The sequence below is a fragment of the Octadecabacter dasysiphoniae genome (assembly GCF_021532615.1).
In the GTDB taxonomy this organism is placed as follows: Bacteria; Pseudomonadota; Alphaproteobacteria; order Rhodobacterales; family Rhodobacteraceae; genus Octadecabacter; species Octadecabacter dasysiphoniae.
The window spans coordinates 1,192,771-1,250,441 of record NZ_JAKGAQ010000001.1; the positions used below are offsets into that span (position 1 = coordinate 1,192,771).

Annotated in this window: 49 protein-coding genes and 1 tRNA gene (1 of these 50 running past the window's edge); 31 read left to right on the forward strand and 19 right to left on the reverse strand. The window is 57.8% G+C overall.

The window, feature by feature from the left end; genetic code table 11:
• Positions 1-106: 106 nt before the first annotated feature.
• Complete coding sequence (locus L0664_RS05805) at positions 107-925, reverse strand: AraC family transcriptional regulator (RefSeq protein WP_235224904.1); 819 nt, start codon at positions 923-925, stop codon at positions 107-109.
• 82 nt (positions 926-1,007) lie between these two features.
• Complete coding sequence (gene miaA / locus L0664_RS05810; protein ID WP_235224672.1) at positions 1,008-1,883, reverse strand: tRNA (adenosine(37)-N6)-dimethylallyltransferase MiaA; 876 nt, start codon at positions 1,881-1,883, stop codon at positions 1,008-1,010.
• A 72-nt stretch (positions 1,884-1,955) separates the two neighbouring features.
• Between miaA and pyrH the strand changes: the two genes are divergently transcribed.
• The 14 genes from pyrH to L0664_RS05875 all read left to right on the forward strand — a co-directional run bounded on the left by pyrH (position 1,956) and on the right by L0664_RS05875 (position 15,069).
• The gene (pyrH, locus tag L0664_RS05815; RefSeq protein ID WP_235224673.1) at positions 1,956-2,681 is read left to right on the forward strand and encodes a UMP kinase; all 726 of its coding nucleotides are present in this window, start codon (positions 1,956-1,958) and stop codon (positions 2,679-2,681) included.
• Positions 2,682-2,908: 227 nt separating this feature from the next.
• Positions 2,909-3,472 carry a ribosome recycling factor gene (gene frr, locus L0664_RS05820; protein ID WP_235224674.1) on the forward strand — a complete coding sequence of 188 codons (564 nt, stop codon included), beginning with the start codon at positions 2,909-2,911 and terminating at the stop codon, positions 3,470-3,472.
• A 48-nt stretch (positions 3,473-3,520) separates the two neighbouring features.
• The gene (gene uppS, locus L0664_RS05825; protein ID WP_235224675.1) at positions 3,521-4,240 is read left to right on the forward strand and encodes a polyprenyl diphosphate synthase; all 720 of its coding nucleotides are present in this window, start codon (positions 3,521-3,523) and stop codon (positions 4,238-4,240) included.
• Between the two features lie 37 nt (positions 4,241-4,277).
• Positions 4,278-5,033: a phosphatidate cytidylyltransferase gene (locus tag L0664_RS05830; protein WP_235224676.1), complete on the forward strand. Its 756-nt coding sequence runs from the start codon at positions 4,278-4,280 to the stop codon at positions 5,031-5,033.
• Positions 5,030-6,202, forward strand: a complete 1,173-nt coding sequence (gene dxr / locus L0664_RS05835) for a 1-deoxy-D-xylulose-5-phosphate reductoisomerase (RefSeq protein ID WP_235224677.1) — start codon at positions 5,030-5,032, stop codon at positions 6,200-6,202. The genes L0664_RS05830 and dxr overlap by 4 nt, the downstream gene beginning before the upstream one ends.
• 12 nt (positions 6,203-6,214) lie before the next feature.
• A complete protein-coding gene (gene rseP / locus L0664_RS05840; RefSeq protein WP_418888020.1) occupies positions 6,215-7,600 on the forward strand; it encodes an RIP metalloprotease RseP in 1,386 nt (461 codons plus the stop codon).
• 99 nt (positions 7,601-7,699) lie between these two features.
• Entirely contained in the window at positions 7,700-7,825 is a 126-nt protein-coding gene (locus L0664_RS18540) for a hypothetical protein (RefSeq protein ID WP_268821551.1), read from the forward strand.
• A 141-nt stretch (positions 7,826-7,966) separates the two neighbouring features.
• Positions 7,967-10,276: an outer membrane protein assembly factor BamA gene (bamA, locus tag L0664_RS05845; RefSeq protein ID WP_235224679.1), complete on the forward strand. Its 2,310-nt coding sequence runs from the start codon at positions 7,967-7,969 to the stop codon at positions 10,274-10,276.
• Positions 10,276-10,863, forward strand: coding sequence for an OmpH/Skp family outer membrane protein (locus L0664_RS05850; protein ID WP_235224680.1), 588 nt, complete (start codon positions 10,276-10,278; stop codon positions 10,861-10,863). Before bamA ends, L0664_RS05850 begins: the two co-directional genes overlap by 1 nt.
• Before the next feature lie 94 nt (positions 10,864-10,957).
• Positions 10,958-11,431 (forward strand): 3-hydroxyacyl-ACP dehydratase FabZ, encoded by a 474-nt coding sequence (gene fabZ / locus L0664_RS05855; protein WP_235224681.1) that lies wholly within the window; start codon positions 10,958-10,960, stop codon positions 11,429-11,431.
• Entirely contained in the window at positions 11,432-12,211 is a 780-nt protein-coding gene (lpxA, locus tag L0664_RS05860; RefSeq protein WP_235224682.1) for an acyl-ACP--UDP-N-acetylglucosamine O-acyltransferase, read from the forward strand.
• A complete protein-coding gene (locus L0664_RS05865; RefSeq protein WP_235224683.1) occupies positions 12,208-13,116 on the forward strand; it encodes an LpxI family protein in 909 nt (302 codons plus the stop codon). Before lpxA ends, L0664_RS05865 begins: the two co-directional genes overlap by 4 nt.
• Positions 13,113-14,267 (forward strand): lipid-A-disaccharide synthase, encoded by a 1,155-nt coding sequence (lpxB, locus tag L0664_RS05870; protein WP_235224684.1) that lies wholly within the window; start codon positions 13,113-13,115, stop codon positions 14,265-14,267. Before L0664_RS05865 ends, lpxB begins: the two co-directional genes overlap by 4 nt.
• Positions 14,268-14,304: 37 nt before the next feature.
• Positions 14,305-15,069: an HpcH/HpaI aldolase family protein gene (locus L0664_RS05875; RefSeq protein ID WP_235224685.1), complete on the forward strand. Its 765-nt coding sequence runs from the start codon at positions 14,305-14,307 to the stop codon at positions 15,067-15,069.
• Here L0664_RS05875 and L0664_RS05880 read toward each other — a convergent pair.
• Positions 15,066-16,178 (reverse strand): Ppx/GppA phosphatase family protein, encoded by a 1,113-nt coding sequence (locus tag L0664_RS05880; protein WP_235224686.1) that lies wholly within the window; start codon positions 16,176-16,178, stop codon positions 15,066-15,068. The genes L0664_RS05875 and L0664_RS05880 overlap by 4 nt on opposite strands.
• Positions 16,179-16,381: 203 nt before the next feature.
• On the opposite strand from L0664_RS05880, the gene L0664_RS05885 reads away from it, so the two are divergent.
• From L0664_RS05885 to L0664_RS05900, 4 genes are read left to right on the forward strand one after another with little or no spacing between them, the layout of a single operon-like run.
• Positions 16,382-16,678: a virulence factor gene (locus L0664_RS05885; protein ID WP_235224687.1), complete on the forward strand. Its 297-nt coding sequence runs from the start codon at positions 16,382-16,384 to the stop codon at positions 16,676-16,678.
• A 20-nt stretch (positions 16,679-16,698) separates the two neighbouring features.
• On the forward strand, positions 16,699-17,634 hold the full coding sequence (locus L0664_RS05890) for a methylenetetrahydrofolate reductase (protein ID WP_235224688.1): 936 nt from the start codon (positions 16,699-16,701) through the stop codon (positions 17,632-17,634).
• 1 nt (position 17,635) lies between these two features.
• A complete protein-coding gene (locus tag L0664_RS05895; protein WP_235224689.1) occupies positions 17,636-18,715 on the forward strand; it encodes a methyltetrahydrofolate cobalamin methyltransferase in 1,080 nt (359 codons plus the stop codon).
• A 10-nt stretch (positions 18,716-18,725) separates the two neighbouring features.
• Positions 18,726-19,469, forward strand: a complete 744-nt coding sequence (locus L0664_RS05900) for a hypothetical protein (protein WP_235224690.1) — start codon at positions 18,726-18,728, stop codon at positions 19,467-19,469.
• 6 nt (positions 19,470-19,475) lie between these two features.
• On the opposite strand, the gene L0664_RS05905 is transcribed toward L0664_RS05900, so the two are convergent.
• Positions 19,476-20,120 carry a class I SAM-dependent methyltransferase gene (locus L0664_RS05905; RefSeq protein ID WP_235224691.1) on the reverse strand — a complete coding sequence of 215 codons (645 nt, stop codon included), beginning with the start codon at positions 20,118-20,120 and terminating at the stop codon, positions 19,476-19,478.
• Positions 20,065-21,204 carry a tRNA 2-thiouridine(34) synthase MnmA gene (gene mnmA / locus L0664_RS05910; protein ID WP_235224692.1) on the reverse strand — a complete coding sequence of 380 codons (1,140 nt, stop codon included), beginning with the start codon at positions 21,202-21,204 and terminating at the stop codon, positions 20,065-20,067. The genes L0664_RS05905 and mnmA overlap by 56 nt, the downstream gene beginning before the upstream one ends.
• A gap of 143 nt (positions 21,205-21,347) precedes the next feature.
• Here mnmA and sciP point away from each other — a divergent pair, with 143 nt between their 5' ends.
• From sciP to L0664_RS18545, 5 genes are all read left to right on the forward strand, one after another.
• Positions 21,348-21,626: a CtrA inhibitor SciP gene (sciP, locus tag L0664_RS05915; protein WP_235224693.1), complete on the forward strand. Its 279-nt coding sequence runs from the start codon at positions 21,348-21,350 to the stop codon at positions 21,624-21,626.
• A 93-nt stretch (positions 21,627-21,719) separates the two neighbouring features.
• A complete protein-coding gene (ctrA, locus tag L0664_RS05920) occupies positions 21,720-22,439 on the forward strand; it encodes a response regulator transcription factor CtrA (RefSeq protein WP_235224694.1) in 720 nt (239 codons plus the stop codon).
• Between the two features lie 156 nt (positions 22,440-22,595).
• Positions 22,596-24,716 carry an NAD-dependent DNA ligase LigA gene (ligA, locus tag L0664_RS05925; protein ID WP_235224695.1) on the forward strand — a complete coding sequence of 707 codons (2,121 nt, stop codon included), beginning with the start codon at positions 22,596-22,598 and terminating at the stop codon, positions 24,714-24,716.
• The gene (recG, locus tag L0664_RS05930; protein WP_235224905.1) at positions 24,713-26,803 is read left to right on the forward strand and encodes an ATP-dependent DNA helicase RecG; all 2,091 of its coding nucleotides are present in this window, start codon (positions 24,713-24,715) and stop codon (positions 26,801-26,803) included. Before ligA ends, recG begins: the two co-directional genes overlap by 4 nt.
• Before the next feature lie 109 nt (positions 26,804-26,912).
• A complete protein-coding gene (locus L0664_RS18545; RefSeq protein WP_268821552.1) occupies positions 26,913-27,035 on the forward strand; it encodes a hypothetical protein in 123 nt (40 codons plus the stop codon).
• A gap of 197 nt (positions 27,036-27,232) precedes the next feature.
• Here L0664_RS18545 and L0664_RS05935 read toward each other — a convergent pair whose 3' ends face one another.
• The gene (locus L0664_RS05935) at positions 27,233-27,685 is read right to left on the reverse strand and encodes an iron-sulfur cluster assembly scaffold protein (protein WP_235224696.1); all 453 of its coding nucleotides are present in this window, start codon (positions 27,683-27,685) and stop codon (positions 27,233-27,235) included.
• An 81-nt stretch (positions 27,686-27,766) separates the two neighbouring features.
• On the opposite strand from L0664_RS05935, the gene hisI reads away from it, so the two are divergent.
• Positions 27,767-28,135, forward strand: a complete 369-nt coding sequence (gene hisI / locus L0664_RS05940; protein ID WP_235224697.1) for a phosphoribosyl-AMP cyclohydrolase — start codon at positions 27,767-27,769, stop codon at positions 28,133-28,135.
• Here hisI and gluQRS read toward each other — a convergent pair.
• The 7 genes from gluQRS to rocF all read right to left on the reverse strand — a co-directional run bounded on the left by gluQRS (position 28,118) and on the right by rocF (position 36,926).
• Positions 28,118-28,960, reverse strand: coding sequence for a tRNA glutamyl-Q(34) synthetase GluQRS (gene gluQRS, locus L0664_RS05945; protein WP_235224698.1), 843 nt, complete (start codon positions 28,958-28,960; stop codon positions 28,118-28,120). The genes hisI and gluQRS overlap by 18 nt on opposite strands.
• On the reverse strand, positions 28,957-29,586 hold the full coding sequence (locus L0664_RS05950; protein WP_235224699.1) for a class I SAM-dependent DNA methyltransferase: 630 nt from the start codon (positions 29,584-29,586) through the stop codon (positions 28,957-28,959). Before L0664_RS05950 ends, gluQRS begins: the two co-directional genes overlap by 4 nt.
• A gap of 22 nt (positions 29,587-29,608) precedes the next feature.
• Complete coding sequence (trmFO, locus tag L0664_RS05955) at positions 29,609-30,964, reverse strand: methylenetetrahydrofolate--tRNA-(uracil(54)-C(5))-methyltransferase (FADH(2)-oxidizing) TrmFO (protein ID WP_235224700.1); 1,356 nt, start codon at positions 30,962-30,964, stop codon at positions 29,609-29,611.
• A gap of 155 nt (positions 30,965-31,119) precedes the next feature.
• Positions 31,120-31,899 carry a hypothetical protein gene (locus L0664_RS05960; protein WP_235224701.1) on the reverse strand — a complete coding sequence of 260 codons (780 nt, stop codon included), beginning with the start codon at positions 31,897-31,899 and terminating at the stop codon, positions 31,120-31,122.
• Between the two features lie 122 nt (positions 31,900-32,021).
• A complete protein-coding gene (gene gyrA / locus L0664_RS05965) occupies positions 32,022-34,772 on the reverse strand; it encodes a DNA gyrase subunit A (protein ID WP_235224702.1) in 2,751 nt (916 codons plus the stop codon).
• A gap of 176 nt (positions 34,773-34,948) precedes the next feature.
• Positions 34,949-35,992: an ornithine cyclodeaminase gene (locus tag L0664_RS05970; RefSeq protein WP_235224703.1), complete on the reverse strand. Its 1,044-nt coding sequence runs from the start codon at positions 35,990-35,992 to the stop codon at positions 34,949-34,951.
• A 10-nt stretch (positions 35,993-36,002) separates the two neighbouring features.
• A complete protein-coding gene (gene rocF, locus L0664_RS05975; protein WP_235224704.1) occupies positions 36,003-36,926 on the reverse strand; it encodes an arginase in 924 nt (307 codons plus the stop codon).
• Between the two features lie 114 nt (positions 36,927-37,040).
• Here rocF and L0664_RS05980 point away from each other — a divergent pair, with 114 nt between their 5' ends.
• Entirely contained in the window at positions 37,041-37,460 is a 420-nt protein-coding gene (locus L0664_RS05980) for an Lrp/AsnC family transcriptional regulator (protein WP_235224705.1), read from the forward strand.
• 11 nt (positions 37,461-37,471) lie between these two features.
• Here L0664_RS05980 and L0664_RS05985 read toward each other — a convergent pair whose 3' ends face one another.
• Both L0664_RS05985 and L0664_RS05990 read right to left on the reverse strand, forming a co-directional pair.
• Positions 37,472-37,924 carry a disulfide bond formation protein B gene (locus tag L0664_RS05985; protein WP_235224706.1) on the reverse strand — a complete coding sequence of 151 codons (453 nt, stop codon included), beginning with the start codon at positions 37,922-37,924 and terminating at the stop codon, positions 37,472-37,474.
• Positions 37,925-37,999: 75 nt separating this feature from the next.
• Positions 38,000-38,614 (reverse strand): exopolysaccharide biosynthesis protein, encoded by a 615-nt coding sequence (locus tag L0664_RS05990; protein WP_235224707.1) that lies wholly within the window; start codon positions 38,612-38,614, stop codon positions 38,000-38,002.
• Positions 38,615-38,769: 155 nt separating this feature from the next.
• Between L0664_RS05990 and ypfJ the strand changes: the two genes are divergently transcribed.
• From ypfJ to L0664_RS06005, 3 genes are all read left to right on the forward strand, one after another.
• Positions 38,770-39,618, forward strand: a complete 849-nt coding sequence (ypfJ, locus tag L0664_RS05995) for a KPN_02809 family neutral zinc metallopeptidase (RefSeq protein ID WP_235224708.1) — start codon at positions 38,770-38,772, stop codon at positions 39,616-39,618.
• Between the two features lie 56 nt (positions 39,619-39,674).
• Positions 39,675-39,760 (forward strand) — tRNA-Leu (locus L0664_RS06000).
• A gap of 657 nt (positions 39,761-40,417) precedes the next feature.
• Positions 40,418-46,618 carry a cadherin-like domain-containing protein gene (locus L0664_RS06005; RefSeq protein WP_235224709.1) on the forward strand — a complete coding sequence of 2,067 codons (6,201 nt, stop codon included), beginning with the start codon at positions 40,418-40,420 and terminating at the stop codon, positions 46,616-46,618.
• A gap of 101 nt (positions 46,619-46,719) precedes the next feature.
• On the opposite strand, the gene L0664_RS06010 is transcribed toward L0664_RS06005, so the two are convergent.
• Positions 46,720-47,313: a nucleotidyltransferase family protein gene (locus L0664_RS06010; protein WP_235224710.1), complete on the reverse strand. Its 594-nt coding sequence runs from the start codon at positions 47,311-47,313 to the stop codon at positions 46,720-46,722.
• Positions 47,310-49,700 (reverse strand): GcvT family protein, encoded by a 2,391-nt coding sequence (locus tag L0664_RS06015; protein WP_235224711.1) that lies wholly within the window; start codon positions 49,698-49,700, stop codon positions 47,310-47,312. Before L0664_RS06015 ends, L0664_RS06010 begins: the two co-directional genes overlap by 4 nt.
• 136 nt (positions 49,701-49,836) lie before the next feature.
• Here L0664_RS06015 and L0664_RS06020 point away from each other — a divergent pair, with 136 nt between their 5' ends.
• The gene (locus L0664_RS06020) at positions 49,837-52,242 is read left to right on the forward strand and encodes a GcvT family protein (protein ID WP_235224712.1); all 2,406 of its coding nucleotides are present in this window, start codon (positions 49,837-49,839) and stop codon (positions 52,240-52,242) included.
• Between the two features lie 89 nt (positions 52,243-52,331).
• On the opposite strand, the gene L0664_RS06025 is transcribed toward L0664_RS06020, so the two are convergent.
• On the reverse strand, positions 52,332-52,889 hold the full coding sequence (locus L0664_RS06025) for a lipid-binding SYLF domain-containing protein (protein ID WP_235224713.1): 558 nt from the start codon (positions 52,887-52,889) through the stop codon (positions 52,332-52,334).
• Positions 52,890-52,990: 101 nt separating this feature from the next.
• On the reverse strand, positions 52,991-53,983 hold the full coding sequence (gene hemB / locus L0664_RS06030) for a porphobilinogen synthase (RefSeq protein ID WP_235224714.1): 993 nt from the start codon (positions 53,981-53,983) through the stop codon (positions 52,991-52,993).
• A 113-nt stretch (positions 53,984-54,096) separates the two neighbouring features.
• On the opposite strand from hemB, the gene L0664_RS06035 reads away from it, so the two are divergent.
• Both L0664_RS06035 and mfd read left to right on the forward strand, forming a co-directional pair.
• The gene (locus L0664_RS06035) at positions 54,097-54,621 is read left to right on the forward strand and encodes a component of SufBCD complex (protein ID WP_235224715.1); all 525 of its coding nucleotides are present in this window, start codon (positions 54,097-54,099) and stop codon (positions 54,619-54,621) included.
• 37 nt (positions 54,622-54,658) lie between these two features.
• Positions 54,659-57,671: the 5' portion of a transcription-repair coupling factor gene (mfd, locus tag L0664_RS06040; protein WP_235224716.1), read on the forward strand. Its footprint extends 428 nt past the window's final position; only the first 3,013 of its 3,441 coding nucleotides appear in the window; it begins with the start codon at positions 54,659-54,661; its stop codon lies off the right edge, out of view.

The window sequence follows — 57,671 nt, forward strand, 5'->3', positions numbered from 1 at the left end:
CGGCAATTCTGATCACGTTTGCGACGTTCGCATGGTCTAACTGCGACATGCAACCGGAAAGCCGGATATGCTGCGGTGCGGCATGAAACGCGGGAAAATTGACTGATTAGACAGCAGCAAGCGGGCCTTTTTGGCGAAACTTGGACGGCGTGAGGCCGGTTTGTGCTGCAAAAGTTCGGGTAAAATAGGCCGCCGATCCGAACCCGAGGTCCGATGCAATCTTTTGCACGGGGTCTTTGGTGTCGCGCAGCAGCAGGCGGGCCTCAAACAAGATGCGGTCGTTCAGAAGTTCCAGCGCGGATTTACCGCTGGTCTGGCGACAACACCGCGCAAGGTGGGTCGGGGTCACGCCAAGTTTGGCGGCATAGTCCGCAACGCCGCCGTGATCGTGAAAATCGCGTTCGATCAGGTCGGTGTAGGCGGCGACAAGACGCGCAGAGGCCGTTTCGGCGCGCGCATCTTTTGTGTCGCTGTCGCGCAATTCAAGCTGGCGTTCGAAATAGACCGACAACAGACCCAGTTGGTAATGGGCCGCGCGCTGATGACTTGGCTGGTGTGATTTCAATTCACGTTCCAGCGCGTCTAGGTGTGCGGCCAGTTCTTTTTGGGCAACGACATCGCGCAGACGCAAATGGATAGGTTCAAGCGGCCATTCTGTCGCCATCGCAGACGGGACCGTCAGCATTTGGCCAAAGACGGTCGGGCCGACCTCAAACCCGTACATCGTACCCGCAGGAATATAGATCAGGTTGTTGGCCCCGAAACCTGAGGTCAGGCCCGCGATTGTGATGCGCCCCTGACCGCGTGCTACGAACATCAAACGCGGCGAAGAATGGGACCGCATCGCCTCCGTGCGCCACCGGCCTTGGCCTGCATTCTGGGCAATCGCAGTGAGAGCGAGACGATTTTGCGGGTCGGTCATCATAGTGGTCAAATCCTGCCAGATGTTTGGTTTTGACAATTTTGCCAGCGAAATCAGTCAAATCAAAGCCAAACATGTGGAAAAATTAGCACCCGCCCACATCTGGTAGCGCGATATTCTGCCACCGCTTCATACGGGACCGAACCCAAGTGCGCTGGCGCTTGGCGTATTGGCGCGTGGCGATGATGATCGCGTTTTTGGCCGAATCGGCGGTGATGTCACCGTTCAGCAGTTGGATCATTTCTGCCGCACCGATGGCTTTGGATGACGGGGCGGTGGGCTGCCAGTTCGGGGCCATCGCGGCGGCCTCGGCCAATGCGCCCGCGTCCATCATCATGTCAAACCGCTGCGCGATCCGTGCGTTCAGCCATTCGGGGTCGGGCATCAGGGCCAGCGGCGTGCAGGCCTCAAGCGGCAACAGCGGGGGCGGCGTGGCGGCCTGCCAATCTGTGATATTGCGCCCTGTGGATTCCTGAACCTCCCAGGCGCGCTGCACGCGGGCGCGATTGTTGAGGTCGATGTTGGCCGTTGTTGTTGCATCCAGCGCCGCGATCAAATCGGGCAGGGGGATCGCATCAGCGCGTGCGCGTACGTCTGTTGGTGTTGGTGGGATTTGCGCAAGGCCTTCGGTGAGGGCGGTAAAGTACAGCCCAGTGCCACCAACGATAATCGGGCGCGGGCCTGTTAAAAACGGGGTCACATCGCGCAACCAGTCGCCAACGGAATAGGGTGCTTCGTAGGCCAGATGGCTATAAAGATGATGTTCAGCCTGTGCCAAATCAGCGGCGGGGGGCTGCGCTGTCAGGATGGGCCAGCCCTGATAGACCTGCAAAGCATCCGCATTCACGATCACACCGCCCTGCGCGCGCGCAATTTCCAAGGCCAGCCCCGACTTGCCCGTTGCCGTCGGCCCAAAGATCAGCACCGGTTTTTCCGGGTCAATTTTGTCGAGGTCAAGCATCAGATGTCCCATTGCGTCTGGCGTCCTTTTGCGACATTTTGCGCCGAACTGAAAGCAGCACTGGAGCATCTTATGTCTGACACCGGAAACGTCGCGTATAAGAGGGTCATGTTGAAGATTTCGGGTGAGGCCCTGATGGGCGACCAAGGCTTTGGCCTGCACCCCCCGACCGTCGAGCGTATCGCCCGCGAAGTTCAATCGGTTCAGGAAATGGGCGTTGAAATTTGCATGGTCATCGGCGGCGGTAACATTTTCCGCGGCCTGCAAGGATCTGCACAGGGCATGGAACGCACCACCGCCGATTATATGGGGATGCTTGCCACGGTCATGAACGCGCTGGCCATGCAATCCGCGCTTGAGGGGCTGGATATTCACACGCGGGTCATTTCCGCGATCACGATGAACGAAGTGGCCGAACCCTACATTCGCCGCCGCGCCGTGCGCCACCTTGAGAAAAAGCGGATTTGTATTTTCGCAGCCGGAACAGGCAACCCGTATTTCACGACAGACACAGCCGCGACACTGCGCGCATCCGAAATGGCCTGCGAGGCGATCTTTAAGGGCACTAAGGTTGATGGCGTCTACGACAAGGACCCCGCGAAACATGCGGATGCCGTGCGCTATGAAACGATCACCTATGATGAGGTTCTGGCCCAGCATCTGGGTGTGATGGACGCCAGCGCGATTGCCTTGGCGCGCGAAAACTCCCTGCCGATTGTTGTCTTTAGCCTTGATGACAAGGGCGGCTTTAAGGGCATCCTTGACGGAAGCGGAACATCGACAACCGTCAAAGACTAATAGGGCTTGGGTGTTTTTGCGGCGGCAATGCGCCCGCGCGCGCAACACCGATCAACCATACTTATATCGCCCGGTTCTGATGTCTGCGTGTACGGTGTGCCACGTCCGCCGTTTTGTCACGATCCGGCGTAACATCCGCCGATCTGCACAAGTTATGCGCAGGCGTTCTATACAAACCCCGCATGTTAACGGTATATCAGTCAAAACAAGTTGAGAAGAGCAGCACTATGTCAGATGATTTTATCCTAGATACCGATGATTTGCAGCGCCGTATGGACGGGGCCATCGCCAATTTGCGCGTTGAATTTGCATCCCTGCGCACGGGGCGCGCATCCGCGACCATGCTGGAACCTGTGATGGTAGATGCCTACGGGTCGATGACACCGATCAATCAGGTCGGCACCGTGAACGTGCCAGAACCGCGTATGGTCACGATCAATGTGTGGGATAAGGGCCTTGTCGGGAAGGTCGAAAAAGCCATCCGCGAAAGCGGGCTGGGCATTAACCCGCAACTGAATGGCACGATTATCATGTTGCCCATCCCCGAGTTGAACGAAGAACGCCGCACCCAATTGACCAAGGTCGCGGGCGGATACGGCGAAAACGCACGCGTTAGTATCCGCAATGTGCGTCGCGACGGCATGGACCAGATCAAGAAAGCCAAGAATGAAGGTATGTCCGAAGACGACCAGAAGCTTTGGGAATCGGAAGTTCAGGACATGACAAACGAATACATCAAGCGCATCGATGAACAGCTTGAGACGAAACAAGCCGAGATTATGCAGGTCTGACCCGAACGGGGACATGCACAGGTAATCAATACAGCGGGGGCCTCAGGTATGGCCAAAGACATCAAGACCGGTCCGAAACACGTTGCTATCATTATGGATGGCAACGGGCGATGGGCGCAGATGCGCGGGCGTCCGCGTTTGTTCGGCCACCACGCAGGCGCGCGCCGCGTGCGTGACATCGTTGAGGCCTGCCCGGATCAGGGCGTCAAGTATCTGACAATGTTCGCCTTTTCGACCGAGAATTGGAAACGCACCCAAACAGAAGTCGCCGGTCTGATGAAACTGTTTCGTCGCTACATCCAGCGCGAGGCCCGCGATCTTTTGTCTAACGGTGTGCGCGTGCGCTTTATCGGGGACCGTGTGCGGCTGGATGATAAACTGGTCAACCTGATGGACGAGCTTGAGCTGCTGACATCGCAAAACGACAAATGCCACCTGACGATCGCGATCAATTATGGCGGCCGCGATGAAGTGGCCCGCGCCACCAAACGACTGGCCTATGACGTGGCGCAGGGGCGGCTTGACCCCAAGAACATCAACGATGAAACGCTGCCCAAATACCTTGATACTTGTTTCCTGCCTGACCCTGATCTGGTGATCCGCACCAGCGGCGAAGCGCGGATTTCGAACTTTTTGCTGTGGCAGTCCGCCTATGCGGAATACGAATTTATCGACACGCTGTGGCCGGATTTCACACCGGACGTCTTTGCGGACGTCCTTGCTGGCTTCAAAACACGAGACCGCCGGTTTGGCGCGGTGAAAGCCTAGCGTGCCGGGCAATTGGGATGATCTAAAGGTCCGTCTGATGTCGGGGGCCTGGATGGCCGCGATCGGGATCGGGGCAATCATTATTGGTGGTGTCTGGTTTCAGATGCTCGCCGTTTTTGTCACTGCCGTCATGGTCTGGGAATGCTGGATCATGATCCGCGGGGCGTCCCCGACGTCTGGTATGCTGTTGGCAGCGGCTGTGGCATCAATCCTGTCCGCGCAAGTCTTTGGTGGTGCGTTAAACTATGAATTCCTTGGCTTATTTCTGGTCGTGCCGATTATTGGTGCAATCATTCTGGAACGTGAGCGACTGACATTTTTCGTCTTTGCGCTGGCCTTGCAGATCGCTGGGTATGGCCTCGTTCATTTTCGCATCGATTTCGGGTTCACGTGGTTGCTGTGGCTTGTTTCGATCGTCGTGGTGACAGACATCGCGGGTTATTTCGCTGGTAAATCCCTAGGTGGGCCAAAGTTCTGGCCCGCCATCAGCCCCAAGAAAACCTGGAGCGGGACAATCGGCGGCTGGATTGGCGCTGCGATCGTCGGTTTGATCTTCACGCAATTCACCAACGCGGGATGGACGATCATCCTTTTGTCCGTCGTCATCAGCTTTGCGGGCCAAATGGGTGACATCGCCGAAAGCGCGTTGAAGCGCCGCCAAGGGGTGAAAGACAGTTCAACCCTGATACCCGGACATGGCGGTTTGTTTGACCGCTTTGATGCGTTGCTCGGGGCGGCATTGTTCATGCTGTTGGTCGCGACTGTCTTTAACGTGCCCGGGGTGGCCTTTTGAAGCGTGTCAGCGTGTTCGGGGCGACGGGATCGATTGGTCAGAACACCATTGATCTGATCCGGCGCGCGCCAGATGATTATGACGTTGTCGCGCTGACGGGTGCATCCAACATTGATCAACTTATCAAAGATGCCAAAGCGTTACGCGCCGATGTGGCCGTCACGTCTGATCCTTCACGCCTGAAAGAATTGCGCGATGGTTTGGCCGGAACAGGGATCGACGTCGCGGCGGGTGAGGCTGCGTTGATTGAGGCCGCAGCGCGCCCCGCTGATTGGATCATGTCCGCAATCGTCGGGGCGGCGGGCCTTGCGCCGGGGCTTGAGGCGCTGAAGCAAGGCACGACGCTGGCGCTGGCCAACAAGGAATCGTTAGTGACGGCGGGGCCTTTGTTGCTGGGCGAAGCAAAACGGTACGGCGCGACAGTTTTGCCCGTGGACAGCGAACATTCTGCGGTGTTTCAGGCCTTGATCGGCGAAGATATGGCCGCCGTGGAACGCATTATTATCACCGCAAGTGGCGGCGCGTTTCGTGATCATCCACTGGGCGCGCTGGACACCGTCACAGTCGCCGAAGCATCAAGCCATCCAAATTGGGATATGGGCCAACGTATCACAATCGATTCCGCATCCATGTTTAACAAAGCGATGGAATTGATTGAAACGAAAGAATTTTTTGGCGTTACTGCAGACCAGATTGAAACCATCATTCATCCCGAAAGCCTGATCCACGCGTTTGTCGGCTTTAACGACGGCGCGTTGATGGCACATGTTGGCCCGCCCGATATGCGCCACGCCATCGGGTTCGCTCTCAACTGGCCGGAACGCAAAGACCTGCCTGTCGCGCGGCTGGATCTTGCGCAGATTGGTCAATTCAATTTCCGCGCCCCTGAACCTGCCCGCTATCCGGCCTTGGCCATCGCGCAAAAGGTGATGGACGCCGGGGGGCTGGCGGGGGCTGTCTTTAACGCCGCCAAAGAACAAGCGCTTGATCATTTTATCGCCAATGAGTGCTGTTTTACCGATATGGCCCGCGCCGTGGACAGCGTTGTTGACGCGATGTTGTCCCGACAGGGGCTGCAAAATGACACGATCACCCTAGATAGCGTTAAGCATGCGGACGCAGAGGCGCGCGCGCTGACGACTGAAAACATCGCCAAAACAAAGGGCTAGACCTTGGACTTTATGACTTCTTTGATCCCGTCGTTCGGGAACGTTGCCTTCACGCTTGTGTTTTTTGTGATCGCTTTGTCGGTGATCGTCGCGATCCACGAATATGGCCACTATATTATCGGCCGCTGGTCGGGCATCCACGCAGAGGTGTTTTCGATCGGCTTTGGTAAGGTCATTTATAGCCGTGTTGATAAACGCGGCACGGTTTGGCAGGTCGCGGCGTTGCCGTTTGGCGGTTATGTGAAATTTCTGGGCGATGCGAACGCGGCCTCGGTTGGGGGCGACGTTGATGTCGATGCCTACCTGGAAGGCACGCCCGCGCTGAGCGATGCGGCACAGGCACACGCGCAGTCGCTGACCGAACGCAACACGATGCTGGGTGCACCACTTTGGGCGCGATCTGCGACGGTCGCGGCGGGGCCGATTTTCAACTTTATCCTTTCGTTTCTGGTGTTTGTTGGTGTCTTGCTGTTTCAAGGCCAACCGCTGACACCGTTGACTGTTTCGACATTGCCGGGGTTTCCGGAAACGATTGAACAACAGCTTGAACCCGGCGACCGCGTGTTGCGAGTTGAAGGCACGGCGTTGAATTACCCCGAAGGATTCAGCGATGCAGTGTCTGAAATTCCGTCCCAACCGTCCGTTGAATACCTTGTTGAACGCGACGGAGAGCGTCTGACGGTTCTTGGCCCACAACCGCAACCGTCTTTGGTGCAATCGATCACACCGCGATCTGCGGCGGATGATGCGGGCCTTAAAATTGGTGATGTTGTTGTCAGTATGAACGGCACACCGGTTTATCAATTCCGCGATATGGTCAACTTCGTGAACGCAACGGGGGCGGCCCCGATTGCGCTTGAGGTTTGGCGGAACGGTGATGTGTTCGAAACCACGCTGACGCCGCGCCTCACGGCCATTCCGCAGGCGGACGGATCGATGATTGATGAACCCAAACTGGGCATCGGCAACGGGGGGTTGTTCTTTGAACCTGCGACCAGTGCTGTGGGCGTCGGCGAATCCATGTCTTTGGCGATCCAGCAGGTCTGGTTCATTATCAAACAATCCCTCAACGGGATGAAGCAGATGATCATCGGCAACATCAACACCTGCAATCTAAGCGGTCCGGTTGGCATTGCCGAAACGTCGGGGTCCATGGCCAGCCAAGGCGCGCTAAGCTTCATCAGCTTTATCGCCGTTCTGTCCACAGCTGTTGGCCTGTTGAACCTATTTCCAATTCCGGTTCTGGACGGCGGGCACCTTGTTTTTCATGCCTATGAGGCGGTGACAGGCAAAATGCCAAGCGATAAGGCGTTGCGGGTGTTTATGGCCGTTGGCATCGCTATGATTGCATCCTTGATGGTGTTTGCCATCGGTAATGATCTGCTGTTCTGCCCATAATCCACACGGGAATCCTCGTAATGTTACCTCATCGTTGCCCAGATGTTGCCACATTTGGGCGCGATATCTTCGCCGAGTTACGAAACCGAGGAGAGACCGATGCAAACCATTACAGCTGGATATCAGGGCGTTAGCCTTTTGGTGAACCTGAATTGGGATCGCATCATCTATCTTGGTACGATTGTTGGCGCGCTTGGGCTCGGTGCGTGGGCAGGGGCCCAGTAAGCCAAGGCCGACTGGCGACAATTCCAAACATTTTCGAACGCGTCCTTTGGTTGGTCCCAAGCGGCGCGTTTGTTGCTTTTGACAACCCCTTGCGGGGGGGGTAGACCGAGGGGACTTGGGATGTCGAAACGAGCAAAAAAAATGATAAACACGTTGCAGGCCGCAAACCGTATTTTGGGACGCTTTCGAGGGGGTGCTATTGTTGCACTGATGCTCGTGTTGGGGATGATGGCCTTTGCCAGCCCCGCAGCGGCGCAGAATTTCAATTTCTCCAACGTGTCCGTTGAGGGCAACCAGCGAATCGAAACAGCGACGATCCTGACCTATTTGGGGTTTAGCCGTGGTGAAACGGTCACTGCGGGTGCGGTGAATGATGCCGCCCAGCGGATCCGCGCCACTGGCTTGTTTGAAACCGTCGATGTTGTGCCCCAAGGCAACACATTGGTCATCCGCGTCACCGAATTCCCGACCGTGAACCGCATTACATTTGAAGGCAACGCGCGCGTCCGTGACGCCGAATTGTCTGCCGTTGTGAACAGCCAGCCGCGCCGTGTCTACAGCCCGAGCCAGGCCGAAGCAGACACCGCCGCGATCACCCGCGTTTATGCGGATCAGGGCCGCATCAACGCAACCGTCGCCCCGCGTATCATCGAGAGGTCCGACAACCGCGTCGATCTGGTGTTTGAAGTCTTCGAAGGCGGTCTGACCGAAGTCGAGCGTATCGGTTTTGTCGGCAACCGCGCCTTTAGCGAACGTCGTTTGCGCCGTGTTCTGGAAACCAAACAGGCGGGTATCCTGCGCGCCCTGATTGGAACTGACACCTTTATCGCGGACCGTGTGGCGTTTGATCGTCAGGTTCTGACCGATTTCTACCAGTCGCGCGGCTATGTCGATTTTCAGGTCCAGAACGTCGATGTGTCACTGACCCGCGAACGCGATGCGTATTTGATCACCTTCAATGTCCAGGAAGGGCAGAAGTTTGAATTTGGCAATGTCACCGTATCATCCGAAGTAACGGGCGCTGATCCGCTTGATTATGAAAATGCGCTGCGTCTTCGCACGGGCGTTACCTATTCGCCGGAATTGATTGAACGCGATATTGCACGCCTTGAACGTCTGGCGCTGCGCAACAACCTGAACTTTGTACGTGTTGACCCGCGTGTGACACGCAATGATCGCACGCTGACGCTGGACGTTGAATTTGTGTTGGTGAACGGCCCGCGCATCTTTGTCGAACGCATCGACATTGAGGGCAACAACACCACGCTGGACCGCGTGGTTCGGTCCCGTTTTGACGTGGTCGAAGGTGACCCGTTCAACCCACGCCAAATCCGTGAAAGCGCGGAACGTATTCGCGCGCTTGGATACTTTACCAACGCCGATGTTGATGCGCGTGAAGGATCCAGCCCTGATCAAGTCGTGATTGATGTGGACGTCGAAGAAGGCCCGACAGGATCGCTGTCTTTTGGTGGTAACTTCTCGTCTGATGCGGGTTTCAGCCTTTTGGCGCGTTTCAGTCAGCGCAATTTCTTGGGCCGTGGTCAGTCGCTTAGCTTTGTTCTTCAGGGTGGTGAAGACAATCAACAGCTGAGCTTTGGTTTCACCGAACCGCGCCTTTTGGGCCGCGATTTGTCGTTTGGCATCGACATGAGCTACACAACGACTGACAACCAAGACGCCAATTTTGACACGACCGAGGGCACGTTCCGTCCGCGCATCGGGTTCCCGGTCAGCGAAAACGGTCGTGTGACGTTGTTCTATGCATACGACTATACAGACATTACCGATCCTGCGACGGGCATTTCCCCGTTCATTGCGGCTGATATTGGTTCGGTCGGAACGAACGCCTTGGGGTATAGCTACAGCTATGACACCCGCCGCACCGGTCTTAACCCCAACGCGGGTGTTCTTTTCCGGTTCGGGCAGGAGTTCGGGGTCGGCGACAGCACCTATATTGAAACCACCGCAGAGATCACGGGTCAGACGCTCGTCCTGAACGAAGAAGTGACGTTGCGCGCCACCCTCGAAGGCGGCCTGATCGATTACACCAGCGGCGAAAGCCGCATCACAGACCGTTACTTCCTTGGCAGCAGCACGATGCGCGGTTTTGAACCTTCGGGCATTGGCCCGCGTGACATCAACACTGGCGACGCCTTGGGTGGTAACGCCTATGCGGTTGCGCGCCTTGAGGCGGAATTCCCGCTTGGTCTGCCAGAAGAATACGGCCTGTCGGGGGGTGTTTTCCTGGATTACGGGTCTGTCTGGGACATTGGCCGCGCGACGGGTGGTGATGTGGAATACGATGATTTCACGCCGCGCACGATTGCAGGTGTATCGATCTTTTGGGACACGCCGATTGGCCCATTGCGGTTCAACTTTACCGAACCATTGGACGTGCAACCCAACGATATTACCAAGCGCTTTGATGTGACGATTTCTACGGAATTCTGATGCCGCGCATATTGGCCTGCATACTGTTTTGCGCCTTTGCCACGTTGGCACGGGCGCAACCGCTGGCAGCCCAAAACGAATTCACCGTTACGGATGGGCAGGTGACGTCTGCGATTGTCACTGTCGACGTGGATCGTTTGTTTTCTCAAAGCCGGTTCGGGGAACGTATTGGGCTGGAATACAACGAGGGCCGAGAAGCGCTTGCGCTTGAAAATCGCCGCATAGCCAATGCCCTTCGCAATGAAGAACTTGCCCTGGCCGCACAGCGCCCTGACATGGACCCTGATGTGTTTCGCCAAGAAGCAGAGGCCTTTGACGACAAGGCACAGGGCATCCGGCGCGCCCAAGACGCAAAAGAACGCGAGCTCGAAGAAACGTTGACCGTGGGCCGTGACCAGTTTCTTGAGGCTGCGCGGCCGATTTTAGGCCAGTTGATGGTTGATCGTGGTGCGTCTGCAATTCTGGATCGCCGGTCTGTTTTGTTGTCCTTGGGAAGCATTGATGTGACCGAGATTGCCCTTGAACGCATCGATGATGCCCTTGGCGATGGCATGGAATCCGCGCCGTCCGCGACCCCTGAAAACTAGTCGCGCCTTGAAGCAGGCGTTCGGGCTTGTTAGGCAGATAACATAAAAACACGGCCAAGACCAAAGGGGCACAGACCCCGTGGGGGAGAATACCATGTCCGACACTGACACAGCACCGATCACATCGGCTGATATCCAGCTTATCCAGCGGATCATCCCGCATCGCTATCCGTTTCTTTTGGTCGATAAAGTCAAAGACATCGACGGCACATCAAGTGCGACGGGCATCAAGAATGTCACGATGAACGAACCCCATTTTCAGGGCCATTTCCCAGGCACGCCAATCATGCCCGGTGTGACCATTATCGAAGCCATGGCGCAAACATCTGCCGTCATGGTTGGTGCCACGATGGGGCTGATGGACAAAAATATGCTGATCTATTTCATGGGCATTGATGGCTGCAAATTCCGCCGCAAAGTTGTTCCCGGTGACGTTCTTGAAATGAAAGTTGAAACGACGCGCGGCAAGCCTGGCGGTAAGGTGTGGAAATTCAAAGGTGTGGCCACCGTGGACGGTGAACTCGCCGCTGAGGCTGAATTTACCGCGATGATGGATATGCAAAGCTAAATGACCATTCACCCCTCTGCGATTATCGAAGACGGCGCCCGGATCGGGGCGGATGTGTCTATTGGGCCGTTCTGTGTGGTCGGCCCTAAGGTGGTTCTGGGCGATCGCGTGACGTTGAAATCCCATGTGGTTGTCACCGGTGATACGTCTGTTGGCGCTGACACCACGATCTTTCCGTTCTGCTGCATCGGCGAAATTCCACAAGATGTGAAATTTCAGGGTGAGGCCGCCAAACTTGTGATCGGGGAACGCAACCGCATCCGCGAACACGTCACCATGAACCCCGGCACCAGTGGCGGCGGCGGGATCACATCTGTTGGTGACGACGGATTTTTCCTTGCGGGATGTCACGTGGCCCATGATGCCCGCGTCGGGGATCGCGTAATAATCGTGAACCAATCGGCGGTCGCGGGGCACTGCATTATCGAAGATGATGTTATCATCGGCGGGCTGTGCGGCATCCATCAGTTTGTGCGCATCGGGCGCGGCGCCATCATCGGCGCATTGTCGATGGTCACGAACGACGTGATCCCGCACGGGCTGGTCATGGGGCCGCGCGGTGAACTGGACGGGCTGAACCTTGTCGGGTTGAAGCGGCGCGGGGTGTCGCGCAGCGATATCACAGCCCTGCGTGTGGCGTTTCAGACCCTCAAAGACGGGGAGGGATCGTTCATGGAACGTGCCCGCCGGTTGGGCGATGAAACGGACAGCGAATACGTATCCCAGATGGTGAATTTCATCCTGAGCGACACGGACCGCCACTTTTTGACGCCGCGATGACTGTCGCGCTGATTGCGGGGACAGGCGGATTGCCCCCCCACATTGCCGGCAGCCTGATGGCGCAAGGACGTGTGCCCGTGATCTGCGAAATGCGCGGCTTTCCAAGTGATGTGAAAGGTGAGTTCACCCGCATCCCGTTTCGCATCGAAACCCTTGGGACGTTCTTGCAAGCCCTGACGTCTTTGGGCGTCACCGAGGTCTGTATGGTCGGGGCTGTGCAGCGCCCCGACGTGGACCCCAGCGCGATTGATGCCCTCACAGCGCCACTTGTCCCGCGGCTGATGGCAGCGATGGCCAAGGGGGACGATGGTACCTTGCGCGAAATCATTGCGATCTTTGAAGAACACGGGTTCACTGTGATCGGTGCGCATCAGATTGCACCGGATTTGATGCCCGTGGCCGGGGTGCAAACCAATGTGGCCCCACCGGATCTGATGCAAGATTTGGCCGTTGCGCAAATGGCGCTGACCAGTATGGGGCAGGCTGATATGGGGCAGGCCATGTTGGTGCGCGATTGTGCCGTGATTGCCCGTGAAGACGCACGCGGCACGGCAGCGATGCTACAAGACTTCAGCGATCCGTTGCGCGATACGTCGCATTCATCCGGTGGCGCAGATATTTTCGGCCTTGTCGAAGATGTGGTTGGCGGCGTCGCCGATTGGCTGTCGGGCGCGGATGATGATGGCCGCGCACCGGGGGCGGGTGCGTTTTTGTACAAGGCCCCCAAACCGGATCAAAGCCTGCTGGCGGACATGCCCATGATTGGCCCTGACACCGCAATGCAAGCCGCCGAGGCAGGACTATCTGGCATCGTTATACCAGAAGGGCGCGTTATGGTTCTGGACCTGCCACAGGTCGTCACCATTCTGAACGCGCAGTCCATGTTTCTGTGGGTGACGCCATGAAGGTGTTTGTCATCGCGGGTGAACCGTCGGGTGATAAGCTGGGCGGTGCATTGATGGCCGGTTTGCGCACCGAAGTCCCTGATGTGACGTTCGAAGGCATCGGCGGCCCTTTGATGCAAGGCCAAGGCGTGCAGAGCTTGTTTGCGATGGAAGAACTGTCCCTCATGGGGATTGCCGAGATTTTGCCGAAATACCGCCATCTCAAACGTCGTATCCGTGAAACCGCTGAGGCCGTGATTGCCGCCAAGCCGGATGTTTTGATCACCATTGATAGCCCTGATTTCTGCCTGCGCGTGGCGCGGCTGGTCAAAGCGGCGTCTGATATTCGCACCGTTCACTATGTCGCGCCAACGGTATGGGCGTGGCGGGCAGGGCGCGCGCAAAAGATGGCGCGCCATATTGATCACGTGCTTGCGCTGTTCCCGTTTGAACCGCCCTACATGCAGGCCGCGGGGATGGAATGTGATTTTGTCGGCCATCCGGTTGCCGGAGAACCCGCCGTTACCGAAGATGAAGTCGCAGCGCTGATCAACAAATACGGTCTGGCTGCGGGCGCGGACCAGATTGTAATCCTTCCCGGATCGCGCCGTTCGGAAATAGAACGATTGGGCGACACATTTGTGTCAGCCATCCAAGCGGCCAAAATCCCGAACAAACACGTGATCCTTCCCACGTTGCCCCATCTGCGCGACCGCGTCGCAGAGGTGTTTGCGCCTGTGTTGAAGGATGGCGGTGGCGTCATCGTGGATGGTACGGGCTTGTCGCCCGAAGGCGCTGCACGCGAACGCCTTGTGGCTATGGCCGCAGGTGATGTTGCTTTGGCGGCGTCTGGCACTGTATCGCTTGAACTGGCCGCTGCGCGCACGCCAATGGTGATCGCCTATGATATGAACTGGATCAGCCGCGTGATCATCAGCCGGATGCTGCTGACCGACACGGTGACTTTGGTCAATCTGGTTAGCGAAACCCGCGTGGTGCCTGAATTTATCGGCAAGGAGTGTCAGCCCGGACCGATCGCCAATGCGCTTGAGGGTGTGTTCGCGGACCCAGCGGCGCAATACACCGCACTTGAGGCTACGATGCAGCGCCTTGGCCGTGGTGGTGACGCCCCCGGATTGCGCGCCGCGCGTGCGGTGCTTGCGCGTCTGTGATCCTGACCCCAAGCTGTCCCAAACGCAGGAGACACAAATGCCAGCCCCTATCAATGCCCTCAAATCCGCCCTCGAAAAAGGGGATGTGCAATCCGGTGTTTGGCTAACGATGGCCAATGGTGCGGTTGCCGAAATTGCCGGAAAGGCGGGCTTTGATTGGTGTCTGATTGATGCTGAACACGGGCCAAATACCCTCACCTCGATTGCGGCACAATTGCAGGCCCTGGCCGGAACACCCGCCCATGCCGCCGTACGCGTCCCTATGGGGGAAGGCTGGATGCTGAAACAGGTTCTTGATCTGGGCGTGCAGACGATTGTTGTGCCAATGGTCAACACCCCAGAACAGGCCGCACAGGTTGCCGCTGCCGTGCGCTACCCCGGTGCAGGATCACGCGGCATGGGGGCGGTTCTGGCACGTGCGTCCGGCTACGGTGAAATCGTCGATTACGTCAGTTCCGCCAATGATCAGATTTTCCTGTTCGTTCAAATCGAAAGCGCTGAGGCCGTGGCCAATGTCGATGCCATCGCGGCCACCCCGGGTGTTGATGGCGTCTTTGTCGGTCCCGCCGATCTGAGCGCGGATATGGGATTTGTCGGGCAATACGACGCGCCCGAGGTTTTGGCCGCAATTGATCATGTCTATGCCCGCGCCAAAGTGGCCGGAAAGGCCATCGGCACAATCGTTTTTGATGAAAGCGATTTTCAAAGCCAGATTGATCGCGGCGTCACGTTTCTGGGGGTGGGCGGGGACAGTTTTGTTCTGCACACAGGGCTCAAGGCACTGGCTGCCAAAGCCCCTTAATAGGGCGCGTCTTCCAGAACGCCGTCTGCTGACATTTGCTGGTACAGCAATCCTTCGCGCAAACCGCGATCCGCGACCGATAAACGATCCGTCGGCCACAGGCGCATCAGCGTTTGCAGGATCGCAGCACCCGACATGATCAATGCTTGTCGATCCTTGCCGATGCGCGGGTCTGCTTTGCGGCCAGCCTCGCCCAGTTTCAGATATCCATGGATCACCGCATCAATCTGATCGGACGTCATGCGCAGCCCGTCGACTTTGGTGCGATCATAGCGCCGCAACCCCAGATGGCTGGCGGCAACTGTCGTGACGGTGCCGGATGTCCCTACAATCTGGAAATTCTCGCGCGACTGTTCTGCGGCTGAGGGGGCGAAGGCTTCTAGGTTTTCTTCAAAGAACCACGACATCAGGGCAAAGCGCGCCGAATCGTCTTCGACATCCGCGAACTGGTCACGCAGGGTTGCCACGCCCAAAGGTACGGAAATCCAATCAACGACTTTGGCGGCGGCAAAGGGGCCGGGGTCTTGGCGAAATCCGGAATGCAGCCGCATGATCGCGCGTGGGCGTTCGCGGGCAGGGACGTTGGTCAGGTCAATCCAGACAAGCTCGGTTGATCCGCCCCCAATATCCACCACCAAAAGCTGTTCGGTCTTGGTGCTGACCAGCGGCGCGCAGGAAATCACGGCCAAACGCGCTTCTTCTTCGGGTTGGATAATTTCCAGCGTCAGGCCGGTTTCACGTTTCACTTGGCGGATAAAATGATCCGAATTTCGCGCACGGCGGCAGGCCTCTGTGGCGACAAGGCGCATGTTGGTGACTTTGTGGCGCTGCAATTTCTGACGGCACACGCGCATGGCATTGATCGTGCGCGCCATTGAGGCGCGGGACAATTTGCCAGTCTGTTCCAACCCGTGCCCGAGCTGGACGGATTTGGAAAAGCTGTCGACCACATGAAACTGGCTGCCCTTGGGTTGGGCAATCAGCATACGGCAACTGTTCGTGCCCAAATCCAGCGCAGCATAAAGCTGTGCGGGGTCGGGCGGTTTTGGCACGGTGTGCTCAACCGGTATTGGGAACGCGCCCGCACCATCGGGACGCTTGGGCGTCATTTTAACGCCCTCCATTTCGAGTTACCCTAAAGGTAAGCGCGAGGTGGGGTTCGCGCAAGGCTTGTGATGCCTCTCATGGTGATGATGAAGATTATGGGAACCAACAGGGGTCGCCAAAAGCGGCGCGAATGTCGAAAATAGGCGTCGTAGATAAACGCACCGCAGATAGGTGTTGTGCAACGCTAGGGAGGCGCAAGATTCGCATGGCAGACGTCACGATCGTATATTGGCGGGACATCCCCGCGCAGGTCATCGTCGGTAAGGGCCGTCGGGGCACTAAAATTCAACTGACCGAACGGTTTGAACAGGCGATTGACCGCGCTGCGATGAAATCGGGCGCTGCGGGCACGGATGATTATCTGGCGGATTGGCGCAAAGCCGCCGCCTATTCCGTTGATGGCGCCGATGCAGATGTCGCAGCAGCCGAAGCTGCGCGTTTGGAAGCCGAATACGACAAAGACCGCCTAATGGTTCTTATCAACAATGATGGCCGCGCTTGAGCGCGTTGGGAGACAAGCTGATGGCACTTTTGAATTTTCGCAAAAAGGTAGAAGAGCCGAGCGGCGTGAACCCCGAGCTTGAGGCGTTTCTGGATGGCTATTCCATCGAGATCATGCCGCGCACCGCCGAAAAGGTCGAAGATTTCACCGCGTTGCTGCCCAAAGGCACGCGCGTTTACATCGCCCACATCGAAGGTACGCCGATTGAAGATATGGTTGCCACGGCAAAACGTCTGGCCGCTGATGGCTACCCTGTCATGCCGCATTTTCCGGCGCGCATCATCAACGACGCTGCAACGCTGGAAAACTGGATCGCGATGTATCAGGGCGAAGCAGGCGTTGATCAGGCGTTGTTGCTTGCGGGTGGTGTGACGAATCCGCATGGCGATTTTGAAAGCTCGATGCAGCTTTTGGAAAACGGCGCATTTGATCGCGCAGGGTTCAAACGTCTGCACGTTGCGGGCCACCCAGAGGGCAACAAAGACATCGACCCCAAAGGTGGTACTGCCAATGTGGATGACGCGTTGCGCTGGAAGCAGAAATTTTCTGAAACCACAGATGCCGACATGGCGCTGGCCACGCAATTCGCGTTTGAATCCGGCCCGATCATCGAATGGGCGGACAGCCTAAAAGCCGCTGGCATCACGATCCCGATCCACATCGGGATCGCGGGCCCCGCAAAGTTGCAAACGATGATCAAATTCGCGATTGCCTGCGGTGTTGGTCCGTCGCTCAAGGTGCTGCAAAAGCGCGCCAAGGATGTGACCAAACTGTTGCTCCCGTTTGAGCCGACACACGTGCTGACAGAGCTTGCCGCCCACAAAGCCGCGAACCCCGACAGCAACATCGAACGTGTCCATTTCTTCCCCCTTGGCGGTATCAAAACCAACGCCAATTGGGCCATCCAACATGGCGGTTCTTCGACCGTTCCTGCAAATCCAGCTGAAGGCGTCTGATATGACCCGCACCGTAATTGAATCCAAAACCAAGACCGCCATCATCGGCTTTGACCAGCCGTTCTGCGTGATTGGTGAACGTATCAACCCCACAGGCCGCAAAATCCTGAACGAGGAACTAGAGGCAGGCGATTTTTCACGGGTTGAGGCAGACGCGATTGCGCAAACAATGGCGGGTGCCACGGTTCTGGACATCAACTCGGGTGCTGTGTTTTCCAATAAGATGGCCGAAGATCCGCGCTATGCGGACAACAACTTTGTTGAACCTGCCTTAATGGAAGAACTCGTGAAGCGGGTTCAAGCGATTGTCGACACGCCGCTGTGCATCGATTCATCCGTCCCCGGCGCGCTGGAAAATGGTCTTGCCGCCGCTGAGGGGCGCCCGTTGCTCAACTCTGTGACAGGCGAAGAAGACCGCATGGAATTGGTCCTGCCGCTGGTCAAGAAATACAATGTGCCTGTTGTCGCGATTTCCAACGATGACACGGGTATCTCTGAGGACCCTGATGTGCGCTTTGCCGTTGCCAAAAAGATCGTGGAACGGGCCGCTGATTTCGGCATTCCGGCCCATGATATCGTGGTCGATCCGCTGGTCATGCCAATCGGTGCGATGGGCACGGCGGGTTTGCAGGTGTTCACATTGGTGCGCCGTTTGCGCGAAGAACTCGGCGTGAACACGACCTGCGGCGCGTCCAACATTTCGTTTGGTTTGCCCAACCGGCACGGCATCAACAATGCATTTCTGCCCATGGCGATGGCCGCTGGCATGACCTCCGCGATCATGAACCCTGTGGCGCTGCCCGTTGGCCCTCTCAAAATCGCTGAGAAAAAGGCCCAGATCGAAGCGGCGGGTATCATCCTGCCCGAAGGCATTGATGACGAAACCTTCGTGACGCTGTTTGGCATGGGGTCCACGAAACCCCGCGCGGGTAAGGAAATGGAAGCCATCCGCGCTGCCAACTTCCTGACCAATAACGACGATGGTGGTGCGGCTTGGATCACCATGAACCGCGAAGCCCCCAAAGCCGGCCAAGAAGGCCGCGGTCGGGCAGGGCGCACAGGCGGACGCCGCCGCGCTTAGCGTGACCATCATGAGACGACTGGCAGGCCACGGTGCGCTGATTGTCATCCTGACGATGTTGACCCAATTAGGTGGCATCGCGTGGGGTCTGGCATTGCTGTTTCGCCGGCGGAGTCTTGCGTTTGTACTTTTTTACGCGGGCCTTTCGACGGGGGCGATGTACGTCGCACCCGTTATGGGGCGGGTGCCGCTGTCATGTTTGTCAGACCAAGCCTTGACCGTGCAATCCCCGATGTATTGCGTCTTGAACCGTCAGTATGTGACGCCCGAGCTGCGTGATGTTCTTGTGGATATGTCACAGCATATGGATGAAACATTCCCCGGAACGGTGACGCAGGTTCTGGATGCCAATTTTCCCTTTGTAACAGGGTTTCCGTTGCTGCCGCATCTGTCGCATCATGACGGGCGCAAAGTGGATCTGGCGTTCTATTACCGTAATGGAGATGGATATAGTCCACGTGCCACCCGTTCGCCCATTGGCTATTTCGCGTTTGAAGACGGGCCAACGCAATGCCCGCAACAATGGCCAACGTTAAGATGGAATTTGGGTTGGCTGCAGGGGCTTTGGCGAGACCTGCGTGTTGATGAACCCCTTATGGTCGCGGCGCTAAACTGGCTTGGCCGCGATGATCGCATTGGCAAAATTTTTATCGAACCCCATTTGCAAGCCAGCCTTGGAATTGCCCATCCCAAGGTTCGCTTTCAAGGATGCCGCGCGGCGCGCCATGACGATCATATTCACATCCAACTGTAAGAGCCTTTAGGGGATCATAAACACATCATAGCGCGTTGATTTGCCGATGATCTGGTGCGAGCACGTGCGCACGCCGTCCATTGGGTCGGCCTTAGCAGGCCATTTGAGGACGACGCGCTGTTTGGCGTGCTCCAGTGCCACCCGCAGCAGATCGGCGGCGTCGTCATCCGTGCCCACAATCTCGCGCACCTGGCGCAGTTCGCGTTTCACAAGGGCCTTGGTTTTGCGCGGTGGATGCATCGGGTCGATCAGGATGGCATCGCCTGACAGCGGCGGGATCAGGTCCTTGGCATCGCCATGCAGCAGCGTCATGCGGGAAATGATGTCGGCGTATTCTCCGCCTTCAGCTGCTGCGCGTGCCATGCCGTCCGTCAAAAGCGCATACATTTGTGCGGATCGTTCAATCAGCGTGACGTCAGCCCCGAGCGATGCCAGCAAAAACGCATCGCGGCCCAAGCCCGCCGTTGCATCTACGATCAATGGCGTCTTGCCGTTCTTCAGCCCCATCGCACGGGCCAAATCCTGCCCACGACCGCCACCAAATTTAAGCCGATGCCCCACGGCACCGCCAACAAAATCAACCGTTAGGGGTGTTTCAGTAGCCACGCCAAATCCAGCCACCGCCAAAGATGCGGCTGCTGTCGTTGTCATAAAACACACAGGCCTGACCGGGGGCGACGCCTTCTTCGGGTGTCAGCAGTTCCACCTCGGCGGTGGTTGCAGACAACGGGCGCACAATCGCCTCAACCGGTGGCTTGGTGGATCGGATTTTAACGCCCATGTGGCGTTCGCCCACCGCGTCAAATGCGTCGTCACCCAGCCAATTGATTTCACGGATCGGAACCGTGCGCGTCGTGAGCATGTCTTTGGGCCCAACGATGACGTGCTGTTTGTCGACGTCCAGTTTGACCACATAGAGCGGATCGGCAAGCCCACCGATGCCAAGCCCGCGCCGCTGCCCGATGGTGTAATGGATCACGCCGTTGTGCTGCGCCAGAACGTTGCCGTCCACATCAACAATATCGCCAGGTTCCGCAGCACCCGGGCGTAATTTTTCGATAACGGCGGCGTAATTGCCGTTGGGCACAAAACAAATGTCCTGGCTGTCGGGTTTGTCCGCCAGCGCCAGCCCGTACTTGCGCGCAAGGGCACGTGTTTCATCCTTCGACGCATGATGGCCCAGCGGGAAGCGCAGATAATCCAGCTGTTCAGGCGTGGTCGAGAACAGGAAATAGCTTTGATCCTTAGACGCATCTGCCGCTGAATGTAGCTGTGGTCCGCCATTTCCCATCATGCGCTGGATATAATGGCCCGTCGCCATACAGTCGGCATCAAGATCTTTTGCAGTCTCAAGCAGGTCTTTGAATTTCACACGTTCATTGCAGCGGATGCAGGGCACAGGCGTTGCCCCGGCAAGGTAACTGTCCGCAAATTCATCCATCACCGCTTCTTTGAACGTATTTTCATAGTCCAAGACATAGTGAGCGAAATTCATTTCTTCCGCGACGCGGCGCGCATCATGGATGTCACGCCCGGCACAACACGCACCCTTTTTGGCCAAGGCCGCGCCGTGATCATAAAGCTGTAATGTCACCCCAACCACGTCATAGCCCTGTTCCGCCAGCATCGCCGCCACAACAGAACTGTCCACACCGCCCGACATCGCAACCACAACGCGGGTTTCCGAGGGCGGCTTTGCAAAGCCGAGAGAATTCAAAGCAGGGTCGAGGGGCATAACATGTCCTATGAGGGGGCAGTCGTTAAGGATATCTGGTGCAATATAGGAAAAGTGTAATCACTCTCAAGGGGCGGCTTTACACTGTGTTAGTTGGTTGACGCCATGACTACCCCCATCTGATTCACTAAGGGGTGTGAGAAATGTATTTACGAAAGATAGATGGGCCAAGGTCCGTAAAGCTCCCAGACGGGACAACAATGACGCGCGCCGACCTGCCTGCGCCGGAAACCCGCCGCTGGGTCGCGTCGCGCAAAGCAACGGTTGTAAGGGCTGTGGCCTATGGTCTGTTGACCCGCGATGAGGCGAAAGAAACCTACGGGCTGTCCGACGATGAACTGGGCGAATGGGAAACAGCGGTGCGTGATCACGGTGAAGTTGCGTTAAAAGCAACATCTTTGCAAAAATATCGACAACTTTAGGGAGAGTTGTAAAGTTTTCACCGCACGGTAAAGTGTTGTTAACCATTGTTACTCTAGGGTCGTGTCAGACATCGATTTGAGCGGAGAAGTTGAATGCGTGTATTGCTGGTAGAAGACGACCCATCCACGGCCAAAAGCATCGAACTGATGCTGAGCCATGCGAACCTGAACGTGTATACGACCGATTTGGGGGAGGAAGGGATCGATCTGGCAAAGCTTTACGATTACGATCTGATCCTTCTCGATATCAATTTGCCCGATATGAACGGTCACGAAGTGCTGCGTCAATTGCGGTTAAGCCGGATTGAAACGCCAATTCTGATCCTGTCGGGCGAAGACGGCACAGAAAGCAAACTCAAAGGATTCGGGTTTGGCGCTGATGATTACATGACCAAGCCGTTCCACCGCGAAGAGCTTGTCGCACGTATTCACGCCATTATCCGTCGCTCAAAAGGGCACGCGCAATCCATCATCAAAACAGGTGCCATTGCGGTAAACCTTGACGCCAAGACAGTCGAAGTCGAAGGCAGCCCTGTCCATCTGACGGGCAAGGAATATCAAATGCTCGAATTGTTGAGCCTGCGCAAAGGCACGACGCTGACAAAGGAAATGTTCCTGAACCATCTTTATGGCGGCATGGACGAACCTGAATTGAAGATCATCGATGTGTTTATCTGTAAACTTCGCAAGAAACTGTCCGAGGCGACGGGCGGCGACAACCACATCGAAACAGTCTGGGGCCGCGGCTATGTCCTGCGCGACCCAGAGCCGATGTCACAGCACGACCCCGAAAAGCTCGCTGTTGGGGCCTAAGTTTTAACAGAAGGCAGAGTTCAGAACACGAGGCGAATCGCTCACGGAACGCCGAATGACCCCACTGGGGCTGGACCTGCCCAAAGCGCGGACCTATCACTAAGCCGGAACGCAATGATGACGTGTTGTGTTGGATGGCTCAGACGGGGGTAGCGCGTGACCGCAGACATTTCGGTTGAAACACTGACCGCAGATCAAGCCGCGCAGGAACTCGCGCGGCTGGCATCTGTTTTGGCACATGCGAATGCTGACTATCATCAAAAAGATGCACCGAACCTGACGGATGCGCAGTATGACAGCCTCAAAAGACGTAACGCCGCAATCGAGGCACGGTTCCCCAAGCTTAAACGCGAAGACAGCCCATCCGATCAGGTTGGCGCAGCACCGTCGGACGGTTTCGGCAAAATCACCCATGCCGTTCGGATGCTATCGCTTGGCAATGCCTTTGAAGATGAGGACGTTGCTGAATTCGATAAATCTGTTCGTAAATTTCTGGGTCTGGACGCGGGGGCAGTTGAATATACGGCGGAACCAAAGATCGATGGTTTATCGCTGTCCGTGCGGTATGAAAACGGCGTTCTCACCCAGGCTGCGACGCGCGGGGATGGGGCCGTTGGCGAAAACGTAACGGCGAACGCGCTCACGATTGGTGATATTCCGCAAAAACTGATCGGCGCACCTGATGTCCTTGAGGTGCGGGGCGAGGTCTATATGTCCCACGCCGATTTCGATGCGTTGAATGCGCGCCAATCCGAAACGGGCGGTAAAACGTTTGCCAACCCGCGTAACGCGGCAGCAGGTTCGCTTCGCCAGTTGGATCCAACAATTACACAGTCCCGCCCCCTGAAGTTTTTCGCTTATGCTTGGGGCGATCTGTCGGCGCCTTTGGCTGCACGCCAATCCGGGGCGATTGCTCGGCTCACTGAACTGGGATTCCAAACAAACCCATTGACCAAAACCTGCGCTGGCCCCGAAGACATGATCGCCCATTATCGCGAGATTGAAGCGCAGCGCGCCCATCTTGGCTACGATATTGATGGTGTCGTATATAAGGTTGACGATCTCGCGCTTCAGGCACGGCTCGGGTTTCGCTCAACCACGCCACGCTGGGCGATCGCCCATAAATTCCCGGCTGAATTGGCGTGGACAACGCTTGAGGCGATCGACATCCAAGTTGGCCGAACGGGCGCGCTGAGCCCGGTGGCGCGTCTGACCCCTGTGACTGTCGGCGGCGTAGTCGTGTCAAATGCGACGCTCCACAACGAAGATTATATCGCTGGAAAAGGCAACAAGGGTGAAGAAATCCGCGGCGGTAAGGACGTGCGCGTGGGCGATTTGGTGCAAGTTTACCGCGCCGGTGATGTCATTCCGAAAATCGCCGACGTTGATATGAGCAAAAGGCCCGCTGATGCGGTGCCCTATGTGTTTCCGAAGATCTGCCCAAAATGCCAATCAGATGCTCTGCGTGATGATGGTGACGCGGTGCGCCGCTGTACGGGTGGTTTAATCTGCCCCGCGCAAGCCGTTGAAAAGTTGAAGCATTTTGTATCCCGCGCAGCATTTGATATCGAAGGTTTGGGCGCAAAACAGGTTGAGGCGTTTTATGTAGACGATCAATTGCCCGTCAAAGAACCTGCGGATATTTTCACCCTTCAGTCTCGGGATGCGGCGGCCCTTGGTAAGTTGTCCAATCGGGATGGTTGGGGGGCGACAAGCGTTAAAAACCTCTGGCAAGCGATTGAAGAAAAACGTGAAATTCCACTTGCGCGATTGATATTTGCACTGGGTATTCGGCATTTGGGCGAAGCGGGTTCAAATCTTCTTGCGCTCCATTACGGGACGTGGGCGGCGTTCGAAGACGCGATGACCCAAGCCCAAATTGGCGAAGGTGCAGCATGGGACGATCTGGTGGGGATTGACGGGGTCGGCGGCGTCATGGCCGCGTCCGTGATCACGACATTCCAACAAACGGCTGAGCGTGCGTCGATTGATCGGCTGGTCGCGCAATTGCGCCCCCAAGAGGCGGTCAAACCGAAATCCGACAGCCCTGTAGCGGGCAAAACCGTTGTCTTCACAGGCACGCTGGAAAAAATGACACGGGCCGAGGCGAAAGCGCGCGCCGAAAGCCTTGGTGCGAAAGTAAGCGGATCGGTCAGCGCCAAGACAGATATCCTGATTGCCGGGCCCGGCGCCGGATCGAAAGCCAAGAAAGCCACGGATTTGGGTGTGAAAACGCTTGATGAAGACGAATGGTTGGCCTTGATCGGTGCGCAATGACGGGGCGGCCGGAAATATTATGGCCGCTTTTCGGGGCATTGGGAAAACTGGACGGGATCGGCCCTAAATCCGCCCTCGCACTCGCTGCGGCGCACATCGAAAAACCGCGTGATCTGCTGTTCACATTGCCCCATTCCGGTGTGGATCGCAGGCGGCGGGATTCAATTGCGCAAATCCAACCGCCTGCGGTGTGCACGGTTGAGGTTACGGTCGGCCAACACAATGCGCCCGCCCAGCGGGGGCGCCCCTACCGCGTGATGGTCGAGGACGCAGAAACGACATTCCAGCTCGTGTTTTTTCGCAGCCATGGGGATTATCTGCGCAAACAGCTGCCAACGGGCCAGCGCCGCGTGGTGTCTGGCAAGGTCGAATTGTTCGACAGTATCGCGCAGATGGTGCACCCCGATCACATTCTAACACCGGACGACGCGGCGGACATTCCCCCGTTTGAACCTGTCTATCCGTTGACGGGCACGATGACGCAAAAGGCGATGTTCAAGGCGACGGCAGACGCATTGTCAGACCTTCCCGATCTGCCCGAATGGATCGATCCGGCGTTGCGCGAGCGTGAAAAATGGCCGACGTGGCATGAGGCGTTGCTCCAAGCGCATCGCCCCGGCAGTTCTGCCGATCTTGCGCCAACGGCATTGGCGCGACAACGGCTCGCGTATGATGAGGTGTTGGCCCATCAATTGACGCTCGCGCTGGCACGGGCGCAATCGCGCCGTGGCAAAGGGCGGGCGACGTCGGGTGACGGGGCGAAACAACGCAAGGTATTGGCCGCGTTGGAGTTTTCGCCGACAGGCGCGCAAACCCGCGCCGTGGCCGAGATCGCCAAAGATATGGCGTCGCCCCATAGAATGAACCGACTGCTTCAGGGGGATGTCGGTTCGGGCAAGACATTGGTTGCCTTGATGGCGCTGTTGAACGCGGTCGAATCTGGCGGGCAGGGCGTGATGATGGCCCCCACCGAAATCCTCGCGCGGCAGCATCTTGAAGGCTTGCGCCCCTTGGCAGAGCAGGCGGGCGTTGTTCTTGAACTTTTGACAGGACGGGACAAAGGGCGCGAACGTCAGGGGAAACTGGCCGCACTTGCGGCGGGGGATATCCAGATACTGGTCGGCACCCATGCAGTCTTTCAAAAGGACGTTGAATTTAGCGATCTGCGGCTGGCGATCATTGATGAACAACACCGCTTTGGCGTGGCACAACGAATGGAACTGGGCGCCAAGGGGGAGGCGGTGGATGTGTTGGTCATGACGGCCACGCCGATCCCGCGGTCGCTCGCGCTGGCGCAATACGGCGATATGGACGTCAGTGTTTTGGATGAAAAACCACCCGGCCGCACGCCCGTAACGACCGCCTTGGTTGCGACATCCAAGATGGATCAGGTGATCGACCGATTGCGCGCCGCCGTGGCCGAAGGGCGGCAGTGTTACTGGGTTTGTCCGCTGGTCGAGGAATCCGAAGTCAGTGATATGACCGCTGCCGAGGAACGGTTCAAACGCCTCCGCGCTGCCCTTGGGGAAGGCGTGGTTGGGCTGGTTCATGGTCAGATGCCGCCCAAAGACAAGGACGAGGGGATGCGCCGTTTTGTGGCGGGTGACACCAAGGTGCTGGTCGCCACCACGGTGATCGAGGTTGGCGTGAACGTGCCCAATGCCTCCATCATGGTGATCGAACGGGCTGAAAGTTTCGGGCTGGCGCAGCTGCACCAATTGCGCGGGCGCGTTGGGCGCGGATCGGCGAAATCCACCTGTCTGTTGATGTATCAAGCGCCCTTGTCCGAAACCGGGCAACGGCGGCTTGAGATCATGCGCGAGACCGAGGACGGGTTCCGCATTTCCGAAGAAGACCTCGCGATGCGCGGGGCAGGTGACGTGATCGGCACAGCGCAGTCAGGCCTTCCACGGTTCCGGATTGCTGATCTGGAACGTCAGGCCGCGCTGATGGAAACGGCGCAAACCGACGCTCGAAAGCTGCTTTTGGATGATCCGGCCCTTGAAACGGACCGCGGAAAGGCCGCGAGAACGCTTTTGTGGTTGATGGAGCAGGATAAAGCTATTCGTTTGATTTCAGTCGGTTAAGTCGATTTGGAACATTTTGTTCACTTTTGTTCTCAAAAAGTTCTTGCATTAAGAATTGGTAAATGAGAACAAAGGGGCAACAAAGAGAACATCATCGAGGAGCACCAAAATGGCCAAGGAAATCAAAAGCGTTATCGTCCGCTCGTCCGACACGATCATTGCCGATGCCCTTGGTATGGCGGCCCTCGTTGTGATGCTTTTCGCGGCACTTAGCTTGCCAAACCTGTTCTAACTGTCTGTCCTAACTGCCTTGCGTTTTGTGCCGGTGCCCTCAGATCACCTGTCCCAACTAATGATCTGAACGTCCGACACTGCCTGTCATGACCAAATAGGGATCCTGCCTTTCCCGACTTTACCGGTCCCACACAAAACGCTTATCTGCCGCCGCTTTCCACTGTCCCGGAAAGCGGCGGTTTTTTCTTTTGAGGCTTAGGCAGATTGGGCTTTGCGGGCTTGGGCAAAGGCATCCAGCGTGGCATCAAACGCCAGTAGGATCGACGCGTGGCGGTTTTTGTACTCTGCCGCAGGGCCAAGAACTTCGAGGCCATCAAACGGGGCGTCAGGGCTGGGCCCATCCGATTTCAACATGTCACGGAGCTGGTCGCGCCCCAGCTGAACCTCCTCCTCGGTGCGACCCAGAACGTTGTGGCCAACAACGGACGCCGCGGCCTGACCTAATGCGCAGGCTTTTACGTCTTGTCCGAAGGCCGTGATCACACCGTCCTCAAGCGTCAAATCTACAGTCACCGTTGATCCGCACAGCGGCGATCGCCGTTTGGCCGTGGCGTCCGGTGCATCCAGCCGAACGCGGTGCGGAATATCCGCCGCAAGCCCCAGAATACGGGTCGAATAGAGTTTGATCAGATCGATATCAGCCGTCATGGGATGCCCTTGGGGTTTGCCTTTGTGCGTCTGTCCTCATAGATAGGCGCGCATCGCCCACTTGCCAAAGGAAAACCGCACATGTCTTTCGATCCAGCGACTTTGACCTATGATTCCAACGGGTTGATCCCGTGTATTGCGCAACAAGAAGGCACAGGCGAAGTGTTGATGATGGCGTGGATGAACGTGGATGCGGTCGCCAAAACCCTCACGACAAAGCGCGTGACCTATTGGTCGCGGTCCCGTCAGGCATTTTGGATCAAAGGCGAAACATCCGGTCACACGCAAGAACTGGTCGATCTGCGGATCGATTGTGATCGTGATTGTTTGCTGGCCATAGTGCGCCAAACGGGCGCCGCCTGCCACACGAACCGCAGGGTGTGTTTTTACACGTCAGTGATTGACGGGACCGAGGTCGAACTTATGGCGCCGCTACAGCCCGACGCGTGATCTGATATCCGCAGGGCTTTCGCCGTCAGCGCGGTACTTTAAAATTGCCCGGGCATCGTCACGCTTGGCAAGCCGCTTGCCGTTTTCATCGCGGATCAGTCGATGGTGGTGATAGGTCGGCGCGGGCAGCCCCAGTTCCCATTGCAAGAAGCGTTGCAGATAGGTGGCCTCGAACAGGTCTTCGCCGCGGATGACGTCTGTCACGCGGGTTTCTGCATCGTCCAAAATCACGGCGAAATGATAGCTCGCCGCCATGGCGGGGCGCGCCAGAACAGGGTCACCGACGCGGGTCAGCAAGTGCTTTGCCGTGACGTCGTGGATACCGGCATGAGTCGGCCCTGTTTCGGTAAAGGCCGGCATGCGGGAGGGTGGCCCGACTGTTTTGGACAGATCGTAGCGCAACGCATCGTTTGGCGTGCGGTCCTCAAACGTTCGGGCACGGCATGTGCCGAGATAAATGCGCCCGTCCGGGCCGAAATCAGGCACGCCTTCTTGGGGGGCGTTCGCAGCGGCAGCGATGTCAGCGCGCGAACACCGACAAGGATAAACCGCCCCCAATTTGGCCAGACCGGTTAGCGCGGCTTGATAGCTTTCGAAATGATCTGACTGGCGGCGCACTGGTCCGTCCCAGCGAATGCCGAGCCAGTGCAAGTCTTCAAGAATCAAATCTTCCCATTCGGGGCGCGCGCGGGACTGATCCAGATCATCAATCCGAAGCAGAAATTTGCCACCCTGTGCCCGCGCCATGTCGTGTGCCAGCAGCGCAGAATAGGCATGGCCAAGGTGCAGCGGGCCCGTGGGGGACGGCGCGAAACGTATGATCATGAGCGGCGCAGGATGATAACGTCTGACCCGGTGACCTTTGAGTTCAGGTGCGGGCCATGGGCGCGGTGCACCAGCGTCGCGGTGCCGTCCGAAAGCACGTTGTCGAGTGCATCTGTGTAGGATCGGTCAGCCAGCGTTGGATCGTTGTAGCTGAACGCAAGCAGGCCACCCGTGCTAAGCGCGCCCAACAATTCGCCAAGCATATCCGGCCCCGCAGCGCCGAGGGAGATAACACCCGTGGCAACAATAATGCCGTAATCACCTGTTTTTACTGAAAATATTTTCGCATCGCCCAGCCAAAGCTGGCGATAAAGCGGCTGTCCATCCAGTGTTTTGGCCTGCGCATGGCCCATCATTTCAACTGAAATATCGGTGCCATCGACTTTCGAAAATCCGTGCCGTCGCAGGGCGGCGCCGGATAATCCTGTGCCGCAGCCAAAATCCAAAACCGGCTGTGTCAGGTCGACGTTTTGATCCACGAGCGCCAGCGCGATCCTGTCCGGGGTGGCATAGGCCATTCCCGTCACGTCGTCTTCATAGGTGTCGGCCCAATCGGCGTAGATCCGTTTGGTGTCTTCAACGCTGCGCGGCGTCCAGAGTTCGGAGGACTTTGTTTGGTCAGCCATGCGATCAGCCTAGCGGTCAGATTTAGGCCACGTCCAGCGCGGATTGGCCCAACCAGGCGTTCCAGTCGACTTTTGCGCGGTCTGTGTAGGCCTTATAGCGGTCCTTGCGCCCGCGTCGGCCTGATTTGAGGCCCTCAACAAGGGGGAACAGGCCGAAATTGACGTTCATGGGCTGGAATGTCTTTGCGTCCGCGCCCCCGGTGATGTGCGTGATCAACGCACCTGTTGCCGTAGTATGGGGCACAGGCCCTAATATTTCGTTACGCATTTCAGCGGCGGCCAAACGCCCCGCCAACAGCCCCATCGCGGCCGATTCAACGTATCCTTCGACGCCGGTGATCTGGCCCGCGAACCGGATGTTGGGTTTGGATTTCAGCCGCATCTGATCGTCCAGCAGCGTGGGAGAGTTCAGGAACGTATTGCGGTGGATGCCGCCAAGGCGGGCGAAGCGCGCGTTTTCCAATCCGGGAATGCGTTTTAAAACATCAGCTTGCGCGCCGTACTTCATCTTGGTTTGAAAGCCGACGATGTTGTAAAGCGTGCCCAAAGCGTTGTCGCGGCGCAGCTGCACCACGGCGTAGGGTTTGACCTGCGGGTCGTGTTCATTGGTGAGGCCGACGGGTTTCATCGGACCAAAGCGCAAAGTTTCGCGGCCGCGTTCTGCCATCACTTCGATCGGGAGGCACCCATCGAAGTAACCCGCTGTTTCGCCTTCTTTAAATTCGGTTTTGTCGGCGGCCAGCAGGGCGTCGATAAAGCCTTCGTATTCGTCTTTTGTCATCGGGCAGTTGAGGTAGGCCGTGCGTTCTTCCTCGGTCTCGCCCTTGTCATAGCGCGACTGCATCCATGCTTTGTCCATGTCGATGCTGTCGTGATACAGGATCGGGGCGATGGCGTCGAAAAAGGCCAGTGCTTCTTTGCCTGTTTCGGCTGCGATTGCGTCTGCCAATTTGCCGGATGTCAAAGGCCCAGTGGCGATAATCCATTGGCCGTCATCTGGCAGCGCGTCGATTTCTTCGTATGAAACCGATATGTTAGGGTGCGATGTTAATGTGGCTGTGACGCTTTCGGCGAAGGGATCACGATCCACGGCGAGCGCACCACCTGCGGGCAATTTATGCTTGTCTGCGGTGGTCATGATGATCCCGCCAGCGGTGCGCATTTCCCAATGCAAAAGGCCTACGGCGTTCTGTTCATCGTCGTCAGATCGGAACGAATTGGAACACACCATTTCGGCCAGATTGCCCGTGCGGTGGGCAAAGGTTTCGACCTTTGGGCGCATCTCGTGGATGACCACTTTGATGCCTTGGTTTGCGGCCTGCCAGGCGGCTTCTGATCCGGCCATTCCGCCGCCGATGATGTGTAATGTGTTGTCCATGCCGCCCAAATAGGCGGTTCATGGCGCCAAGAAAAGGGCCGAAATGTCGCGTATGGTTTTGGTATGGGTTCGGTATGGTTCTGGTATGGGCGTTTATATGGCCGCACTGTTTTCGTTGAACAAAACCGCGATGGTTCGATTGCCGCTGGATTTGATCAATAAAGGCGCACGATCCCGCGACTGATCAATTGATCGAGAGGGTCGGCGTTTTGGAACGGGCGGTCGATCAGGCTTTCGCCCGCATTGCCGAGGTTAAGCGTCACGCCCAAGCCGACAGAGGTGATCGCGGGGGCGGCGTTTTGACCGTAAAGCGATGCGTTGCGCAGTTCGCCCCAGAGTTCGAAATTGGACCCCCGTGGACTGTGGGACAGGCGCAGCTGGCTGTCCAACCCGATGGCCGAAAACGGGCCTTCGTCAAATTCGGCAATATCGACGCGGGCGGTCAGGGTCATCGTGTCGGTCAGATTATGAAGAACACCCGCACCGGCAAAAACGTAATCCCATTGATCGGTGGCGGTGCCGCCCATGCCGGTGGTGCCGCCGATGCCGAAACGTGCCTCAACCGTGGTGGCGGGGCTGACAGCGATGCGGCCTTCGATGCCCGCGTTGACGTATTGGACGGAAAATTCATCCGCGTCGGTCAGGCTGGCGAATAGGCCGTATTTCTGGCTGGCGACGGGTTGCATATAAAGGTGCGCGCCCAAGGTGCCCGCGACGATGGTGCCCGTATCCGCAAGCCCGATATCGAGCTGAAGGCCGTGGACCTCTGTGATGTTCACGCCGATCTGTGCGTCAGCTGACGCGATCGTTTGGCCGCGGTCGGTGGTGCCATAGGACAGTTCGCCGCTGAAGCTTTGGATGCCGAGGCTGCTTTGGGCCTGCGCGCAGAGGGGCAGCATAAGGCAAAGGGCGATGGGCAGGGCACGTTTCAGCATGATCAAATCTCCGGTGCGGGCGCGGGGTGCGCCGTTTGGAGATTTGATATCGAAGCCCTATGGTTAATTAAATATAAATAATAACAAAGGGTTAACGTGAAGTTGGTTAACGCGCCAGAGGATTACTCCTCGGGCGCGTCGGTTGTTTCTTCGTCGTCTTCTGCCTGATCTGCGATATAGGCTACGGACACCACGACTTCGTTTTTGCCCGTGTTGAAGACTTTGACGCCCCCCGCAGAGCGTGAGCGGAAGGAGATGCCTTCGACGGGGACGCGGATCGATTGGCCTTTGGAGGTGGCCAGCATGATCTGATCGTCCAGTTCAACCGGGAAGGACGCAACGATTTCGCCGCCGCGCATGGCCTTATCCATTGCAGTCACACCCATGCCGCCACGCCCGCGCACGGGGTAGTCGTGGCTGGATGACAGTTTGCCGGACCCGCCTGCGGTGATCGTCAGGATCAGGTTTTCAACCGCGGACATTTCGGCGTAGCGGTCTTGTGTGATGGAGCCTGCGGGGACGTCTTCGTCTTCGATCTCGGCGTCATCGGCAAGGCCCGCCATGGCGCGGCGCATCTTGAGGTAGGCGGCGCGTTCGTCTGCTTCGGCCTTGAAGTGGCGGATCACGGACATCGACACGATTTTGTCGTCGCCCTGCAATTTGATGCCGCGCACACCGAGGGACGCGCGTGAATTGAACACGCGCACATCGGTACAGGGGAAACGGATCGCGCGGCCGGAGTTCGTGACCAGCATGACATCGTCATCATCGCTGCAAATGCGGGCATTGATCAGGGACACGCCTTCGTTTTCGCCCTCAAACTTCATGGCGATCTTGCCGTTGCGCATGACGTTGGTGAAATCGGACAGACGGTTGCGGCGCACGGTGCCCGCGCTTGTCGCAAAGACGATTTGCAGATCGTCCCAGTCTTTTTCATCGCGGTCCACGGGCATGATGGCGGCAATCGACACACCTGTCGGGATCGGCAGGATGTTGACGATGGCCTTGCCTTTGGACGTGCGCGACCCTTGGGGCAGGCGCCATGTCTTGAGCTTGTAGACCATGCCGTCTGTCGTGAAGAACAACAATTGCGTGTGGGTGTTGGCGACGAACAGCGTGGTGACGACGTCGTCTTCTTTCAAACCACTGCCGGACACACCTTTGCCGCCGCGTTTTTGGGCGCGGAAATCAGCGAGGGCCGTGCGTTTGATGTAGCCGGATTCTGTGACCGTCACGACCATGTCTTCGCGTTCGATCAGGTCTTCGTCTTCCATGTCACCGGACCAGTCGACGATTTCGGTGCGGCGGGGCACGGCGAACAACGTCTTACATTCGTCCAGCTCATTGGTGATGATTTCCATGATCCGTTCGCGCGATCCGAGGATGATCAGGTATTCCTTGATCTTGCCTGCGAGTTCTTCGAGTTCGTCCGTGACTTCTTTGACGCCGATCTGGGTCAGGCGTTGCAGGCGCAGTTCAAGAATGGCGCGGGCCTGAATTTCGGACAGGTTGTAGGTGCCGTCCGCGTTCGCAGGGTGGGTCGGATCATCGATGAGTTTGATGAACGGCAGGATTTCTTCGGCGGGCCAAGCGCGCTGCATCAACGCGGCGCGCGCAGCGGGCGCATCCGCGGAGGCGCGGATGGTGGCGACGACTTCGTCGACGTTGGACACAGCCACGGCCAAACCACACAACACGTGGGCGCGATCACGGGCTTTGCGCAACTCAAACGCGGTTCGGCGGATCACAACGTCTTCGCGGAAATCGAGGAACGACGTCAGGAACCGGCGCAGGGTCAGCGTTTCGGGGCGGCCACCGTTCAGCGCCAGCATGTTGCAGCCAAAATAGGTCTGCATGGGTGTGAAGCGGAACAGCTGGTTCAGCACGACTTCGGCGGTGGCGTCGCGTTTGAGTTCGATCACCACGCGCACGCCGTTGCGATCGGATTCATCCTGAACGTGGCTGATGCCTTCGATCTTTTTGTCGCGCGCGGCTTCTGCGATGCGGTCAATCATCGCAGATTTGTTCACCTGATAGGGAATTTCGCTGATGATGATGGCAAAGCGGTCTTTGCGGATTTCTTCGGTGTGGGTTTTGGAGCGCACGATGACGCTGCCACGCCCTTCAAGGTAGGCTTTGCGCGCGCCGGAGCGGCCCAGCATCATGCCGCCTGTCGGGAAATCGGGGCCCGGGATATATTCGATCAGGTCTTCTGACGTCAGATCGGGATCTTCGATGAGCGCAAGGCAGGCATCGATGACTTCGCCCAGATTGTGGGGCGGAATGTTGGTGGCCATGCCGACCGCGATGCCGCCCGCGCCGTTGACCAGCATGTTGGGGAAGCGGGCGGGCAGAACCGTTGGTTCACGGTCCTTGCCATCGTAGTTGTCTTGGAAATCGACGGTTTCTTTGTCGATGTCGGCCAGCATATAGGCGGCGGGTTTGTCCATGCGTACTTCGGTGTAGCGCATCGCGGCGGGGCGGTCCCCGTCCATGGAGCCAAAGTTGCCTTGACCATCCAGCAGCGGCAGCGACATGGAGAAATCCTGCGCCATACGCGCCAAGGCGTCATAGATCGCGCTGTCGCCGTGGGGGTGGTATTTACCCATGACATCACCGACCGCGCGGGCGGATTTGCGGTATGATTTGTCGTGGGTGTTTCCGGCCTCGTGCATGGCATAAAGAATGCGGCGGTGGACCGGTTTCAGGCCATCGCGTAGGTCTGGAATCGCGCGCGACACAATCACCGACATCGCATAGTCGAGGTAGGATGTTTTCATCTCGGCGGTGATGGAGATTTGCGGGCCGTCGTATGCAGGACGTTCGGGCGGCATTTCGTCAGTGTTTTCAGGAGTATCTGGTGTGTCGCTCATGTAATCCGCCTGTCGCTCCGAGGTGACTCGGGAGTTCTATATATTGTTGGTAAAAACTATATCACAGACTAGGGGTGGTGCAACGCCTGAGGGTCGAATTGGCTGCGCCAATCCGATCAAAGCGGGGGCCAGCCCCCGCGCCCCCGGAGTTTTTGGGCCAGGTGAAGGGTGCGGCGCTATTTGGCGCGGTTGAGCATGCCATACAGATCGCGGGGATCGTCGGGATCAGCGAGCATGTCCAGGTTGATGAAGAAATCCGTGCCTTTGATCGCGGTGAGGATTGTGCGCAGGGCGGAGAAATCCTCAATCGCGAAGCCGACGCTGTCAAACAGGGTGATTTGTTTGTCCGAGGCGCGGCCTGTGGTTTTGCCGGCGAAGACGTTGTGCAGTTCGATGACGGGGTGATCATCGGCGAGGGCCTGAATTTCGCCCTCGACCCGTGTTTGGGGCGGGTATTCGACGAAGATCGAGGCGCGGTGCAGGATGTCTGCGTGCAATTCTGTTTTGCCCGGGCAATCGCCGCCGATGGCGTTGATGTGCACGCCAGCGCCGACCAAGTTGTCGGTCAGCACGGTCGCGTTTTGTTTGTCGGCTGTGCAGGTGGTGATGATCTGCGCGCCTGTGACTGCGTCTTCGGCGGTTGTGCAGGTGGTGACGTGTAGGTTTGTGCCTGCAAGGTTGGCGGCGCATTTGGTCGTTGCCGCTGGATCGGTGTCAAACAGGCGCACGTGGGTGATGCCGCAGATGGCGGCAAAGGCGCGGCACTGGAATTCTGACTGTGCACCGTTGCCGATCATGGCCATGGTTGTCGCGCCTTTGGGGGCGAGGTGTTTGGCGGCCAGTGCGGACATGGCGGCGGTGCGCAGGGCGGTCAGCAACGTCATTTCGGACAGCAACACCGGATAGCCGGAATTTACATCGGCCAGCAGGCCAAAGGCGGTGACGGTTTGCAGGCCTTCGGCGGTGTTTTTCGGGTGACCGTTGACGTATTTGAAGCCGTAAAGTTCGCCGTCGGAGGTGGGCATGAGTTCGATCACGCCGACGTCGGAATGGGACGCCACGCGCGGGGTTTTGTCGAACGCATCCCAGCGCAGGAAATCTTGCTCAATGGCGTCGGCGATGCGGATCAGCATGTTGTCTAGCCCGTTGGCGTGGACCAGTTTCATCATATTTTCGACGGAAACGAAGGGCACGAGGGCCTTTTTGGAGGGGGTCAACATGTTGATGTCCTTAAGCAAAAGAGCGAGTGGGGCGGTCAAAGACGCGGCGGCCCATGAGGGAGGCGGTGAGATCAACCATGAGAGAGGCGGTTTTGCCGCGCTCATCCATAAACGGGTTGAGTTCGACCAGATCGAGGGAGGTGACGCGCCCGCTGTCATGGAGCATTTCCATTACAAGGTGGGCTTCGCGCAGGGTGGCGCCGCCCGGAACAGTGGTGCCCACGGCGGGGGCGATATCGGGGTCGAGGAAATCCACGTCGAGGGAGACATGAAGTAGGCCGTCTGCGGCGCTGACCCGATCGAGGAACTCGGCCAAGGGCGCGCGAATGCCGCCTTCGTCGATGGCGCGCATATCCGCGATATGCATGTCCGTGTTCGCGAGAGCGGCGTGTTCTGCCGGATCAACCGAGCGCAGGCCGATCATGCACATCTGATCCGTTGGCACGGGGTTTTGAACCGGCGGAAAGGCATCAAACCCGTCGTGGCCTGTAAAATATGCAACAGGGGTGCCGTGCAGATTGCCGCTGTCGGTGGTGAGGGGCGTGTGAAAATCGCTGTGCGCATCCAGCCAGAGAACAAAGAGCGGTTTGTTGATGCTGGCTGCGTGATCGGCGATGCCTGTCACGGTGCCAAGCGCGAGGGAGTGATCGCCGCCCAAAAAGATCGGCAGGCCTTGGGCTGCGGCGTCTTTGGCGGCGGCGTTCAGCGTTTGTGTCCAGCCGACGGTTTGGGGCAGGGCGATGAGGTGGTCGTGATCCTGGATATCCGTGTCCTCGGCCACCAGATTGCCAAGATCTGTGACGCGGTGGCCAAGATCATTGAGGGTGTCGCCCAGACCCGCGGTCCGGTACGCGTCCGGCCCCATGATGCAGCCTTTGCGGTCTTTGCCGCTGTCGACGGGTGCGCCGATGAGGATGATGTCGTGTGGGGTCATTTGGATGCTCCTGATATTTGGAGTGATTTTGGCGGGGCTTGCGCGGGCAGGGAAGACAGCGCATTGTGCAAAGTGAGCGCAAATTATACAAAGTGAGCAGTTATGTTAGACGAAATGGATGGTTCTCTGATCAAGGCATTGCAGCGTGACGGGCGCGCCACGGTATCGGAGTTGAGCGCGGATTTGGGGGTAACGCGCGCCACGGTGAAGGCGCGGATGGATCGGTTGCGCGCGCAGGGCGAGATTGCGGGGTTCACTGTTCTGACACGCGCGGATGTGGCGGCGCATCCGGTGCGCGGGTTGATGATGCTTGGGATTGAGGGGCGCGGGACCGAAAAGGTGATGCGTGCGCTGGTCGGTATGGTTGAGGTGCAGGCGGTGCATTCGACCAATGGCACATGGGATTTGATCGTTGAAATCGGCACAGCGACGCTGGACGCGCTGGATGCTGTGCTGTTTCGTATTCGCCGTATGGATGGCGTGACGCGGTCAGAAACCAGTTTGTTGCTGAGCACGCGGCGCGCGGGGCGCTGATACCTGCGATGTTACGCCTTGCGGGCGGCCATGACCCAGAGTGCGACCAGAACCAATGAGATCAGGGCGTTATAGGATGCCATGGACAGGCCCATAAGGCTCCAGACGACATCATCGCACATCACGATGGGGGCGATATCCATGCTGAGGGGATCGGCCATATTGAGAGCACCGCCGCCTGTGCAGCTTGTCGGGCCTTCCCAGATGCCGCGTTCTACGCCGGTGTGATAGACGCCGATCCCTGCGGTGATGCTTGCCGCGATTGCGCCCAAAACAGCGAACGCCCTTTGGTGGCGCGCCATCAGCACGGCCAACACGCCGACGGTAATCGCCACGACGTGCGGCCAGCGTTGCCACAAACACATCTTGCAGGGTGCATAGCCGATGACCTGAAATACGAATGCGCCAGCCAGCAGGGCAAAGCTGCCGAAGGCTGCGAGGAATATCAATTGCGTGCGCGTCATTTTAGGGGGTGTGTCCTGCAAGGTATTTGGTGTGAAAAAGTCGCGGTATGTACGGCCCCGTATATATAGGGAGTGTTACAGGCCGATCCACCCCTTCAACAGGCTGGCCAATGTGGCGCCTGCGACGATCAGGGTGGTGATCCAGACGGTGCCCAACACCAGCCCGAAAAGGATCAGCAGGCCATCGCGCTGCAACAGACCCATTGAGATGATGACAACAGCGAGGCCGGGAACTGAATTTGTACCCGGCAGTGGCACCAGAATGGACGCGCTGAACAAAACGAGGCCGAGGCCGACGATGCGATCCATCGGGGGGCGGGACAGGGCGGTTAATCGTGGTTTGCTGATGCCTTCGATTTTGCGCAACCACGGGCCGGCGCGGTCGGCCAGATTTTGAAGCCCGTCTTTTGATATCGTGCGCGCGCCCAGTTTCGTTGGAAGCCACGGCGAGGTGCGCCCGAGCAGGATTTGCGCCGAAATAAACATGAGCGGCAGCGCCACGACTTGCGGAATGCCATACAGAAACGGGATGCAGCAGGGCAGCGCCAAGACCAGCAGGAACAGCCCGAACGCGCGTTCGTTCATCTGGTGCAGCACCCAATCCAGCGTCACGGTGTCGGACGGCGCGTCTTTGGCCAAGTGATCCAGTTGCTGAGAGATCGCCAAGACATCATCGGGCGACGCGGTCATGGGTGAACATCCCGGTGCAGTGCAACGCAAGGCGTGCAAGTGGCGAGGGACACATCATGGAAGCGTTTGGTCATTTGGATCTGCTCGTTTGTTTTGTTGGTTAGGCCATGGGAAGCCTGTAGGGTCAACCGCAACACGGGCGAAGGATTGATGACATGAAATGGCAAGGCAGACGCGGCAGCAAGAATATTGAAGACCGCAGGCGCAGTGGCGGTGGCAAAACAGCAGGAGGAATCGGCGGGATTGCGGGGCTGTTGATCCTGTTGGCGGGATTGTATTTCGGGTTTGATACGTCTGGGTTTGTTGATCTGGGCGGTGGCGGGCAGACGCAGGCCAGCACAGAAATCACCGAAGCAGACGAGCGCGCGGCGCAGTTTGTGTCTGTCACCTTGGCGGACACAGAAGAGGTCTGGGCCGAGGTGTTTCGCGATCAGGTCGGTCAGAACTACACCCCGCCGACGCTGGTGTTGTTCAAAGGAACGACCCAATCGCCCTGCGGTGGCGCGTCCGGTGCATCGGGGCCGTTTTACTGCCCCGGCGACAACAAAGCCTATCTTGATACAGATTTTTTCGTGACGCTGGATCGCCAGTTGGGCGCGGGGGGTGATTTCGCCGCCGCTTATGTTGTCGCCCATGAGGTCGCGCACCACGTTCAGAATGAACTGGGCATTCTGGGGCAGGCCAACCGGATTCGTGCCCAAGTAAGCCAGACCGAAAGCAATGCCATTTCCGTGCGCATCGAATTGCAGGCGGATTGTTTTTCGGGTGTGTGGGCGCGCTACGCCGAAGAACGGTTCAACAGTTTAGAACGCGGCGACATCGGTGAGGCCATGAACGCGGCGGCGCAGATTGGTGATGATACGCTGCAACGCAATGCGGGCCGCACGGTGCAGCCCCACACGTTCCAACATGGGACATCTGCGCAGCGACAGGCGTGGTTTCAGACCGGGTATGAGAGCGCGCAAATCGCATCTTGTGACACGTTCTCGACCGACAACCTGTAAAAGGTGATTTATGTGCGTTGACGCGCCGCAGCGGTCCGGCTAAGTCACCGCTGCGTGCCGGTGTGGCGGAATGGTAGACGCAGGGGATTCAAAATCCCCCGATGGTGACATCGTGCCGGTTCGAGTCCGGCCACCGGTACCACTTTAAGTGGTCAAGCACGCGCAGATCGACAGTAAGATCGCCCCATTCCCGAATCGCAAAAGTTTACATAAACGTAAACAAAGCGCCTGATTTTTCAGCATTTCCTTGATTTCGTAAACACCACTGGCCGTGGCGGCCGTCTGTTTGCGAGGTTTATGAGGGGAAATCGGGCGAAATTCTCCCCGAGCGTTAACTGTTCGCAAACGGCGGCTAATCCTGCCCATTTCCAATAAATGGCCACAAAACCCACGATTTTAGGGGGTTAGCCCCCCCTATTGTTTCGCAGCTGGAAACGGACTGTTTGGATTACGTAGGGTCAATTGCAACCAAGGGCTGTGCTGGGCGGGTTTGAGCCAGCGTGGTTAACACTTTTCGGCCATTTTTCGCTTTTTTGAACTCAAAACTGTCTGTATTCAGACGGAGCCCGACTGGGGGGCACACCGGCTGACTGGGGACGCCGGGTCGAGATTTAGGTCTCGGTGAAGTGAGTGGTGTCTGCGTGATCGGGTCTAGACCTATTCATATGCGGATGAGAGTTTGGTCGCCTTTGGCGTCCAGCGTGTGTGTCGAGTTGTGGCCAATTGTTCCCTTCTTACACAGACGTGTCATCAAAGGTCCGGCCATGTGGCTGGGAACACGGGTAAGATAGGAACGAATATGTCTGATTATACAATTGACTGGTCACATACGAACGTAGACGGCAACAACACGATTGCCGGTCCGGACGGAAACATCAACGTAAGCATCGCAACGCCGCAAAACGGCGAAGGCAAGCAGTGGTTCGTCGAGAACGGCATGCTGAAGAACTGGGATGTGACGCACGACAGCTCAGCCGATATTACGTTCTCCGAGGAAGTCGAGAATGTGAACTTCACGTTGCTGGACGTGGATCGCCTTGATGAAATTACCATCATGACGAAAGACGCAGACGGCAACGCGGTTGAAGTCGAGTTCGAAGCAACAGGCGTTCACGATGTGAACGGCAATGTTGTGACTGGTACGCAGACAAACGCGCCTGGCCCGGGTGCAGACAACAGCGTTCAAGACATCAACATCCACATCCCTGGCCCTGTCATGACATTCTGGATTGTTCTGGATGACGGACCAGAGCGCAGCTATTCCGGCACGGTTGCTGTCAGCGACATCCACTTTGACGTGGCATCCACCGAAGACGGTTATGTAGACGGCACAGCTGGCGACGATGAAATCATCGTCAACGAATACGAAGATGCGGACGGCGACGAGATTGACGACAACGACGCCATCCTTCCCGGTGAAGGCGCGCAGGACGATATCGTTCTGGCTGGCGCTGGCGACGATCTTGTGATGGCCAAAGACGGCGACGACGAAATCTATGGCGGCAACGGCGATGACACGCTGTGCGGTCAGGATGGCGACGACGTTGTATATGGCGGCCGCGGCAATGACATTCTTGAAGGCATGAACAACAACGACGTTCTGCTGGGTGAGCAAGGCAACGACACGCTGTATGGCGATGCGGGCGAAGACATCATGTCCGGCGGCACAGGCCACGACGAAATCTTTGGCGGTGCGGGCGACGATCTGGCGTCTGGCGGCAAAGGCAACGACGCCATCAACATGGGCAACGGCAATGACGTGGCCTATGGCGGTCTTGGCGCGGACAGCATCATCGGTGGTGCCGGCAACGACACGCTGATCGGTGGCAACCAGTCGTTCAACGGCACGCAGGATTTCAACGATCTGGCGGCTGGCGAATTGGTGGATGGTCAGTACATCGGCGAAGGCGTGACAATCACGTCTGGCGACCCGAAGACGCCTGTTATGGCGTTTGATACAGCCAACCCAACAGGTGGCGATGACGATCTTGCGACAAACAACCTTGGTAAGGTTCTGATCCTGTCCGAAGACCGCGACGGATCCGACCCTGACGACAACGCATCTGGCGGGTCGTTCTTTATCAACTTTGAAAACCCTGCATCTGTGACGGCTTTGACGTTGCTGGACGCGGATGGTGGTGCTTGGGTCAAGTATTACGACATGAACGGCAACTTGTTGCAGCAGGTCGATGTGACCACTGCGGACAATGGCCAGCATGTTGTGAACACGAACCTGGATAATGTTGCACAGATCGAAGTGATCCTTGGCAATTCCGGCGCGATCGACAACCTGACGTATTCCATCGACCCCGACAACATGGATGGCAACGACGTCATCGCGGGTGGCGACGGTGAAGATTACATCGAAGGTAACGCTGGCAACGACAGCATCGACGGCGGCAACGACGACGATGAAATCTATGGCGGCGACGGCAATGACCGTATCTTCGGCAACGACGGCGACGATGTGGCCTTTGGTGGCGCTGGCGACGACAACATGGGCGGCGCGGACAACGGCAACGACGAATACTACGGCGGCGCTGGCAACGACATGTTCGAAACCTCGTTCGGCGACGACACGCTGTATGGCGGCGAAGGCAACGACAACCTTTGGGCGTCTTCTGACAACGACACCGTCTTTGGCGGCACGGGCGACGATAGCGCCTTTGGTGGCCACGGCGATGACATTGTGTATGGCGACGAAGGCAACGACACCGTGTCCGGCGGGTCCGGGTCTGACTCCGTATTTGGCGGCGCAGGCGACGACATCGTCGAAGGCGGCGGTAACTTCAAAGACGACAACGGTGTTGACGGCCCAGACGCGCTGTTTGGCGGCGACGGATCTGACACCATTATCGGTGGCGCAGGCGACGTTGTTGACGGTGGCGCAACCGGATCGGACTACGACGTTCTTGACCTGACGGGTCAGGGGTCGTTCGTTCTGGAAAATGTTGTGTCTGACACAACAACAGGCGGCAACGGCAACGGTTTCAACGGCACGGTTGTGTTTGTTGATGGTGACGGCAACCCGACGGGCGAAACGCTGACCTTCACAGACATCGAAGAAATCATCGGTGACGAAGTGAACCGTGGCCCTGATGCGGCGGACGACGTTGCAACTGTTGACGAAGACGGTTCCGTGATCATCAACGTTCTGGGCAACGACAGCGACCCGGACGGTGATCCGCTGGAAGTGACTGACGCAACGTCCCCGAACGGCACTGTGACCATCAACGCGGATGGCACACTGACATTCGAGCCTGCCGACGACTTTAACGGCAACACCACCATCACCTACACCATCGACGATGGTCAGGGCGGCACGGACACAGCGACAGTCAACGTCACAGTGAACCCTGTCAACGATGGGCCTGTTGCAAACGATGACGTGGCCGAAACAGATGAGGACACAGCTGTCATCATCGACGTTCTGGGCAACGACACGGACGTCGATGGCGATGATCTGACTGTCACGGATGCGACGTCCCCTAACGGTGACGTGACCATCAATGGCGACGGTACGATCACGTTTGAACCAGCACCTGACTTCTCCGGTGAGACAACGATCACGTACACAATCGATGATGGCAACGGCGGCACAGATACGGCCACTGTCACTGTGACGGTTGGCGAAGTGAACGATGGTCCTGACGCGGTTGATGACGCCAACACAACAGACGAAGACACGTCTGTAACGGTTGATCTGCTGGCCAACGACACAGACCCAGAGGGCGATGACCTTGAGGTTATTTCGGCCACTCTGATTTCTGGCGAAGGTACGATCACAGATAACGGCGACGGGACTGTCACGTTTGAGCCAGCAGAAGACTTCAACGGCGAAGCGGTGATCGAATACACGATTAGCGATGGCAACGGCGGCGAAGACACAGCCCAGCACACGATCACTGTAGATGCGGTGAATGATGCGCCGGATGCGGTGGATGATGCCTCTGTTACGGATGAGGACACAGCGGTCATCGTTGATCTTCTGGCCAACGACACCGACGTTGATGGTGATGACCTGACGGTTGTCGAAGCCACGGTTCCGGCCGAACAGGGCACGCTGGTCGACAATGGTGATGGCACAGTGACGTTCACGCCTGCTGACAACTTCACCGGTGAAGCGACAATCAGCTACACCATCGAAGACGAAGACGGCCTGACAGATTCAGCGGTTCACACCATCGACGTGGCTGCGGTTCAGGATGCGCCAGAAGCAGAAGACGACGTTGCTGAGACAGATGAGGACACACCTGTCACCATCGATGTGTTGGACAACGACAGCGATCCGGACGGTGATCCTTTGGAGGTGACCGAGGCGACATCGCCTGACGGTGACGTTACGATCAATGCTGATGGTACGATCACGTTTGACCCTGCTGAAAACTTCAACGGCGACACAACGATCACCTACACGGTTGAGGACCCAGACGGGAATTCCGACACCGCGACTGTGACCGTCACAGTGAACCCGGTGAACGACGCACCAGAGGCCAACGACGACGCAGATGTGACCGACTTCAACTCGCCTGTTATCATTGACCTTCTGGACAACGACACAGACGTGGACGGTGATGATCTGTCCGTCACAGCGGTTTCTGTTCCGGTTGAGCAGGGCACAATCGTCAACAACAACGACGGTACGGCCACGTTCACACCTGCCATGGGCTTCACCGGTGTTGCGACAGTCAGCTACACCATCGCAGACGAAGAAGGCCTGACAGACGACGCAGAGCACACGATCACCGTGGGCGACGCACCGTTGGACGGCACTGTCGAAGGCACAGCCGGTGATGACATCATCGATGGCGGTTACTTGGGCGATCCGGACGGCGACCGCGTTGACAACGACGACGCGATCCTGCCCGGCGATGTTGAGGACGACGACCTGATCTACGGCTTTGGCGGCGACGACACGATCCTTGCGGGTCAGGGCGACGACGAAGTGTTCGGTGGCGACGGTAACGACGTTATCCTTGGTCAGGACGGCAACGATACGCTGTCCGGCGACGCTGGCGAAGACAACATCACAGGCGGCAAAGACAACGACACCATCTTTGGTGGCGATGACAATGACACGCTTGACGGTGACAGCGGCGACGACAGCATCCAGGGCAACGAAGGTGACGACAGCATCCTTGGCGGCGGCGGTGATGATATCATCCGCGGCGGCGATGGTGACGACGTGATCGACGGTGAAAACAACGATGACATGATCTTTGGCGGTGCCGGCGATGATGACCTCAGCGGTGGAACCGGCGTTGACAAAATCGAAGGCGGATCTGGCGACGATACAATCGACGGCGGCGCTGGCGATGATGATCTGTGGGGCGCGTCTGGCGACGACACAGTGTTTGGCGGAACTGGCAACGACACCATCGCAACGGCCGAAGGCAGCGATGTGGTTGAAGGCGGCGACGGCAACGACACCATCGACACCAGCAACGATCAGGTTCCTCTTCCTGATCTGAGCTTTGGCGACATTATCCCTGCGGATGGTGATTTCCCTGGTTCGTCCCCGACAGATGACCTCGACACTGTGTTCGGTGGTGCTGGCAACGATACAATCACAACAGGCGACGACGCTGACGTGATCTTTGGTGGCACAGGCCGCGACGTGATCGACGGTGGTATCGACGCTGACGAAATCGACGGTGGTGACGGCAACGACACGATCATCGGTGGCGAAGGGTCTGACACGATCTTTGGTGGCGAAGGCAACGATACGATCTTTGCAGGGCTTGAGCCTGGCACAGACCTCTTCGGTATCCCTGAGCAGTTCGACGATGACCTTGGCGATCCTGAGCCCGACAACGGCGACGATCTGGTCTTCGGTGGCGCTGGCAATGACACCATCCTTGGTGCCGACGACAGTGACGAACTTTATGGTGACGACGGCGACGACTTCATCGACGGTGAAATCGACGACGACGAACTGTTCGGCGGCGCGGGCAACGATACGCTCCTCGGTGGCGAAGGCGACGACATCCTCAAGGGCGAAGAGGGTGACGACATCCTTGACGGCGAAGAAGGTGACGACGTTCTGTTCGGCGGTGTTGGCGAAGATACCCTTGATGGCGGCGACGGCGATGATCGTTTGGCCGGTGGTCAGGACGACGATGTGGTCAACGGCGGCGACGGTGATGACACCGTATCCGGCAACGACGGCAACGACACGCTGACAGGCGGCGACGGCGAAGACTTCATCAACGGTGGCGCGGATCGCGATGTGATCCTTGGCGGTAACGGTGGTGATGTGGTCAACGGCGGCAACGCTGGCGACGACTTCGACACACTGGACCTGACGGGTGCGGGCGTTGATTTCATCACCTACACGTCTGCGGATCGTGAAGACGGTATCGTCAACTTCCTTGACGGAACCACCATGACGTTCGAAGAAATCGAGAACGTGGTGCCATGCTTTACGCCGGGTACAACGATCGCGACACCGAAAGGCGAACGTCTGGTCGAGGAGCTTCGCGAAGGCGACCGGATCATCACACGTGACAACGGCATCCAAGAGATCCGTTGGACAGGCCGCAAAGAGATGACGGGCAAGGCACTTGTGGCCAATCCGCACCTCAAGCCGATCCTGGTACGTGCCGGTGCCCTCGGGAATGGTCTGCCAGAGCGTGATATGCTGGTATCGCCAAACCACCGGATGCTGGTCGCATCAGACAAAACGCAACTTTATTTCGAAGAGCGTGAAGTTCTGGCCGCTGCCAAGCACCTTGTTGGATCCGAAGGTATCCATGCTGTTGATGTGATGGGCACTGCCTACATTCACTTCATGTTCGACAACCACGAAGTGGTGCTGTCAAACGGTGCATGGACTGAAAGCTTCCAGCCTGGCGATTATTCCCTCAAGGGGATCGGCAACGCGCAGCGCAACGAAATCTTTGAGCTCTTCCCAGAGCTTCAGGAAAAGCAGGGTCTGGAAGGATACCAGTCTGCACGTCGCGCGCTGAAGAAACACGAAGCCAAGCTTTTGGTGAAGTAAACGAATATGCAGCTGCGGTGGGGTCTTTGGGCCCTGCCGCGATAGAAAAGGGCCGGATGCAGGGGTGCATCTGGCCCTTTTTTCATGTTCGGATGTTGGGGTTAGCGTCCGGTTTTGGTGCGCCAGTCGGCCCAATCCTGCGGCGTGTCCAGATCAAGGCGCGCGACGTCATTGGGCAGCGGGACCAAGACCGTTTTGGCGATCAGCGGGCGGACGAGTTCTTCGCCACCTGTGTCGCCCTTAAGGTGGGCAAACCCGCCGCGCACGTCGTCATGAAACACAATCGGGTGGCCCGCTTTGCCGCTTTGCGTTGCGCCGCGCACGATCGGGGCATCGGGGTGTGCCAGCGCGGCGTGGGCCACGGTGCGCATTTCATCCGCGCCGATTTCGACCAGATCACCAAGCACCATCATGAACCGCGCGCATTGGGGCAGCTGCGCGACGGCCCCGCGCATGGTGCCCCCCATGCCTTCAGCCGCGTCAGGCACAACCAAAACGGTGACGTCTAAGTCATTGATAATGCTATGCCTCGGGTGGTCGGTATGGGGCAGGGCCACATAAACACCCCCGCCCAACGACACCGCCGCCTGCGCCAAACGGCGCAGTTGCGGCACGCCGTCTACCGTTTCAAGCAGCTTGTCACGACCGCCCATGCGGGCAGAGCGTCCGGCCGCCAGGATCAGGATCGGTATCATCCGCGCATCCGCGACCCGTTGGCGTCAAAGATGGGCGCGGTGATCAGGGTCGCGTTGCGCATTTCACCCAAGATTTCGATCTGTGCCTTTAGGCCGTCAACGGCGTGGTCTTTCGGGATCAGTGCGAACGCGATGGATTTGCCCGTGTGATGGCTATAACCGCCCGATGTGCAAAAGCCCTGAACCGTGCCGTCAATGAACACGGGTTCATAGGCAGTGACGTCGGCGTCGTTGGCATCAACGTCGAACGTGACAAGGCGGCGGGGGGCCGCGTCGGCCTGTGCTGCGGCCTTGCCGATGAAGTCTTTGTCCCATTTGATGAACCGATCCATCCCCGTTTCGGCCGCTGTATAATCGGGCGAAAACTCCCGCATCCATGACCCGAAAAAGCGATCCAGCCGCAGTGACATAATCGCGCGCATTCCAAACAAGGACAGGCCCATCGGCTGGCCAGTTTCCCACAGAGTTTTCCACAGGGCGCGTTGGTCCATCGGATCACAGTAAATTTCGTACCCCAAATCACCTGTGTACGACACCCGATTGACCGTGCAGGCGGTCTGCCCGATGGTCATGGTGCTCACGTCTAAAAATTTCAGATCCGCATCATCGCGCGTGCAGGCCTTTAGAAGGTCGCGCGCGTTGGGGCCCGCGATGGAAAAGCCGTTCACTTTATCGCTTATATTTTCGATGCTTACGCCGTTGTCTTGATGTTGGAGGAACCAACGCATGTGCTGGGCCTGCGCACCGTAAGACGCGGTTAAAACAAAGCTGGTTTCGCTTAGACAGGACACCGTGAAATCGCCCAAAAGTTTGCCGTTTTCAGACAGCATTGGCGTCAGCGAAATGCGGCCCTGTTTGGGAATGCGGCCCGCCATGATCCGGTCCAGCCACGCCCGCGCATTTACACCTTTAACGCGATATTTTCCGAAGTTATGCACTTCGGTGATGGCGACGTTTTCGCGTAAGCATTTGACCTCGCGGGCGACGGCATCAAAGGCGTTTGATCGCCGGAACGACGGGTCTTCGAATGTGGGTTCATCGCCCTGCGCAAAGTAGTTGGGGACCTCGAGCCCGTATTGATGGCCCCACACGGCGCCAAGGCCAGAAAAGATGTCATACATCGGCGTTGTGCGGTGCGGGCGCGCGGCGGGCAGTTCTTCGTTGGGGTAGGCGATTGAAAACCGTTTTTGATAGTTTTCGATGACTTTGGGGCGGGTGTAGCCCGGTGTGATCCAGTTCCCAAAGCGCGCGATATCCATCGCAGTTACGTCGCGGTCCGGTTCGCCGTCAATCATCCACTGCGCCAGCGTGAGGCCGACGCCGCCGCCTTGGCTGAACCCCGCCATGACCCCGCAGGCCGACCAATATCCGCGCAGGCCTGGGATGGGGCCAACCAGTGGGTTGCCGTCAGGTGCAAAGGTGAAGGGGCCGTGCACCACCGATTTCACGCCCGCACGGCCCAAGGCCGGAAAGCGTTTGTAGGCGAATTCTATGCTGTCTTCGATCTTGTCAAAATCATCGGCCAGCAGTTCATGGCCGAACGTCCACGGTGTGCCGTCCACCGCCCAAGGTCGCGCCTTTTGTTCATAAAATCCGATGCACAGCCCTTTGCCTTCTTGGCGCAGATAACTTTCGCCGGCAGGGTCCATGACGTGGGGGTGTTCTGTGTCGCGGGCCACGATTTCGGGCACGTCGTCTGTGACGATGTATTGGTGTTCCATCGGATGCAGGGGGGCGTAAATTCCCGCCATCGCGGCGACTTCGCGTGCCCATAACCCACCCGCGTTCACGACGTTTTCTGTGTGGATCGTGCCTTTGTCGGTCACGACATCCCATGTTCCATCCGCGCGCTGGGTTGTGGCGGTGACCATGCAATGCGTGACGATGTCCGCCCCGCCCATGCGCGCCGCCTTTGCGTAGGCGTGGGTCGTACCGCTGGGGTCAAGGTGCCCGTCAAGCGGATCATAAAGCCCGCCGATAATGCCGTCCGTGTTGGCGATGGGCGCGATTTTGTTGATCTCATCGGGGCCGATGATCTCGGTCTCTAGGCCCATGTAGCGGTGTTTTGCGCGCTCTGCGACCAGCATATCAAAGCGGTCTTTGTTGTCGGCCAGCGTCACGCCGCCCACGTGGTGCAGACCACACGACATGCCTGTGATCTCCTCCAACTCCTTGTAAAGCTTGATGGTGTAGCCCTGAAGTGCTGCCATGTTCGTGTCGCCATTCAGCGTGTGAAATCCGCCCGCCGCGTGCCAGGTTGACCCGCTTGTCAATTCGGATCGTTCCAGCAACATCACATCGGACCAGCCCAGTTTGGTCAGGTGGTACAGAACGGACGCGCCTACGACGCCTCCGCCGATGACAACAACGCGGGTGGTGGTTTTCATGATGGTCTCCTTCGTTGGGTATAGGCTAATTTTGATTGTGATGCAGGGGGGGACGGTTTGCGACAAGAGGTGTCGCATTGTGGCAAATGGCGCGCGCGCAGGGATTTCACTGTAGGGGTAACCAAAGGAGAGACCCATGCGCACCCATGCCCAAGCTGTTGTCATAGGGGGCGGCGTTATTGGCTGCTCGATCTTGTATCATTTGGCGAAACTTGGCTGGTCCGATGTTGTCCTGCTTGAACGCGACGAGCTGACCAGCGGATCGACGTGGCACGCAGCGGCCAATATTCACGGGTTGCATGACAGCACGAACATTTCGCGCATTCAGCATTACACGATGAATTTGTATAATGAGCTTGAGGCTGAGACAGGCCAGTCGTGTGGTGTTTTTCAGCCGGGGTCGCTGTATCTGGCCCAGACCGAGGAGCGTGAACATCAGCTGCGTCTTCAGGCGGCCAAGGCCAAGTTTTATGGGATGAATTTCCATGAAGTGTCGCGGGCCGAGGCAGAGGCGCTGCATCCTTTGGTGAACTATGACGGCATCCGCTGCATCATGTTTGAACCCGATGGCGGCAATGTTGACCCCAGCGGCGTGACGAATGCCTATGCGATCGGGGCACGTCAGCGCGGGGCTGAAATTATCCGATTTTGCCCCGTCACAGCGACGGTGCAGCAGCCGGACGGGACGTGGATTGTTGAGACGCCAAAAGGGAATATCGCGACCGAGTGGGTGATCAACGCCGCCGGATTGTGGGGGCGCGAGGTGGCGAAACTGGCAGGGATTGAACTGCCGCTTTTGCCGACCGAACACCAGTATTTCGTGACCGAAACCATCGCGGAAATTGCGGCTATGGATCGCCGGTTGCCGTCTGTCGCGGATCGCGACGGAGAGTATTATTTGCGCCAAGAGGGGCAGGGATTGCTTGTCGGGGCTTATGAAAAAGACGTGCGGTTCTGGGCCGAGGATGGCACGCCCCAAGGGTTTGGCCATGAATTGTTTGCGGATGATCTGGAACGGATCGAAGACAATATGATGCGCGCGATTGATCGTGTGCCCGCCGTGGGTGAGGCGGGGATCAAACGGGTAATCAATGGTCCGATGATCTGGTCACCGGATTCCAATGTTTTGTTTGGCCCGCATCCTGATTTATCGAACTACTTTTGCTGCAACGGGATTATCCCGGGGTTTAGCCAGTCCGGTGGAATGGGCTTGATGGCGGCAGAATGGATCACCGAAGGCGAATCGACTTACGACATGTTTGCATGGGATGTCGCAAGATTTGGTAAATGGGCCGATGCAAAGTTCACCAAAGCGCGGGTGGGCGACCAATATGCGCATCGTTTCAAGATCCATTTCCCCGGCGAAGAACGCGATGCGGGCCGGCCTGTGCGCGTGCGATCTGTGTATGAACAGCAGCGTGATATGGGCGCGGTGTTCGGGCTGAACTACGGCTGGGAACATGCGGCCTATTTCGACAAAGACACGCCAGACAGTGCGGGTTTCACCCGCCAGCCGTGGTTTGACAGTGTTGGGCGCGAGGTGAAGATGTTGCGCCAAGCCGTTGGTGTTATTGATATTTCCAACTTCGCCAAATACCGCTGCGCGGGTGCGGGGGCTGAGGATTGGTTGAACGCTGTGTTTGCCAACACCATGCCCAAGGCCGTGGGGCGGTCCTGCCTTACGCCGTTGATTGGCGTGAATGGCGGTATTGCGGGCGATTTCACCGTGACGCGCATGGGTGAGGATGAGTTCTGGGTCATTGGGTCTGGCATGGCGGAGCGGTATCATCAGCGGTTCTGGGCCATGGTCCCGATGCCCGAAGACACCACATTCGAAAGCATGACGGATGCGTGGTGCGGGTTTAACATTGCCGGACCTTTGGCGCGTAAGGCGTTGCAATCACTTACGAATACATCACTGGCGACGGATGATTTTCCGTTCATGCGGTCAAAGTGGATCGAGGTTGCGGGGGCCGCGTGTCTGGCGCTGCGTGTGTCTTTTACCGGCGATTTGGGTTGGGAAATTCACTGCAAGGCTGCGGACCAAGCCATTGTTTATGAAGCACTTTTGAAAGCGGCTGACGCACAGGATGGCGGCCCTGTGGGAAGTCGTGCGTTGATGTCGCTGCGGGTCGAAAAGGGCTACGGATCTTGGGGGCGCGAATATAGCCCCGAGTATTGGCCCCAAGAGGTCGGGTTGGATCGGTTGATCAAAGTAGAAAAGAAATTTCTACATAAAAACAAATACTTGAAGGTCAAAGATAGTGTATCACGTGAGGTGTTGTCGTTGATCCATGTGCAGGATGTGACGACGGCGGATGCCACTGGAGGAGAACCTATTTTCCGACCTGACGGCACGCCGGTCGGGCGGGTCACGTCGGGGGCGTATGGGTATTCTGTGGGGATGAGCCTTGCGCTGGGATACCTCAAGGACACGCCCGCGGGCAGTGCTGTTGACGTCATGATCCTTGGCAAACCGCACCGGGGCGTGGTGTTGGCTGAGCCACCGTTTGACCCCAAAGGCGAACGGCTGCGCGCCTAGATATGCAGTATGGGTCCGGTATGGTTCGGGTATGGGTCCGGTATGGGCGTGATATGGCCCACACCGGATGATAACCGCTAAGTCCCTGATTACGGGATAATTCTTGTGTATTTAGTGCCCTCAATCGTCGCACCGGCACGAAATCCGGCCTGTGCGAAGACAACTGCGATAACTGGCGCGAGGGATGTTGTCGTTTCAGCGCGCAGGGTTTCGCCGCGGTCTTGCAATGCATATTCGATGTCCGCACCCGCAGCCCAACCGTTTGCACGGCGGAAATCTGTCAGCGCGTCTTGGGTCATGAAGAACAGAACCGTCGAGTATTGCTGTGCGCCGATCTGAAGGCCCGCGCTGCCGGAGGTCGCGGAGTAGTAATCCACGGTGCTGGAACCGATGCGCAGCGCGCCGCGCCCGAACGATCCGCCAAAGCCAAGCCCTGCCTCGGTGACGACGGGCATCACCAGCATTCCGCTGGCTTTGAACGACAAATCGCGCGTGCCGGGGTAGTTGTTATACATGAAATTCAGGGTGCTATCGACGCGGCTGTCGATCACCGCAGCGCCATTGCCGCCGATGCCATTGCCGCAAGCGGATAGGGTGGTTGTTGCCAATGCGCTGAGCGCAAAGGAGCGTCTGTTAAGTAGGGTCATGACTGCCTCGTGCCTAAAGGTTCGGGGTTTGCCCCCGTTATGGGGAACACAATAGGCGGTATTTCGCGTGATGTCAGCACCTAGATGCAGGGTGGCGGGAATTAGCCATTCAGCAGCTTGGCGGCGGCGGGGGCGAAATAGGTCAGCACTCCGTCACAGCCAGCGCGTTTGAAGCACATCAGCGATTCCATCATCACTTTGTCATGGTCCAGCCAGCCGTTTTGCGCGGCCGCCTGCATCATAGCGTATTCACCCGACACCTGGTAGGCGAACGTCGGCACGCCAAATTCGGTTTTCACGCGGCGCACGATATCAAGGTAGGGCATACCGGGTTTGACCATGATCATATCCGCGCCTTCCGCGATGTCGCGGGCCACGAGGCGCATGGCCTCGTCCGAGTTTGCAGGATCCATCTGGTAGGTGTTCTTGTCCCCCGTGAGCGCGCTGGACGCCCCAACCGCATCGCGAAATGGGCCATAAAACGCAGAGGCATATTTGGCGGTGTAGCTGAGGATCGTCACCTTTTGGTGGCCCGCGGATTCAAGTGCTGTGCGGATGGCACCGACGCGCCCGTCCATCATATCGGACGGGCCGAGGATATCGGCGCCCATTTCCGCCTGAACCAGCGCCATTTTTACCAATGCTTCGACTGTGCGGTCGTTGACGATTTCGCCATTTTCAACAAAGCCGTCGTGGCCGTTGATGTTGTAGGGATCAAGCGCGATGTCGGTCATCACGGCCATGTCGGGCACGGCCTTTTTGATTTCGGCGATGGCGCGGTTGGCGATGTTGTCGGGTGACCAGGCGAGCGCGCAGTCTTCGGTGCGCGCGTCCATCGTGGTATAGGGGAAAATGCAGATCGCGGGGATGCCCATGGCATAGGCTTCGCGCGCGGCGGCACCGATGCGATCCACGGTGCGGCGCATCACGCCGGGCATGGAGGCGACGGGTTCTTCGGCGTCGGTGCCTTCCATCACGAATACGGGCCAGATGAAATCGGCAGGCGACAGCGCGGATTCGCGCACCATCGATCTGAGCGCGGGGGTGGCGCGCAGGCGGCGCAGGCGGGTTGTCGGAAACGGAGGAAGCGTCATCAGTCGGGCCTTTCAAGTCACACCCAACTGCTGCCATGTAAATCGTGACATCACAAGTCTGGGCATTGGCGCCGCGCAGCGTTAGGTTGCGCAAAAATCAACAGGCGGACGTCGTGGATTGGACCAACACCCTTTTTGAAGTGATCGATATGCGGTCGTTCAGCAACCTTTGGTTCTGGATTGCGCTTGCTGTCGTGTGGTCATCGGTCAGCCATTGGGTGCTGGGCGTGCCGTTTGATATGATCCAGCGCGCGCGCAAGAATGGTGGGCAGGCCGAGGCGGATTTGCACGACATGGTGCGCATCAACGTGAACCGATTGTTGTACATCGGGCAGGTGTCCGGGTTGGTGTTGTTGCTGGTGCTGTCTTTTGCGCTGACGTCACTGGCGATTTTGGCGTTTTTCTATGATGTGGAATTTGCCCAAGCGGTGTTTTTGCTGGCGTTTCCGCTGACGTTGGTGGGCGCGCTGAGCCTGTCGACATCACAAGCCATCGCGACACAGCAGCCCGAGGGCGAGGCCCTTTATGCGCGGCTGTCCAAACACCGCGTTATCACCCAGTTTATCGGTATGATTTCGATCTTCGTGACCGCGATGTATGGCATGTATCAGAATTTGGCCGTTAGCCCGATCTTCTAGCGGTTGACTTGGCCTGTCCGCGGGGTAGGTCGGGGGTATGACAGCATCCAAACATATCACCGTGTCCGGCGCGCCCGAAGGGTTTGACGCCCGTCTTATTTTGGCCGAGGCCGACAAAGGCGCGGTCGTGCATATTTGCCGCGATGACAAACGCCTTGAGGCCACGCGCGCGGCTTTGGCGTTTTTTGCGCCCGACATGCCCGTGATTGTGTTTCCGGGCTGGGATTGTTTGCCCTATGACCGTGTGTCGCCCAACGCCGATGTGTCCGCCGCCCGTATGGCGGTGCTGGCGGGGTTGGCGCATGGGATGCCTGCAAAGTTCATTTTGCTGACAACGCTGAATGCCGCCACCCAAAAAGTGCCTGCGCGGTCTGTGCTGCGCGAGGCTGCGTTCAGCGCGCGTGTGGGCGGACGGGTGGACGAGGCCGCGTTGCGGGGATTTTTGGTGCGCATGGGCTTTACCCAAGCGCCCACCGTGACAGAGCCCGGCGATTACGCGGTGCGCGGCGGCATTATTGATATTTTCCCGCCCGGTCAGACGGGGCCTGTGCGCCTTGATCTGTTTGGTGATGATCTGGACGGGGCGCGCCGCTTTGACCCCGCGACGCAGCGCACCACCGAAACGCTTGAGGTGGTTGAGCTTGCCCCCGTGTCAGAGGTGATTTTGGATGAGGCTGCGATCACGCGGTTCCGACAGAATTACCGTTTGGAATTTGGCGCGGCGGGCACGGATGACCCGCTTTATGAGGCGGTGAGCGCGGGCAAGAAACACGCGGGCGTGGAACACTGGATGGGGTTCTTTCACGAAACCCTTGAGACGCTGTTTGATTACCTGCCATCAGCAACCGTGACGTTGGACGAACAAAACGCAGCACAGCGCGATGCCCGCTGGGTGTCTATTGCCGATCAATATGATGCGCGCCGTGAGGCGATGTTGGCCAAGGGGCGGATGGATTCCGTTTATAAGCCCGCCAAACCTGACGGGCTGTATCTGGATATGGCCGCGTGGGACGCCGCAATTGCGGACAAGCGCGTGTTGCAATTCGGGGCATTGCCACAAGCCACAGGGTTGAACGTAATCGATGCCGGCGGGCGCATCGGGCGCAATTTTTCGCCAGAGCGTCAGCAGGAAAGTATCAGCCTTTTCGGGGCGTTGGCGGATCATCTTAAAGCGAAACTTGAAAGCGGGCCGGTTGTTGTTGCGTCCTACTCCGAGGGCGCGCGCGAACGTCTGATGGGGTTGATCGAGGATGAGGGTATTGCCGAGACAATCCCTGTCACGGATTTTGCACGGGTTGGAAAACGCGGGCTGCATCTGGCGGTTTGGGCGTTGGAACACGGGTTCGAGGCCGACGGACTGACCGTTGTGTCCGAACAGGACGTGCTGGGGGATCGGTTGATCCGGCAAACCAAACGCAAAAAGCGCGCCGAGAATTTCCTGACCGAAACGCAAAGCCTGACACCCGGTGATCTGGTGGTTCACGTGGATCACGGTGTGGGCCGGTATCTGGGGCTTGAGGTCGTGACGGCCGCAGGGGCGGCGCATGAATGCCTGCTGCTGGAATATGCCGAAAATTCAAAGCTGTATCTGCCTGTTGAAAATATCGAACTGCTTAGCCGGTTTGGTCATGAGGTCGGGCTGCTGGACCGATTGGGTGGCGGTGCGTGGCAGGCCAAGAAGGCCAAGCTGAAGGAACGCATCCGCGAGATGGCGGAGCGCCTGATCCGAGTGGCGGCCGAACGCGCGCTGCGCACAGCGCCTGCGTTGACCCCGCCGGATGGGATGTGGGATCAGTTTTTGGCCCGTTTTCCCTATGCGGAAACGGATGATCAATTGGCCGCGATTGGCGATGTGATCGAAGACCTCGGATCGGGGCAACCGATGGATCGCCTTGTGTGTGGTGACGTGGGTTTTGGTAAAACCGAGGTCGCGATCCGTGCGGCGTTTGTCGCGGCGATGTCTGGTGTGCAAGTGGCGATTGTCGCGCCGACGACGTTGCTGGCGCGCCAGCACTACAAGGGTTTTGCCGAACGGTTCCGTGGATTTCCTATCAATGTCAGGACGTTATCGCGCTTTGTGAGTGCGAAAGAAGCAGCGCTGACGCGGGACGGGATCACGAAGGGCACGGTCGATATCGTGATTGGCACCCATGCGTTGCTGGCCAAATCCGTGCGCTTCAAGAACCTTGGATTGCTGGTGATTGATGAAGAACAGCACTTTGGCGTGCAGCACAAGGAACGGCTGAAACAGATGCGCACGGACATTCACGTGCTGACGCTGACGGCCACGCCGATCCCGCGCACGTTGCAATTGTCGCTGTCGGGCGTGCGTGAGCTGAGCATTATTGGCACACCACCCGTCGATCGTTTGGCGATCCGCACCTATGTGTCCGAATTTGATACCGTGACCATCCGCGAGGCGCTGTTGCGTGAACATTACCGCGGCGGGCAGTCGTTTTTCGTCGTGCCGCGCATTTCTGATTTACCCGACATCGAAGCGTTCCTGCGCGATGAGGTGCCCGAAGTGTCGTTCATTACCGCGTCCGGCCAGATGGCCGCAGGTGAGCTCGATGATCGGATGAACGCGTTTTATGACGGCAAATATGATGTGCTGTTAGCGACGACGATTGTGGAAAGTGGTCTGGATATTCCAACGGCAAACACGATGATCGTGCACCGCGCGGATATGTTCGGCCTTGCGCAGCTGTATCAAATTCGCGGGCGGGTCGGGCGCTCCAAAACGCGGGCCTATGCGTATTTGACCTATAAGCCGCGCCAGAAACTGACGCCGCAGGCTGAAAAACGGCTTCGTGTGCTTGGATCGATCGACACGCTGGGGGCTGGTTTCACGCTGGCGTCGCAGGATTTGGATATTCGCGGGGCGGGCAATTTGCTGGGCGAAGAACAATCCGGCCAGATGCGCGAAGTCGGCTATGAGTTGTATCAGAGCATGCTGGAAGAACAGATCGCCAAGATCAAATCCGGTGAAGTGACCTTGGTTGAGGATGGCCAGTGGGCGCCGCAGATTAACCTTGGTGTGCCTGTGCTGA

Coding starts and splice junctions, on each gene's coding strand:
- L0664_RS05990 (WP_235224707.1), bottom strand. CDS start 38,614: ATGACCGCGTCGCCCGATGATGTCTTGGCGATCTCTCAGCAACTGGAT.
- L0664_RS06005 (WP_235224709.1), top strand. CDS start 40,418: ATGTCTGATTATACAATTGACTGGTCACATACGAACGTAGACGGCAAC.
- fabZ (WP_235224681.1), top strand. CDS start 10,958: ATGTCCGACACTGACACAGCACCGATCACATCGGCTGATATCCAGCTT.
- L0664_RS05850 (WP_235224680.1), top strand. CDS start 10,276: ATGCCGCGCATATTGGCCTGCATACTGTTTTGCGCCTTTGCCACGTTG.
- frr (WP_235224674.1), top strand. CDS start 2,909: ATGTCAGATGATTTTATCCTAGATACCGATGATTTGCAGCGCCGTATG.
- lpxA (WP_235224682.1), top strand. CDS start 11,432: ATGACCATTCACCCCTCTGCGATTATCGAAGACGGCGCCCGGATCGGG.
- bamA (WP_235224679.1), top strand. CDS start 7,967: ATGATAAACACGTTGCAGGCCGCAAACCGTATTTTGGGACGCTTTCGA.
- L0664_RS05805 (WP_235224904.1), bottom strand. CDS start 925: ATGATGACCGACCCGCAAAATCGTCTCGCTCTCACTGCGATTGCCCAG.
- L0664_RS05985 (WP_235224706.1), bottom strand. CDS start 37,924: ATGACGCGCACGCAATTGATATTCCTCGCAGCCTTCGGCAGCTTTGCC.
- L0664_RS05885 (WP_235224687.1), top strand. CDS start 16,382: ATGGCAGACGTCACGATCGTATATTGGCGGGACATCCCCGCGCAGGTC.
- hemB (WP_235224714.1), bottom strand. CDS start 53,983: ATGACGCTTCCTCCGTTTCCGACAACCCGCCTGCGCCGCCTGCGCGCC.
- mnmA (WP_235224692.1), bottom strand. CDS start 21,204: ATGCCCCTCGACCCTGCTTTGAATTCTCTCGGCTTTGCAAAGCCGCCC.
- L0664_RS05875 (WP_235224685.1), top strand. CDS start 14,305: ATGCCAGCCCCTATCAATGCCCTCAAATCCGCCCTCGAAAAAGGGGAT.
- L0664_RS05880 (WP_235224686.1), bottom strand. CDS start 16,178: ATGACGCCCAAGCGTCCCGATGGTGCGGGCGCGTTCCCAATACCGGTT.
- L0664_RS05900 (WP_235224690.1), top strand. CDS start 18,726: ATGAGACGACTGGCAGGCCACGGTGCGCTGATTGTCATCCTGACGATG.
- ctrA (WP_235224694.1), top strand. CDS start 21,720: ATGCGTGTATTGCTGGTAGAAGACGACCCATCCACGGCCAAAAGCATC.
- recG (WP_235224905.1), top strand. CDS start 24,713: ATGACGGGGCGGCCGGAAATATTATGGCCGCTTTTCGGGGCATTGGGA.
- uppS (WP_235224675.1), top strand. CDS start 3,521: ATGGCCAAAGACATCAAGACCGGTCCGAAACACGTTGCTATCATTATG.
- ypfJ (WP_235224708.1), top strand. CDS start 38,770: ATGAAATGGCAAGGCAGACGCGGCAGCAAGAATATTGAAGACCGCAGG.
- L0664_RS05960 (WP_235224701.1), bottom strand. CDS start 31,899: ATGCTGAAACGTGCCCTGCCCATCGCCCTTTGCCTTATGCTGCCCCTC.
- L0664_RS05935 (WP_235224696.1), bottom strand. CDS start 27,685: ATGACGGCTGATATCGATCTGATCAAACTCTATTCGACCCGTATTCTG.
- rocF (WP_235224704.1), bottom strand. CDS start 36,926: ATGACCCCACACGACATCATCCTCATCGGCGCACCCGTCGACAGCGGC.
- L0664_RS06010 (WP_235224710.1), bottom strand. CDS start 47,313: ATGATACCGATCCTGATCCTGGCGGCCGGACGCTCTGCCCGCATGGGC.
- rseP (WP_418888020.1), top strand. CDS start 6,215: ATGACTTCTTTGATCCCGTCGTTCGGGAACGTTGCCTTCACGCTTGTG.
- hisI (WP_235224697.1), top strand. CDS start 27,767: ATGTCTTTCGATCCAGCGACTTTGACCTATGATTCCAACGGGTTGATC.
- L0664_RS05905 (WP_235224691.1), bottom strand. CDS start 20,120: ATGACAACGACAGCAGCCGCATCTTTGGCGGTGGCTGGATTTGGCGTG.
- L0664_RS05970 (WP_235224703.1), bottom strand. CDS start 35,992: ATGTTGACCCCCTCCAAAAAGGCCCTCGTGCCCTTCGTTTCCGTCGAA.
- miaA (WP_235224672.1), bottom strand. CDS start 1,883: ATGCTTGACCTCGACAAAATTGACCCGGAAAAACCGGTGCTGATCTTT.
- trmFO (WP_235224700.1), bottom strand. CDS start 30,964: ATGGACAACACATTACACATCATCGGCGGCGGAATGGCCGGATCAGAA.
- L0664_RS18540 (WP_268821551.1), top strand. CDS start 7,700: ATGCAAACCATTACAGCTGGATATCAGGGCGTTAGCCTTTTGGTGAAC.
- L0664_RS06025 (WP_235224713.1), bottom strand. CDS start 52,889: ATGACCCTACTTAACAGACGCTCCTTTGCGCTCAGCGCATTGGCAACA.
- gluQRS (WP_235224698.1), bottom strand. CDS start 28,960: ATGATCATACGTTTCGCGCCGTCCCCCACGGGCCCGCTGCACCTTGGC.
- L0664_RS06020 (WP_235224712.1), top strand. CDS start 49,837: ATGCGCACCCATGCCCAAGCTGTTGTCATAGGGGGCGGCGTTATTGGC.
- L0664_RS05830 (WP_235224676.1), top strand. CDS start 4,278: ATGTCGGGGGCCTGGATGGCCGCGATCGGGATCGGGGCAATCATTATT.
- sciP (WP_235224693.1), top strand. CDS start 21,348: ATGTATTTACGAAAGATAGATGGGCCAAGGTCCGTAAAGCTCCCAGAC.
- pyrH (WP_235224673.1), top strand. CDS start 1,956: ATGTCTGACACCGGAAACGTCGCGTATAAGAGGGTCATGTTGAAGATT.
- lpxB (WP_235224684.1), top strand. CDS start 13,113: ATGAAGGTGTTTGTCATCGCGGGTGAACCGTCGGGTGATAAGCTGGGC.
- gyrA (WP_235224702.1), bottom strand. CDS start 34,772: ATGAGCGACACACCAGATACTCCTGAAAACACTGACGAAATGCCGCCC.
- L0664_RS05890 (WP_235224688.1), top strand. CDS start 16,699: ATGGCACTTTTGAATTTTCGCAAAAAGGTAGAAGAGCCGAGCGGCGTG.
- L0664_RS06015 (WP_235224711.1), bottom strand. CDS start 49,700: ATGAAAACCACCACCCGCGTTGTTGTCATCGGCGGAGGCGTCGTAGGC.
- L0664_RS05895 (WP_235224689.1), top strand. CDS start 17,636: ATGACCCGCACCGTAATTGAATCCAAAACCAAGACCGCCATCATCGGC.
- L0664_RS05865 (WP_235224683.1), top strand. CDS start 12,208: ATGACTGTCGCGCTGATTGCGGGGACAGGCGGATTGCCCCCCCACATT.
- L0664_RS18545 (WP_268821552.1), top strand. CDS start 26,913: ATGGCCAAGGAAATCAAAAGCGTTATCGTCCGCTCGTCCGACACGATC.
- L0664_RS05950 (WP_235224699.1), bottom strand. CDS start 29,586: ATGGCTGACCAAACAAAGTCCTCCGAACTCTGGACGCCGCGCAGCGTT.
- L0664_RS05980 (WP_235224705.1), top strand. CDS start 37,041: ATGGATGGTTCTCTGATCAAGGCATTGCAGCGTGACGGGCGCGCCACG.